Source organism: Streptomyces sp. NPDC020996 (assembly GCF_040641355.1).
GTDB lineage: Bacteria > Actinomycetota > Actinomycetes > Streptomycetales > Streptomycetaceae > Streptomyces.
In genome coordinates this window covers 1-56905 of record NZ_JBFADM010000048.1, presented here as the reverse complement: position 1 = coordinate 56905, position 56905 = coordinate 1, and the positions used below count along the sequence as shown (strand labels likewise).

The following is a 56905-nucleotide window of genomic DNA, read 5'->3' as shown; positions in this document are numbered from 1 at the left end:
CGCACGCGGGGCAGGCGCGCATGGCGTCACCTTCCTTCGTCGGTGGGGTCGTCGGTGGGATCGGTGGTGGGCGGGCCGGGGAGGATTTCCAGGCGGCAGGTGGTGTGTATTGGGCACATGGTGTTGACGACCTCGCGGATGCGGGCCGGGTCCGGGCGTGCCTCGCCGGCCAACCACACGCGGACCAGGATCTCGGCGGGAGGTTCCGGGGGGAGGTCGGTGCCGGGGGTGTTGGACCAAACGGCGGTGCCGTCGCCGGTGACCTCGGCGTGGACGCCGAGGGTGAGTCGGAGGGCTTCGGTCAGGCCGCGTCTGGTGCCGCGCCAGCGGTGGAGTTCCACGGCTCGGAGCACTGCCTCGCGGCGGCGTTGCAGCGGCCAGCGGGGGTCGTGTGCTGCGCCGACCCAGGACGCGAGCCAGGCGAGGAAGTCGGGCGGGGTCAGCCGGGGATCGAGGTAGGCGGGCAGGTTGTCGAGGGTGGCGAAGACCGGGGCGAGGACGGTGTCGAGTCCGGCGGTGAAGCGTTGCGCGAAGTCGTCGTCGGCGTAGAGGGCGGGGAGTTGCTCGCCGATCGGGTGCCGGCTCGGGAGGCCGGGTATCGCGGCGCGGCTCATCCGCGTGCCTCCGGCTCCACGGCCGTGACGACCACCTGGTGCTGGTGCGAGAAGACCAGCGCGCCCGGCGCCACGTCGATGCGGTCCGTCGGTGCGCCGCGTCGACCGGTGATCGGGTCGGCGGGGAACAGCCGGATCTCCTCGACCAGGGCGTTGCCGGTGGCGCGTTGGAGGACGCCGAAGACGTCGCCGTACTGGACCGGTCGTCCGAAGGGCCAGCCGGTGCCGTCGGGGCCGCCGACCAGCGGGTTGAGGTGGCGGAACAGCGCGGCGAGTGCCGCGTCGCGGACGCGGTCGGTGTCGGCCGGGGCCGCCGCGAGCCTGGCGACCACGGTGACGCCCTGGTAGACCGGCGGTTCGACGACGAGGCGGGTGCCGATCAGGCGGCGTTCGTCGAGGCTCGCGGTGATCGCCCGGAGCACCTGGTCGGAGGGGATGAGCTGCTCGAAGCGGAGACGGTCGTCGCCCTCGTCGGCCACCGCGTCCGGCACCACCAGGACCCGCACCGCGCCCGGGCCGTCGGCGGCGGGCAGGCAACGGACCCGGCGTACCGAGGGGGCGGCCTGGCGGCTGATGATCTCGTAGTCCTCGGCCGTGACCGCGCGTTCCTGTATGCGCAGGGCGTCCGGAGCCCGCAGCTTGGCGTTGGAGACGGTCTCGCCGGCGACGCCGCCGCGTGCCGCCTCCCGGTTGACGACCCGCGCCACGTACGGGACGGAGCTGCGCAGTACGGAGATCGCGCCGCGGGCGACGTTGCCGGCCGGGCCGCCGCCGGTGCGGTAGCGGGCCACCCGTATCCGGGCGCCCTTGGGCGGTACGGCGCCGCACTGGCGCAGTGTGCCGTCCGGTTCGCGCAGCGCGGGTGGGAAGGTGAACTCGCCGGTGGTGGCGTTGACTTGGACGTGGCGGTCGGCGGGGCCGGAGCGGCCGAAGTGGTCCACGACGTGCCAGCGCTGCCAGCCCTCGGGTGAGGACACCTCCAGCACCGGGGGTTCGCCGTCGAGGAGGACGGGCGGGCGGCCGAGCCGGAACGTCTGGCCGGGGACCCCCTCGGAGGTGCCGAGCGGTACGTCGGTCTCGGTCTCGGCGTGTTCGACGGACATGGTGCCGCCCACGGTGAACACCGACGCCTCGCGCACCGTCGGGGACTCCGAGTAGAACGGCTGGCCCGGCTCCGCCTCGGTGACCCGGCAGCGCAGCCAGCCGGCCCGGGTCCCGCCGATCACCGACGCCGTGTGCCCGGGCGGTACGTACACGACGACCTCGCCGGGCCGGTTCAGGCCGCCGGTGGTGTCCTCGCCGGTCTCGCACAGCTGCCAGCCGCCGCCGTCCCACGCCTCCCACACCAGCGGGGGCTGGCGGGGGTCCACGCCGATGCCTTCGACGCGGCTGTCCAGGCGCACCGCGACGACGCAGCGCGGCACCGCCGCGGGGAGGCCGAACAGCAGTGCGTCGCCGGGCTGGGGCGCCGCCTGGAAGACGGGTATGTGGCGGCCCTCGGCCAGCTCCCCGGTCCGGTCGGTCTGCTCGCCGGTGCGGGGGGCGGTCACCAGGCGCGTCAACTCGGATGGGATGATGCGCAGTTCGTCGGTGGTCGTGAACACCACGGCCTCGTCGCTCTCGCCGCCCGCCGTGGTCACCTCGGTGCCCGCGGGAAGCGTCACCGTGTCGGGCTGCGGTGCCGACAGCCAGAAGTCGACCTCGGCCACCGCCGCGGCCGGCGGGAACAGGCGGATGCCGAGCAGGTCGAGGAACGCGGTGTAGTTCTTGTCCGGGACCCGGTTCAGCCGGTACAGCAGTTGGTCCACGAGGTAGGCGAACGTCTCGATGAGGGTGACGCCGGGGTCGGAGACGTTGTGGTCGGTCCACTCCGGGGCGCGCTGCTGCACGTACCGCTTCGCCTCGTCGACGAGTTGCTGGAACCGCCGGTCGTCCAGGTTGGGGGAGGGCAGGGTCATCAGCCGGCGCCCCGTTCCTCGGCCCCCTCCTCGGAGGGGATCGTGTAGAAGGGAAAGACCAGGTTGCGCCGGTCGTTGGTGGATCGCAGGGTGTAGTGCACGTCGATGTAGAGGGTGCCGTCCTCGACGGCGTCGTAGGCGACCACCACGTCGTCCACGGCGATGCGCGGCTCCCACCGTTCCAGGGCCTCGCGCACCTGTTGCGCGATACGTCCGGCGGTGGCGCCGTCGCCGGGCGCGAAGACGTAGTCGTGGATGCCGCAGCCGAACTCGGGGCGCATCGGGCGTTCGCCGGGCGCGGTGCCCAGGACCAGGCGGATCGCCTCCTCGATCTCCCGTTCCCGCTCGACCATGCCGATCCCGCCGGTGGGCCCTACCCGCAGCGGGAAGCCCCAGCCGCGGCCGATGAACCGCTCGCTCATCACACGCCCCCGATCAGCACGGTCGGGTCGCCGGCCGAGATCATCGCGCCGCACGTGGTCTTGTCGCGCATCCGGGCGGCCGGCAGCCCGCCGATGAGGACCTGGCCCGAGGCGAGGGCGGCCGGGTCGGGCATGATCACGTTGCCGGGTCCGAGGGCCAGGTGCGGTGGCATGGCACAGGTGTGCAGGCTGCCCACTACGGCGGCGGGACGGCCGCCGATGAGCACGCTCGCTACCGCCGCGGCCGCGCCGGGCGGCGGCGTGGCGATCACGCCGCCGTGGTTGGTGGGGTCACCGGAACGGGCTGCGGCCGGCATGCGGTGCTCCTTTCATCTTTCATCGGTCATCGCTCATCGGTCATCGGTCATCCGTCATCCGTCATCGGTCATCGGTCATCGGTTACGGATTCGGGCTCGCCTCAGTTGATGCGGAGCAGCTTGGCCTTGAGGACGCCCAGCAGGCCGCCGTCGATGGTGACGTCCGTCCTGCCCGTGACCTTCACCGAGGCGCCGTCGATCCGGACCGCGGCCGTGGCCTCCACGTCCACCTGCCGGCCCTTGACGGTCACGTTGCCCTGCCGCGCGTCCAGGGTGATGCCGGTGCCGTCGAGCACGACGGAGGTGAGGGGGCTGCCCCGCCCGGCGTTCACCGTCAGCTCGATCCGGTCCCGCCGGTCGTCGAGGCGTACTTCCAGGCGCTCGTCGCCGGTCACGAGTCTCAGTCCGGACGGGCCCGGGGCGGCGGCGTCCAGCAGTTCCACCCGGTGTCCCGAACGCGACGCGACGGAACGGCGGTTGACCTTCCCGGTGGTCCTGTCGATGAGCGGGACGTCGTGCGGGGAGGGCTGGTCCACGCCGTTGTAGAGGCCGCCGATGACGTACGGGCTGTCCAGCAGGCCCTGTTCGAAGCCGACCAGGACCTCGTCGTTGACCTCGGGGCTGACCACGCCTCCGCCGCCCTTGCCGCCCCACTGCACGGTGCGCACCCAGTCGGTGACGTAAGTGTCGTCCAGCCAGGGGAACTTCAGCCGCACGGCGCCGTTCTGGGCGCCGCCCGGTTCGCGTACGTCCGTCACCACGCCGATCGCCAGACCGGGGATGCGCGGGCCGCGGCTCGGCGCGTTCGCCCCGGTCACCAGGCCGGTCAGGGAGCGGTCCGGGCTGGCGCTGACCCACACCGTGGTCCGGTAGCCGCCGTGCGGTTCGATGACGTGCTGCACCGCGGTCGCCGTGTACCGGCCGGAGAAGTCCTGCCCGACGTTGCCGAGCGCCACCGGCCTGCCCGCCCGTAGCCTGGGGTTGCCCTCGGCCTCCGCCTCCAGTTCCGCGAATCCGGCGCTGACGTGAGCGGCGGCGGCGTCCGCGACCGCCTTCGTCTCGGCCTGGGTGCGGTACGGGGTGTCCGTGACGGTCAGTTTCGTCGACCTGCCGAACCGGGAGGCGCCCGCCGTCGGACTCAGTCCCGGCACCACCGTGCCACTGGTCACCGACGCCTTGCGGGCCACCAGCGGCCGTTTCGTGGTGACGTCCCAGCCGCGCACCTCCACCTGGGCCGCGCCGTCCGCGGCCGACAGCGAGGCCCGCAGCGCCAGCAGGTTGCGCCCGTACTCCAGCACCATGGGGTTCCGGGTGGCCGGGGTCGACGGCGCGGGCGCGCCGGACGCCTTCTGCGGCCTGGTGAACTGCAGCAGCCCCTTGTCGTCGACGCGCACCTGAGCGCCGTTCTCCCCCGCCAGGAACTGCAGGAAGTCCCAGTCGGACACGTTCGCCTGCGACAGCTGCCGGTAGGTGACCGGCGCTGCTTCGACCCTGCCGCAGGCCAGCCCGGCCCCGGCGGCCACCTTGCGGACGATCTCCGCCGCCGACATGTCGCGGTACGCCACCACCTTGCGGCCCCGCTGGAGGCGGTGCGCCTTGGAGTAGGCGCGCACGACCGTGAAGGAGCCGGTGCGGTCCCGGTCCAGCTCCAGGGCGGTCACCTCGCCGCTGAACAGCCGCTCGCGCACCTGCCCGGACACGGTCACCACCGACACCTTGAGCGGGGTGCCGATGGTGATGCCGGTGGCTTGCAGGAACTCGTGGTCGGGGTCGCGGAAGGTGAGCACCGCCGCGTCCGGCAGGCCGACGTTCTCGTCCACCACGCAGCTCACCAGCTGGGCGGCCCAGATCTGCGGGAGTTCGCCGGGCGCCTCCACGACGGGGTCCGCCGCGAACGAACGGCCGCCGCGCGCCTCGGGTGTGGTCACTGATCCTCCTCAGCGCCCGTGTCGCGCAGCCCCGGCACCACCAGTTCGGTGCCGGGCACGAGAGCCATCGGGTCGTCGATGTCGTTCGCCTCCGCGATGACCCGCCAGGCCGTCGCGTCGCCGTACTCCCGCCAGGCCAGCAGCGCCAGGCTGTCGCCCGCCACGAGGGTGTGCGTGCTGCGGCCGGTGCGCGCGCCGGACGTCGGGTTCTGGCCCGGCGCGTCGACGCTCGCCTCCTCGATGGACAGCGCGCAGGTGGCCCGCAGCGGCTTTCCGTCCACGTCGAACAGCGTGTACGTCACCGACAGGCTGGAGAGCACACCGTCGAACGACGTCGTCCGCGCCGTGCCCCACTCGAACCGGACCCACGGGCTGGCCGGCTTCTTGCGGCCGAGGCTCGCCGGGGTCGGCACGCATGCCTTCATCAGCTTCTCCACCGCCAGCTCCACGGAGTTGTCGTGGGTGGCGGTGGCGTCCAGGAACACCTCGAGGCTCAGTTGGCGCGGGCCGCTGCCGACGAACTCGGGCAGCGCCGACTGCCCCGCCATCCGCGAGGGGGACCGCCGCCACTCGGTGGTCTTGCGCAGTTGCAGGGTGGAGGGGTTGAACTGCAGGTTCAGCCGCGCGATCGTCCCGCCGGGTTTCGCGCCCACGGAGGCCGGGGGCTCCTTCAGGGTCAGCTGGGCCCTGGTTCGGCTGGTGCGGGCTGGGGACACGGCGGGACCTCCTTCCGGGGAACGGACGTGTGCCGGTGAACGGGTGGGTGAGGGAGAGCGGTTCAGGACGGGCGCAGGCCCTGGTGGGCGATCTCCAGGGTCTCCACCGCCGCCCGGGAGTCGGCGGGGTCGAAGGACGGGCCCTGCCAGCGCACCGGGACGATCCCGAGCACCTGCCAGCTGATGATCCGGGTCAGGTCCGGTCTCAGCGCCGCGATCTCGCCGTCCTTGGGCTCCACCCGCTTCAGCGTCTCGTCGAGCCAGCGGGCGATCTTCGCCGTGTCGGCGGTGACCGGCCGGGTGAGCGTGATGTTCGACCAGGTCACGCGGCCGGGCAGTTGCCAGGTGAAGCCGTTGTTGCCGCCTTCGGCGTACGTCTCCATCTCGACCTCGGCGCCCATGCCGGAGCAGGTGTGGAAGGCGCCCAGGTCGTTGCCGCCGATCGCGAGCCGGAAGAACACGCTGGTCGCGAAGATGCTGTCGGTCATGCGTCCGTCACTCGTCCGTCGGTCAGTCGGTCATCGGTCATCGGTCATCAGTCGGGCGGTCTTCGCCCGTCGCGTGGCCTCAGCGGCGTCCGTCGTAGGGGCGGCCGGTGCGTTCGCGGCCGCGCCGCAGTTCGGTACGCAGCAGTCGCGACACGGGGTCGAGCAGGCGGCGCGCCAGGTCGTCGAGGTCGAGGCCGGGGTCGTCCTGATGGGTCTCGGGGTGGCGGGCGGCCGAAGCCGTGGCAGACCCGGCGGACGGCTGCGACCGGCCGCGTGCCGGTACCTCCTTGACCTGTACGCCCGGTACGCCCTTGAGCAGGTCGGCACCGCCCGTGCCGGTGGTGTCGCGCTGAACGGGGGTCGCCGGGCCCGTAGTCGGCCCAGGGCCCGGCGCGACGATCCGTGGCCGGACCACGGGGACGGCCGCCGGTGCCGCCGTGACCGACGGGCGGTCCGAGGGCGGCGGGGCCTGCGGGGCGGTCACCGGCAGGGGCTTCGCCGGTACGGCGGTTGTCGCCGGGCGGAGCTGCGCGGGACGGACCACCGGGACGCGCTGCACGGGAGCTGCGGGGGTGGCGGTCATTCGTGCGCCCGTGTCCTTGCCTTGTGGGACCTGGGGGACCTGGGGGACCTGGGGGACCTGGGGGACCTGGGGTCCGAGGTGCGCGGTCGTGGTCCGCTGGACTTGCGGCCGCGCCGACGCGGGGGCGGGGGCGGACGGGCGGGGCGCCGGGTGCCCGGAGTCCCCGGCGGCCGGTGCGGTGCTCGACGTGGTGTCGCCCGGGGAGGCACCCGGTGCGGCAGGCCAGCGCGCCGCCACCACGGGACGGCCACCGGAGCGGGCGGCGGCGGGCGATGCCGCTCCTTCCGGGGTCCGGGTGCTCAGGGTGAGGGGGCGGGCGGCGAGCAGCGCCAGGGTGTGGGGCTCGGCCATGGCGGAGTGTGTTGCGGAGCGGGTCACGGTGAGCGGGTACGGTCGGCCTGCCGGGCCGGCGGGCCGGGCGCCGCTGGTGCCCGAGGCCACGGCCCTGGCCACGGCCCTGGCCACGACCACCGGGGCCGGGGCGGCGGAGTCCTGGGACCGTTGCCTGCTGGAGCCCGTTCCGCCGGAGTCCGGCCCACCGGATGTCGTGCCGGGGCGTCGGGTGTTTCCTGCCGCGCCTTCCGTGGCCGGCGCGCCCGCCGGTGCCGGGCGGTCGGCCGCGGCGGCCGGGGGCGGTGTCACCAGCGGCGTGGCGGTCCCGTGCGCGTGCTCCGCGGGAGCTGCCTCGGTGGTGCTCACCGTGGAGGAGTCGTCCGTGAGGCGGCGCTGGACATCGGCCGCCCCCAGCAGCGGGGCGTCCGCGCCCGGCGCGCGGGGTGAGGCACCGGCGGGCGGCACCACCGGAGCGGTCGCGGAGTTCTGGACCTGACGTACCGGAGCACGCTGGACGTCCGGGCCGGACGCCATACGGGGGGCGCGGGCACCGGACGGGGCCGCACCGGGCAGCTCGGCGCTCGGCGGCAGCGCGGGCAGGGGCGCGCCCAGGCCGCCGCGGGCGCGGGCGCCGGTGTCGCCGGGGGCGGAGGTCCGACGGGGGGCGTCGGCCGGGGGCGCGGGGGTCGTTCCCTTCCCGCCGCCCGTACCGCTGTCGTCCGGCCCCGGGGTGTCGGCCTGGCGCTGGACGACGGGCAGCGTCGGGCCGGACGTGGTCGCGGCACCGGTTGCGGCACTGGTGACGGTGGCGTCCTGCGGCAACGGCATTGCCGTGGCGGGCAGTTCGCTCAGTGGGGCGCCGAGGGGCGGGCGGCTGCCCTCAGGTGCGGCGGTGCGCTGTACGGGGGCGGTGGAGCCCGCGCTCTTACGAGGCGGTGCCGCCGTACCGGAGGCGACGGGAATGGTGGCGGTGTCGGGCGCCGGGACGGCGGAGGGCCGCACCGCGGCGACACGGCGTACAGGTCCGGCCGGGCGCCGGGCGACCGTCAGCCGGGGCCCCGACGGGCCGATCCGGACTGCAACTGCCGGTCGGCCCTCGGTCGGGCCGGTGGCACCGGAAGCCTCCGACCGCGCGCCCTGGCGAACGGGCTCGGGCCCGGTCGTCTCCGTCGCGGCACGTTGGACGGCGGGGCGGGACGCCTCGCCGCCGGAGCGGGCGGGCCGGGGTGCCGTCGCTCGCTCGGTGGCGCGTGGGACGGCCGGGGCCGCAGGCGTACGGCCCCCGGAACCGGCCGAAGCCCGGGATCCACGGCCGGAGTCCGGCCCGGACGCGCCGGGCGGTGTCTCAGAGGCGGCCCGGCTCGCGGCCCCGTCGGCGACCGCGGGCGGAACCACCGCCACACGTCGGACGAGGGGAGTCGTGGAGACGGCCGGCTGGCCACCGGTGTCGGCCGGGGCCACGACCGGGCCGGCGCCCGGCCGCTCGGCCCGTCGGGCTACGCGAACCGACGGGGAGAGCACGGCCGGAGAGGAGTTCGAGGGCGTGAGACCACGGGTTTGGGGAGCGTCGTCACGCGAACGCCCCTCACCCGGAGCCCTGTTGTCATCGGAACCGCCGCCGGAGGGCCGTACGACGGAGGACGAGCCCGAGACGGCCTCCGCCGGACCGGCCTCACGGTCCGCCGAGCCCGTCCGGCGGGCGACCGGCGGTGTCGGGGCGGCCGTCCGCCCGTCCGGGGTCCCGGATGCCGGGGCCCCGTCCTCCGCGCTGTCCGCCGACTCCGGCCGCAGTGCCCTGAGCAGCAGTGGTCCCCCGGCGGCGTGGGTGGGCCGGGGAGCCGCCGGGCGGGTGACACCGCGCACCAGGCCGGCCGGGGCGGCCGGGAGCAGCGCGTGACCGAGGCCGCTGTCGAAGGAGGGGTTCTGCCAGGAGGCCAGGCCCGCGCGGAAGGCGAGGCCGTCGCTGACCCCGAGCGGGGCGCGGGACAAGGTGAGTCGAGGCACGGCGGTGCGGCGCCATCCCCCGTCCCAGTCGCCGGGCACGGAAGGACCCGCGTCACCCGGCATGGAGGAACCCGGGCCGCCGGGCACGGAAGGACCCACGCCACCCGGCATGGAGGAACCCGGGCCGCCGGGCACGGAAGGACCCACGCCGCCGGGCGCCGAGGACCCCGGATCGCCCGGCGCCCCGGAGGAGTCCTGACCGCCGGACACGCCGGACACGGAGGACCCCGCGTCGCCGGGCGCCCTGCGGCCCGGGCGCGCGCCGGACTGGCCGTCCCCTGCGGCCCGGCGACGCAACCAGTCCCGCCATGCCATGTCCTCAACCGCCTTCGTTCACACGGGTGTTGATACGGGCGATCTCGGCCACCCACTGCCGCCGCTCGTCGTGCGTCAGGTCGAGGATCTCCTCACGCGGCCAGTGGAAGTGATAGGCGATGTACGCGACCTCCTCCCGGAGCCGGGGAAGGGCGTACGTCACGATTCCCCCAGGCGCCCACCCGAGAGGTCGACCTCGAAGCCGCCCTCGCAGTGCGGGCAGGTCACCGCGGCGCGGGTGTGGCCCTCGCTGTTGATCCGGCGGTAGAAGTCCTGGAGGAAGGCGACGTCGGTGGCGTACATCCGCTCCACGATCCCGGCGTGCACGTCGGTGATCGTGCCGAGCCGGGTGATCACCTGGCCCAGCAGCACCACGCTCAGGTACGCCGGGTTCTCCTTGACCCGCAGGTCGATCTGCGGACGCAGCTCGTCACGGGCGGTGGCCAGGCGCATCGCGCCGTGCCGGTGCACCGTGCCCGCCTCGTCCACGTAGCCGCGCGGCAGTTCGAACTCGAACTCGGTGCGCAGCCCGTGGTCCTCCCGTGGCGGCGGGGCGGCGGCGGGGGTCTCCGCCGCCTGCTCCGCGGCCTGGGCGGGCGCCGTCATCGCGAGGATCTCGTCCAGGTTGCCCGCCGTGACCGTACGACGCCTCATTCGACGGTGATCTCCTCGAACACGATCGTCACGGACTCGGTGGCCGGAGACGACTCCCCCGCCTTCAGCGACGGGCCCTCCCACCGGGACACCCAGCCCTGCATCAACTGGATGCGGCGGACCGTGTTGAGCTCGGAGTCCATGATCTCGATGGTGAGGTTCTGCCGTGCGGAGGACACGGCGCCCTTGTTCAGGGTCTCCTTGATCCACTTGGTGAACTCGCTGCTCTTGTCGAGTCCCCGGGTGATCGTCACCTCGCCGGCCTGCCGGGCGCCGGGCTGCTTGCGGATGATCTGCATGCCCCGGTCGCTGACCTGCTTGACCTCCACGACGTCTTCCTCGACGGTCAGTCCGCTGATCTCCTGGATCGACTCGACCCGGTAGCCGCCCAGTTGTACGCCGAAGACGTGGGTGGAAAGAGCATCGCCCTCTGCCATGACTGTCTGTCACCTTCCCTTGCTGAACCCGCGGGTCACTCGTCGATGAGGCTGGTGCTGTCGGAGAACTGGGCCAGGCGGAACACCACGAACTCCGCGGGCTTGACCGGTGAGACGCCGATCTCGCAGACCACGCGGCCCTGGTCGATGGACTCCTGCGGGTTGTTGTCGCGGTCGCACTTCACGTAGAACGCCTCCTCGGCGGTACGGCCGAACAGCGCGCCCCGGCGCCACTCCTCGGTGAGGAACGCGGTGACGTTGCGCCGGATGCTCGACCACAGCCGGTCGTCGTTCGGTTCGAAGACCACCCACTGGGTGCCCAACAGGATCGACTCTTCGAGGTAGTTGAAGAGGCGGCGCACGTTGAGGTAGCGCCAGGCCGGGTCGGAGGAGAGGGTGCGGGCGCCCCAGACGCGGATGCCGCGGCCGGGGAAGGCCCGTACGCAGTTGACGCCGATCGGGTTCAGCAGGTCCTGTTCGCCCTTGCTGAGCCGGACTTCGAGGTCCACCGCGCCGCGGATCACCTCGTTGGCGGGCGCCTTGTGCACACCGCGCTCGGCGTCGCTGCGCGCCCAGACGCCGGCGATGTGACCGCTCGGCGGGACGGTGGTGTTGCGTCCGGCGGCCGGGTCGAAGACGCGCACCCAGGGGTAGTAGAGGGTGGCGTACCGGGAGTCGTAGCCGGCCTCGTCGTTGCGCCAGGCGCGCACCTGCTGGGCGCCCAGGCCGGGCGGGGTGTCCAGGACGGCGACGCGGTCGCCCATCTGCTCGCAGTGCGAGATGACCGCGAGCTGCACGGTGCGCACGCCCTCGGCGTCGATGTCGCCGCGCTGGTAGGCGCTCATCAGGTCGGGCACCGCGACCATGGTGATCTCGTCGATGGTCTCCAGGCCGCCGAACCCGGTGCGGGCGGCGGCGTCGCCGACGTACTCGGCCGCGTCGAGGCGGGCGACCTCGCCGGAGCCGTTCGCGGCGGGCGCGGCCGGGGCGTCGGGCACCGCCAGGGTCTGGGCGGCGGGCCTGCTCTGCGCGGCGCCCTGCTGCTCGGTGACCTGGATCAGCTTGGAGGCGCGAGCCTGGGTGACCAGGTAACCCTTGACGTTCTTGCGGGTGGAGGCCTCGTACGTCTCCACCACCTGGTCGCCCTGTCGGACCAGGAGCTTGAAGCGGTCCTCCGGCGGGTTCTCGCCGTCCGCGTCGGCGACCTCGACCGTCACCCCGGTGACGCCCGGCCGGGCGGCGACCAGGAAGCCGCCGAGGGCCACCGGCTCCGCCGCCCTGTCCGCGCGCCGTCCGCCGTCCGCCGCCGGGGCGGAGGCGTCCTCGGCCCGGCCGCCGATCCGCACGATGTAGGCGGCGCCGCCGCCGTTGGTGAAGTAGCCGTAGACCGAAAGGGGCAGGTAGGCGCCCTCGGTGAAGCCGCCGAAGAGTTGGGTGTACTGGTCCCAGCTGCTGACCAGCGTCGGCGTGTGGAACGGGCCGCTCTCGGCGAACCCGACGAACGCGGCGACGGCGGTGCCGACCCCTTCGATCGGTCGGGCACCGGACTGCACCTCCTCCACGTACACGCCCGGGGTGAGGTACGTCGGCATGCTCGCTCCTTCGCGTCCTGCGGGTCGGTCACCTGTGTCCAGGCCGAGTCTGCGCGGGGGTCCGCCGAGGCGGCAGGGACCCGCGGACCTGGACGGGGGCAGGGCCGCTGCCTTCCGCACCCCCGCGGGCCGTCCGGGCGTCACCCGTCTTTGCCCTGCCGGTGCCCGCGTGGACCTGGCAGATCCGTCGCCCCGCACGGTCCACTGGGGGCCGCGGCAGGGGTGCGCCGACGAGGAGGCAGCGGATGCGGACGTCCAGGGCGCAGAGCGAGCAGGCCGAGACCCGGCAGCCGGCGCGTGGCCCGGCCGCCGCCCGGCGGGAGACGCCCTCGGCCGGCGCCGCCGTGCCGCCCCCGCTCACCGCCGCCGCGCTCCGCGCGGCGCAGAGCGGCGCGGGCAACTCCGCGGCCACCGGCATGATCGCCCGCCGGGCACGTACCACGCCCGCCCCGGAGCAGCCGGACGCCGGCGGGGTGAACGAGGTCCTGCGCTCAGCCGGGAAACCCCTCGATGAACCGGTCCGGGCCGAGATGGAGGCCAGGCTCGGAGCCGACTTCTCGGACGTCCGCCTGCACACCGGCAAGGCGGCCCGGCGCTCGGCGGCGGAACTCGGCGCGCGGGCCTGGACCTCGGGCAACCACGTGGTCATCGGCAAGGGCGGCGGCGACCCTCATACGCTCGCCCACGAGCTGACGCACGTCATCCAGCAGCGCCGCGGGCCGGTCGCCGGTACGGACAACGGAGCGGGAGTGTCGGTCTCCGACCCGTCGGACCGCTTCGAGCGCGAGGCCGAGGCGACGGCCGCCCGGGTGATGGCCCGGCCGCTGGGCGAGCCCGCGGCGGCTCAGACCGCCCCGGCCGTCCCCGCCTCGGCGTCCGGGCGTCCCGTGCAGCGCATGGAGGGGTTCGAGGTCGAGGTGGACAAGCGGGTCAACGACCGCAGCGGCCGGAAACTCGCCGGCGACACCAATCTCGCGAAGAGCGAGAAGGAGGACTTCACGGTCGTCTCGGACAGCAGGCTGCTGGATCACAACGCCGGCGCGTACTCCAACGTCGAGTTCGTCTCCGGCGCCGTCCAGGTGGTGGGGTCGAAGGCGGAGGACGGCCCGGCGGAACTCGACCGGATCGTCGAGGAGATCAAGAGGGTTCGCGACGACTTCTACAGCGCGGTCGACGGGACGTCGCTGGAAGATGCCACGGTGGACCTGGAGATCCTGTCCGGCGGACAGGACGTGACGCTCAGCAGCGAGGGCTACAGGGAGAAGGCCGGGCGGCCGGGCTACGGTGACGGGCTCTACGTCCAGTACACCATCGGCGTGCCGCTGGCCGGCGTCCCCCTGATGTTCGACCACTACCGGGCGGAGGCCCCGGACGTCAGAGAGGCGACCCTGCCCCGAGCCCTGTTCCGGCTGAACCAGGCCAAACCGTTCGCCGCGGCCGAACTGGAGAAGTTCGAGAAGTCCACCACGGGCAAGAAGCGCGGCCGCACCGACACCGACTCCCTCGACGGCTTCCTCCAGCTCTACTACACCCAGGTCGCCGCCATGGCCGACTACCTCGCGCAGGACCAGGACGCCGGTCAGATCAAGAACCAGACGATCTTCCTCTCCCGCTCACGGCTCACCGACGCGTACCAGCTCCTCGACAGCGACATACAGGCCTACCTGAAGCGGAACAACAACCGCATCGTCGACCGGCTGGCCGAGTACCAGGAGAAGACAGAGAATCCGGGCGAGACACTGAGCTTCTTCGACAACGGCGTCAGGCAGCTGGCGGGACTCGAACCGGTCACTCTGGAGACCTACGCGAAGTCGGCCCTGAAGGGCGAGCCGAGCGTGTCACAGCAGCAGGTGTTCGGCGGCATGAACGAGATCGCCCCGCACCAGGTCGAGGGCTCCACCGTGATCCCGATGGAGATCCGCTCGATCGGCAACTACTACAAGACCTGGGACGAGCTGAAGGCCGAACTGCGGAAGATCGCGGGCTGGGCGCAGGAGGGACATGAGAGGGACCGCGAGATCCACGGCCCCGGTGGCTCCCGGCGTTGAGCGCCCCGCCGCGCACTCTCGGTGACCCCCGTCTGCCCACGCCGCGTTGACCACTGCCGGATACGGCACGGACAGGGTGCGGTGCACCGCCGCACTCGCGCCTGCCCGCCTGCCTGCCTGCCGCGCCACAGTCGTACGGCCCGGAAAGGTCCAGTCCGGGACGAGGGCTCAGGCGCCGGTGGCCACCGCCAGGTAGGGGCCGAACTCGCTCTCCAGGACCAGCCGTCCGAGCTTGCGGTACTCCTGGGCGACCGCCGTCACCAGCTGCCGCATGGTGAGCGGGCTGCCGGACTCGGCCGCGAGGTAGGCCGCGGTCACCGCGCAGGCGCGGATGGATCCGCCGGCGAGTTCGAAGCGGTCGGCGCAGAACACGAGATCCAGGTCGCCGGCCCGGGGCAGGCGGTCGCCCAGGCAGCGCTCCCACAGGTCGAGGCGCCGGCCGGAGTCGGGCACCGGGAAGTCGGCCACCACGTCCAGCCGCCGGGTGAACGCCTCGTCCAGGTTGGCCCGCAGGTTGGTGGTCAGCACCGCGATGCCGTCGAAGGACTCCATGCGCTGGAGCAGGTAGGCCGACTCGATGTTGGCGTGCCGGTCGTGCGCGTCCTTCACCTCCGAGCGCTTCCCGAAGATCGCGTCGGCCTCGTCGAAGAGCAGCACCGCGTTGACCGCCGAGGCCTCGGTGAAGATGCGCTCCAGGTTCTTCTCGGTCTCCCCTATGTACTTGTCGACCACCGTGGACAGGTCCACCACGTACAGATCCATGCCCAGGTCGGCGGCGACGACCTCGGCGGACATGGTCTTGCCGGTGCCCGACTCGCCGGCGAACAGCGCGATCACGCCGCGTCCCCGGCCGCCGCCGGGACGCATCCCCCACTGCCCGAGCACCTGCTCGCGGTGGCGGGCGCGGAGCGCGAGTTCGCGCAGCCGACGGTGGGTGGACGGCGGCAGCACCAGGTCGTCCCAGCCGACGCCCGGCTCCACCCGGCGGGCCAGCCGGTCCAGCCCCGCGCCGTTCTGGGCGCGTACGGCAGTGCGCAGGTCGTCGGGGCGGACCGGGCGGCCCGCGAGGGCAGCCGTGCGCACCGCCACGTCGGCGGCCCGGTGCAGCTGCCCCGAGTCCAGGCGGTGCGCGGCGACCGCCTCGGCGAGCGCCTCGACGTCACCGGTCGCGAGACGGTCACGGGAGCCGGAGCTGTGGCTGTCACGGGAGCCGGAGCCGGAGCTGTGACTGTCACGAGAGCCGGAGCTGTGGCTGTCACGGGAGCCGGAGCTGTGACTGTCACGAGAGCCGTCACCGGAGTTGTCGCTGCCGGCCGCCCGTTCGAGGGCGTGTCGCCAGCGCGCGGCCTGCCGCTCCGGGGAAGGCGCCGGCACGTTCAGGACGACCGGGGTGTCGGCGGCCCACTCCGGGGCCCAGCCGACGGTGCCGTGCGTGAGCAGGGGCATCCCCCGCAGCGCCGCGCACAGGGCCCCGAGCGTGCGGGCCCGTTCGGCGGGTTCCGCGGGCAACGCCTCCAGCGGGCCGAGGACGACCCCGGCGCCGGTGAGGCGGGCTTCGCGGGCGGCGACCCGGGCGAGTTCCGGTACGTCGCCGGGGCGCCGGGCGAGCGCCACCGCGTCCAGGACGAGCGGACGCAGCCCGGCCGCGCGCAGGGCGGCGGTGGCCAGCCCCGCCGCGTCGCCGCCCCGGCTGCGCAGATGGACGAGGCCGACGCCGGTGCCGGCCGCGGCCGCCGCGCGGTGGACTTCCGCCGCCTCGGCGGTCGGGTCCTCGCGGGCCTCGCCGAGCACCCCCGCGAGCCGGGCGTCGGGCCGGGAACTGCCCAGGAGGTGCCCGGTGACCCGGTCGGGGACCACCAACACCCTTGACAGTGGCGGCAGTTCGGCCTCGGTGACCACCACCAGGCCCCCCTCGATCAGCGGCGCCCCGGGAGCGAGCCGGAACCGGGCGGGCGCCGCCCCGGCGAGCCCGCACAGTTCCAGGGCCAGCCCGACCGTGGGCCGACGGCGTGTCAGGTCGTCGTTGAGGTAGCCGTAGAGCCGCTCGAAGCGCGCGTCGAGGTCGGGCGCCAGCGCGACCAGGAGCAGGTCCAGGTCCAGCGGGGACAGGCCGAACCGCCGGGCGAGGCCGTCGAGTACGGAACCGGCGGACGGCTGCCACGGCTCGTGCCCGGGTACGGCCAGGCCGCCCGGCTCGTCCAGGATGCGGGCGACCGCGTCGGGGGTGAGGTACTGGCCGCGGTACGGGTCGTCGGGGTCGGGGTCGGCGGCACGACGGACGGCCACGGCGTGGCGTACCCGTTCCTCGACCAGCCTCAGCCGCGACCACAGGTGTTCCGCCTCGGAGGATGCGGATACGACGTCAGTGGTCACGGGTTCGATGGTGTGCGTCATGGCTGACGGTCCCCCCGGCGGCGACGGGCCGGGGCGGGGCCGCGCTCGCGCGGGCCGGCGAAGCCGTCCGGGCCCGGGTCGGTCGCCTCCTGGTAGCGCAGCCGGCGGCCCGGCGTCGTCTCCCCGACCTGGCTGCGGGCGGCGGAGCGCACGACGAGGCCTTCGGTGACCGGCGGTGCGGTCGCACTGGTCACCCCGGCGAGCGGCGCCCGTACCCGTACCTGGAGGGATGCCTTCATCTCCCCGCCGAGCGCCGACCACACATCGGCGGCGGACGGCGCGTCCGCCCCGGCCCCGGCGGTGTCCAGGGCCACCGTCAGGCCGAGTTCGGCGAGCGTGCCGGTGAGCAGGCGGGCGGGCAGCGTGCCGGTGGCCACCAGGGTCGCCAGCACCTGCGAGAGCAGGCGGTGTTCGTCCTGCGGGCGGTTGGCCCACGCGGTGACCAGGTACGCCAGCTCGAACCAGCGCGGCGGGGAGCGCCGTGCCACCAGGTGGCCGTCCTCGTCGTACACCTCTCCGGTGCCGCTGCCGCGCCGGGTGGCGTCCTCCCGGATGTCGTAGAGGAAGACGCAGACGGTGGGGGCGCTGCGGCGGGCCGCCCAGTCCCGGGTGGGGGCGTCGAAGACCACCTCGACGCCCGACGCCTCCAGTCCGGACTCGCCGAGCAGCCGGCGCAGCCCCTCGTCCACCTCGTGGATCACCGGCGGGTCACCTCGTCGGGCGGCTGGATGCTGCCGCTGACCACCAGGAAGTCGGTCTTCACGGGCGAGAAGCCGGGGCCCTTGGCGGTGATGACGCGCGGACCGGTCTGGTCCTTGGCGAGGATGAGCAGCTGGCCGATGAACGTGCCGTCGGGACGGGGGACCGTCGGCGCCGCCGCGGCGGTGATGCCCGGCTTCCAGGTGAACCGCACCGGCGCTCCCGGCGGGAAGTCCTTGCCGCGCACGGAGGTGACGAAGCCGGGCTTGCCGACCTCCGGCACCGCGACGATGCGCGGCTGGAGGATGCGCAGCCGCTGCTTGGCGGTGTTGTCGCTGTTGTCGGCGTCCGTGCCGGTGGTGGTGAGCACGCCGGTGACGCGGCCGGTGAGCGCCTTGTCGGGGCTCAGGACGACCCGGACGACGGTGCTCGCGCGCGGCTTCAGGTCCGGCAGCGCGCACACCCAGGACCGGTCGCAGCCCTCCGGCGGGCCGTTGTCGGGGATGCCCGCGGGCAGGCCGATGTGCAGCCGCAGCCCGGTCGCCAGCGCGTTGCGGCCGTTGCGGACCGTGTAGGTGACCACGACGCGCCCGCCGACGTAGCCCGGGTCGGGCTGGGCGGTGACCTGCACCCCGGGTCCGGCGTCGGGCGCGGGCGGCTCGGGGGGCACGGTCGGGGGCGGGGCCGTCGGGATCGGGATGGGGATCGTCGGGGTCGGGGTGGGCGGGGGTGTGGCCTCGCGCACCGGGATCACGGTCCGGCCGGCGTTGTCGGTGGGCTCGGGGTCCAGGACCGTGCCGGTGACCGACCAGTCGACGGGCTGGTCGCCGGCGGTGAGGCCGGTGAGGGTGACGCTCACCGTGACGGTGCCGCCGGGCTGCACCACGCCGACGTCGCACTGGTAGGCGGCGGCGTCGCAGGTGCCGCCGGGCCAGGTCGCCCCGGCGACCTGCACGCCGGCCGGCGGGACGATGGTCAGGGTGGTGCCCGGGGAGGCGGCGGGGCCCTGGTTCACCAGGTCCACGCCGACCGTGACGGACGTGCCGACCGTGACCTGCGGGCTGGTGCCGGGCGCGTGCACGGCGAGGTCCACGGACTGCTGGACGCTGGGCTCCTTCTGCCGGCCCGGCAGGTTGCCGGTGAGCGGAGTGAGGTCGCCGGAGCCGACGTCCAACAGGCTCAGTTTTTCCGGGCTGTTGACGGCTACGGCGGCCCGCGAGCTGATCACCAGGCTCTTGCCGTCGGCCGTCCAGGCGGCGTCACGCGGCTGGAACGGGCCGGTCGCCGAGGTGTCCGGCAGCTGCCGGCCGCAGGCGCCGGGCAGGTCGCGGGCGGCGGCGGGGGTCAGCACCCGGCAGTCGTCGCCCGTGAGGGAGGTCAGGAGGATGCCGTCACGCTCGTCGATCCGGCCGCCGCCGCTCTTGCGGTTGAAGGCGACGGCGGTCCCGTCCGGCGAGAACGCCGGGCTGTCGTCGATGACCTCGCAGGCGCCGGGGCAGATCGCGGCGCTCAGGTCGCGCTGCTGGTCGAGGTGGGCCACCGGCACGGTCCAGACGTGCTTGTTGCCGCCGGTGCCGTCGATCACCTCGCTGCGGGTGAAGGCCAGGGTCCTGCCGTCGGAGGACCAGGTGGGCTGGGCGTCGCGGCCCGTCTGCTCCCCGGCCGGCGGGGTGATCTCCCCGGTGATCGCGCCGGTGGCCACGTCCGCGACGAGGATGCGGCTGGGCCCGCCGACGCCGCCCGGCGAGGTCCGGGTGAAGGCGAGGTACTTGCCGTCCGGGGAGAACGCCGGGTCGGTGTCCCAGTCCGTCGCTCCGCGTCCGGCGAGCGGCAGCGGCGCCGCGCCGGAGCCGTCGGCGTCCGCCGTCCAGATCCGCTCGATACGGCCTTCCGGGCCGTCCTCGAAGCGGGTCACCACGATCCGGCGGCCGTCGGGCGTGTAGCTCTGCCGCTCGGTCCACGGGTCGTACCCGGACGCGGGCTGGAACAGCGGGTCCTGGGCGGGATCGGTGTGGGTGTCGGCCGCCGGGTCCTCCTCGAGGATCGTCAGCCCCAGATCGCGCGGGTCGGAGCCGTCCGACCTGGCGTCCTGCAGCGTCACCACGTGCGGGCCGGACGCCGAGACGCGCTCGACCACCGCACTGCCGCCGTCGAGCGGACCGAGCCAGGTGACCGAGGAGACCTCCCGGTCCTCGCTGAGCACCACCGAAGGGGTGTCGGCGGAATGCGCGGGCACCCGGAACACATGGTCCCAGTCGCCCTCGCAGGAACACGTGCGGTCGGGGCTGAGGAACAGCACACCGTCCCCGTCGGGCAGCCAGGCTGCCCCGTGCGTACGCCAGCCCGCCTGCTCGCCCGCCAGCAGCGGCCCGTCGGTGGTCCCGTCGGTCACCCTCAGCCTGGGGCCGGACTGTCCGGGCGCGGCGGCCGTGTACGCGATCAGGTCCCTGTGGGTGGCGTCGTCCACCGGGTTCCACACCGGGTCGGCGGCCGTGCCGTTCGCGGGGTCGGTGACCCGGGTGACGGTGCCGCCGGCCAGCGGCCGGACGTAGATCTGCTCCCCGGCCAGGGCATCGGTGTCGCTCGCGTACGCCAGCCGCCGCCCGTCCGGGGAGACCGTCGGGCACTCCTCGTTCGCGGGGGTGTCGGTGAGCCGCGTCAGGCCGGTGCCGTCGGTGCGCACCAGCCACAGGTCGCGCTGGGTCCCGCCGCCCGCGCCGCCCGGCTCGGCCGCGTCGAAGACCACGGACCCGCCGTCCGGGGTCAGGCGGGGGTGCGCGGCGTCCATGCCGCTGGTCAGACGCCGTACGGAGCCGTCGGCGGACCGGAGGTAGATCTGCGGGGTCCGCTCGTCGCGGAGGCTCGCGAAGACCACCTGGTCGCCGAGGGCGGACGGCTGGACGTCCTGGTGGGCCGGGCCCGCGCCGAACAGCGGGGTGCTGGAGGTGCTGCCGGTCACCCGGCCGAGACTGCGGTGCCGGGTGCCGGCGTAGGCGATCCGGGTGTCCGCGGTGCCTGCCGCCGCCGCGGCACGCGGTGCGGACTCGGCGCTGCCCTGCCCGGATGCCCCCGCCACTGCCAGCAGTGGGACGAGCAGCAGCAACGCCATGCCGAGTCTGCCCGGGCGGTACCGCCCGCCGGGGCCACCGGTTCCCATCGAGATCCCCCTCGCGGTCTGGTGCGGCACGTGGATGTGCCCCCGCCACCCTGCGACGGCCGCGCACCGGCGCGGCAGGGCGGCGGAGCCGTGCCCGGGGGAAACGAGCGGTGTGTTTTCGGGCAGCACCGGCGCACCCGGCTCACGTCCCGGAGTCTCAGATGAGTCCGTTCCGCAGCGCGTAGCCCACCGCGTGCGCCCGGTTGCGGAGTTGGAGGCGGGTGATGATCTCGTGCAGGACGTTCTTGACGGTCCGTTCGGAGTACGCGGTCTTGCGGGCTATCTCCGCGGTGTCCATGCCCTCCGACACCAGGCGCAGCATGTCCGCCTCCCGTGTGGTCAGCGTGGACAGGGACAGGCCGCGCGGATCGAGCGGCGAACGCTGCAGGGCGCCGACGTGGCTGAGCAGCTTGCCCAGCAGGTCGCCGGGCAGCACTCCCTCGCCGTTGGCCGTCGCCAGCACCAGGTGGGCCAGCCGGTCCTGGTCGGCCTCGCCGCGTCGCAGCACCGCCGCGACGCCGCACTCGATGACGCGTTGCAGTGCGTCGGAGCCGAGGGTGCTCACCACGAGGCCCACGCGGGTGGAGGAGTTGAGCCGCAGCCGGTTCAGCAGCTCGGCCACGTCGTCGTCGACGTTGTCCACGACCACCAGCGACACCTGGGCATCCGCGGCGGCGTCTTCCGTGAGCAGGTCGACTTCGGGGCGCTGGCGCAACTGCTGGACGACGCCGACGCGCAGGACGGGATCGGCGGCGTAGAGGGCCACGGTCACCCGCTCCGGCCGGCCGGTGCGAGAGGCCCAGTGTCCTAAGCCGGTGGTTGCGGATTCATATGACGTGGGGGCGGACATGGCGGGGCTGTTCTCCTCTGTGCAAGGTTCGGGGGGGTACCTGTCCGGAGTTCGTGGGACAGGCTCGCTGGGGCCGGAGAACACCGGAAGGCGGCGCACGAGAGCCCCTGGAGTGACTTCAACAGGTCGGTATTTACGATGCGTTGACGGTGACTGCGCAGGCACCACGACTGCCCGGATGTTGCCCCCGCGCCCCTCGGCGTACACCCGCCGGTGTTCCTACGGTGGTGGCGTGACGCCTTCTGCAGCCTCTTCCGGTCCCGGTGCGCCCGGACTCGACATCCCGGTCGTGACGGTGGTCCCGGGCGGCACCGCCACGACCAGTCTGACTGTCCGCAACGACAGCGACATCGTCGAGGCCTACAGCCTGGAGGTCGTCGGGGACTGCGCCTCCTGGACCACCGTGGAACCCGCGCGGGTCTCCCTCTACCCCGGCACTTCCGAGACGGTGACGATCCGGCTGGAACCGCCGCGCTCCCCGGAGATCCGGGCCGGCGAGATGCCCCTCGCGGTACGGGTCCTGCCGACGGAGCACCCCGAGGCGGTACGGGTCCCCGAGACCACCGTGCACGTGGCGGAGTTCCACGAACTGCGCACCGAGCTGCTCCCGCGCCGCCGGCGCGGCTGGCTGCGCGGCCGCTACCGGCTGGCGGTGCGCAACGGGGGCAACACCCCCGTCCAGGTGGGCTTCACGCCCGGCCAGGCGGGCGAGGAACTGGCGTTCGCCTTCAGCCCGGCCGAGCCGAAGCTGGAGCCCGGCGAGTCGGCCGAGGTCGGGCTGCGGGTCCGCACGGGCAAGCCGGTGTGGTTCGGCTCCCCGGTGGTCTGGCCGTTCACCGTGGACACCGCCGAGACCGGGGACCGGGAGGGGAACCGGCCGGACGAGACGGTCCACCGGCCGCCGCTGGACGCGGAGTTCGTCCAGATACCCGTCTTCCCCAAGTGGCTGCTCGCCCTGCTGGCGGCGCTGCTCGCGCTGTTGCTCGCCTGGTTCGCGCTGGTCCGTCCGGCGGTGCGCAGCGCCGCGAAGGAGGCGGCCAACGAGGCGGTGCAGCCGCGCCCCACGCCCGCCGGGGAGCAGGGCGGCAACGGGCAGCAACCCGGCGTCGGTTCCGGCGGCGGTGCGAGCGCATCGCCCGGCGCCCCGGGGTCGGGGCAGGGTCCGGGGTCCGGATCGGGCGGCGACGGCACCTCGACCGGCGACGGCGCCGCGGTCGGCGGCGGTCAGCAGAGTTCGGCGACCATCGATCTGAAGACGGCCGGCGGGGAGACCAGGACCGGCACCTACAAGGTTCCGGACAAGAGCGTATTCGGCGTAACGGACATCGTTGTCGCCAACTTCCAAGGTGACGAAGGGGTATTGACGATCACCTTCGGCGACCGCAAGATCACCACAATCGCCCTGGAGACCTTCCGCAACCAGGACTACCACTGGGTCACCCCCATCAAGATCCCCGCGAACGACACCGTGACCATCGAAGTGACCTGCGCTGAGCCGGGCACTCCGGCCACCGGTCGCCGGGCGCAGGGATGTCACGAGGTGCTGAACGTGAGCGGTGTCCTCAGCAGCACCAAGCAGTGAATCCAACCTCAGAGTTCCCGATCATTCTTGATCAGTGCTGAGTACATCTGTAAAGAGCGCCAAGTGGTTCCGTCTGGAAATCGATAACCCAGGTCTGAAAACCGGCACCCGGGCCGATGGCGGCCTTTCCCGTTCGCCCCGGCAATCGATCGCCACCCCGGCGCGCCCGTAGTCGCGCCGGCCGGTACGAGGCACCGGCCCCGGGGCCAGAGCGCCGGGCGCGAGCGGCGGCCCGGATCGCTGGGGGCGGTGACACCCAGCCCTCGCACGATCGCCTCATGGGTCACGCGCCCACGGGAGATCCTCCGTCCCGCCGGGCGGCTGCTACGCCTTGCACCACCGGCAATGCGTGAGCCCCTGCGCTTCCGCGTCCGCTCGGGACATCTGCTCGATTCCCTCGAACGTCTCCGGTTTGCCGTTCAGCGCGGGGCAGCCGGTGTCGGTGTGATAGGAGTCCCGATGGGTGCCGATGCGTACATGAACGTCGTTCATGGAGTCCTCTTCTCCTCGTGGATTCCGTGTCGCCGTCGAAGCGGCCCGATCCTTTCAACGATCACGGCCGACGGCAGCAACGTCCGACGAAGAAGGCTGCCGGCACCTCCGGCTTCTGCTCCGGATCCCATGACCGGTCGACCGGCGCGTCCTCCACCAGAAGTCGTGGGCGCCCGGCCGGCCACGGGTGCCACCAGCAGCCGCCTGACCCTGCGCCGAGGGGCCCGTGGCATCGCTTGGCACTCCAGGCGTGATCGGCCCGTGGTCACTCACTGGCGTCCGCGCCATAATCATGGCAACGCCAGATGGCAGATGGGTGGGGGGATGCAGGGGGCGAGGCACCGGCACGGCGTTCCCGGGACACGAGGCAGAACGACAGCCGCTCACGGCTGGGCGTGGGCAGCCGTCTTCCTCATGTGCCTCGGGTCCGTTTCCGCCTGCGGCGCGGACGAGAATTCCGACGGGAAGGACTCCAAAGGCCTCGACTTGAGCTCCGTCACCGGAGCATGGGGCCCCGCGCGGGACATGTACACGGAGAACGCCCGTCCCGAACGGGCGGTCCTGAACTCGGTGACCGACAATCCCAGTTACGGGGACGAGAGAAACTTTCTTGCTGTCGAAGAGGTTTCCACCGGCCGGTGGCAGACAGATGGCGATGTGGCCCTGAAACCCGGTCACACCTACGAGGCGTCCATCTTCTTCCGGAACGACGCGGCTCCCGGAACGCGGGCTGGGGCGAGTACGGGGACAAAGGTCCGTGCCCAACTTCCGGCAACGGTGCAGGGCCGTGAGCGGATTTCCGGCCTGCTCCAGTCCGACAACGCAGCCGTACCACTCATGTGGAATTCGCTGGTGCTCACGACACCGGCGGATCAGCCAGTTGCCATCCGTATCGTTCCCCATTCCTCGGCGATGTTCACGAAAGCAACTCCTGAGGGCCTGGCTCTTCCTGCTGAGGAACTCTTCTCGGAAGCGGGCACCCTCGTCGGCTGTTCCACCAGAGATGGAATTGTCACCGGTGAGAAGAAGTGTGAGGGGTACGTGCGGTTCAGATTTGCCGCCGACCAACCGAACTTTGTGGTGAGCCAGGCCGTGACGCCTGCCGGAGCACACAGGCATGACAGCGGGCTACGGTTCAAGGCTGAGGCTCGCGTGACCTACACGATCCAATACCGGAACACCGGAACCACACAGCAGGACAGCGTGGTACTGAAAGAGGAGCTACCGGAAGATTTCCGTTACGTCCGCGGCAGTACCAGCATCGCAACGAGCACAACAGGCGGCAAGTGGAAGAAGACCAATGACGGTGTCACCCAGAGCGGCATCAACGTCGGCTCCTACGCCCCGGGAGCCAACGTGTACATCAGATTCACCACACTGCTCCCTGACAGGAACAGCCTGAAATGCGGGCTCACCAGCACCACAAGCACGGCATCCGCCATAACCCAAAATGGAATGGAGAGCACCCCTTCAGTAATCCTTGTCGAGAAGAAATGTGCGTGAATCTGCATGACCGATGAGGACACAGAGCCTGCGGCACCCTCAAAATGGAGAAACCTGCTCGATCACCTGAATTTCGTCATCGCTCTCATCAGTCTCGTCGTGGCCTTGGTGGCATTCTGGGTCCCGATCAGCATGGACCAGAAGGCCCAGAAGCGCGAGCGTTCGCGGACATGCGTCGAAGCCGTTGTCGACCTGCGCTCCGCTCTCACGAGCCTCGAAGTCGGATATCAGGTGGCCCCGCAACAGAAAGCGGACCGCCTGGCTGACTGGGCTGCCGGCAGAGCGGAGATCGAACGAGTCCAGGTCTCGTGCATGAATGTTCCGCTGTCGTCCGCCAAAAGCATCGAGGAATCAAAGCCGCTGTGGGAGCAGTACGACACGGAACAAAATATCGCTCGGGAGAAGAGGCCACCGCTCGACGTGCTCACAGCCATACGCGCGTGGACGATCGCGGTGATCTCTGACCTTACGCAGCAGTGAGGCATCACTGAGCGTTTCCATCCTCACTCTGGGCTGATCAGATGAAGGACGAGGGCGGCCTGGACGAGTTTGGTGATCCGGGTGGTCGAGCAGCGCAGCTTGCGCAGCAGCCGCCAGGACTTGAGGGTGGCGGCGGCCTGCTCGCCGAGGGCGCGGATCTTCGCGTGGGACCGGTTCACCGCCTTCTGGCCGGTGGAGAGGGTCTCCCACCGGCCCCGGTACGGGGTGCGGACCGTGCCGCCGGCGCCCCGGTAGGCCTTGTCCGCCCAGCACGGGATACCGGCGTCGGCGAGAGCGTCGAGGATGCCGTGTTCACGGGCCGCGCGGATGTCGTGGACGGCGCCGGGCAGGGCCGGTGAGGCCCACAGCAGCCGACCGAAGGGGTCGGCGACGACCTGCACGTTCATCCCGTGCCTCTTGTGCTTGCCGGAGAAGAACGGGCGGTCCGCGGCGATGCGGTCGATGGGCGGGAGTGTGCCGTCCGGGATCAGGTACGCCTTCGACGACGCGGTCCGCACCGCGTCGGCCGGGCCCGGGGCGAGAGAGGCCAGGAGTTCGACGGCCTCGGTGACGTAGCGGTAGGCCGTCGTGGTGCCGACTCCGAACCCGGCCGCCGACTGAGCATAGGTGTGCCCCACCCGCGGGTGGGCGAGTGTGAGCAGAGCCTGGCGGCCGGCGCTCAGGCGCCGCCGGCGGGAGCCGATTGCACGGCGATGCCGCCGCAACTGCTGCGTGAGGAAGCGGAGGGCAGAGCTGGACACGTCGGCGCCCGACGGGTAGACAAGCGCGTGAAGCCTCTGGTGGAGACGGTTCTCTTGGTCGAAAACCCATCTACCAGGGGCTTCACCATGTTGTCAGCCCAACTACCCGACTGCACGATGAGGTTGGAACGGGCTCATTGCCTTCGGCAAGGCGGCACGGCGGGCAAGCCGGGGCGGAACCAGCTCCGTTCGGGCCTCGGCCTGCCCAGACTGTCGGCCTGCCTCTCCGGCAGAGGGCTGGTAGACCTGGCGGGATGCGGGCAAGAGTTAAGCTCAACCCGTACCGTTTTTGTATAGGTAGACCCGAACAGATTCGAGGGCGCTGTGGCTGGACAGATCGACAAGCCGGGGCGGCTGCTGGACCGCGATCACGAGTGGGCCCTCCTGAACGATTTTCTCGCCGATCCAGCCACCGAGTTGCGGCTGGCCATCGTCTCGGGGCGCCGGAGAAACGGGAAGTCGTTCCTGCTGGAAGCGCTCGCCGAAGCAGTGGGCGGGCTGTACCTGACCGCTGTGCAGGAGGAGGGCCGGGTGCCCGCGCTGCGCCGGTTCACGGAGGCGATCGCCGCACACGCGGGTGTGCGGCCCGGGGCGATGCAGCTGGACGACTGGCGGGATGTGCTCACCGCCGCGCTGGAGGTGGTGAACCGGACCTCGGGTGCCCCGCTGATCGTCATCGACGAACTGCCGTACCTGCTGCAGCACTCCCCGGAGATCCCCGGCTTTCTGCAACTGCTGTACGACCAGTCGCAGTCCGGCAAGGCACCCGGCGGCCGGATCGTGCTGTGCGGCTCGGCGATGAGCGTGATGTCCGAATTGCTGTCCGGGACCAAGCCGCTGCGCGGCCGAGCCGTTCTGGACCTGCGCCTGCCGGCCTTCGACTACCGCACCGCCCGTACCCACTGGGGAATCGCAGACCCGGCAGTGGCACTGCAGGTCGACTCCGTACTGGGCGGTGCCCCCGGCTATCGGCCGCTGGCCGCGGGACCGGCCCCTCAGCAGGAGGCCGAGTTCGCCCCCTGGGTGGAACGCACTCTTCTGGACCCGGGACGGGCCCTCTACTCCCGGGTGGAGGCGGAGTTCCTGCTGCGCGAGGACCCCCGGATCACCCACCGCACGCTGTACTACGACGTGCTGTCCGCGGTCGCCCGGGGCGCCTCGACACCGGCCAAGGTCGGCTCGATGCTGGAACGGTCCCGCTCCGCCATGGTCGCCCCGCTGGAGGTACTCGAGTCAACCGGCTACGTCCGCAAGGAACAGGACCTGCTCAAGGCGCGGCACCCGGCCATCAGCGTGGCGGACCCGGTGATCCGCTTCAACCAGCTGATCACACTGCCCATGGTGGACCTGGTGGAACGGCGGCGCGGTGCCCAGGTGTGGCAGTCTTCCCGACCGACGTACCACTCGAAGATCCTCGGCCCGCATTTCGAGGAGACGGCGCGCGAATGGGCCCGCTCCTTCGCCACCGACGAGACGGGGCTGTCGCTCGGCGCGGTGGGCACGGCGGAGATCGCCGACCCGGCCGCCCGAACCAAACACGAGGTCGATCTTCTCGCCTTGGCGCCCGGCGAGCGCCCTCAGAACCCGCGGGCCGCCATTGCCCTGATCGGTGAGGCCAAGGCCACCGTCCAGCCCCGAGGGCTCAAGGACCTGGAACGCCTCGAACATATCCGGACCCTGCTCGCCGATCAGGGGCACCGGCCCGAGGGAGCGGCCCTCGCCCTGTTCTCCCTGCACGGTTTCCATCCCGATGTCATCGACGCCGCCGGACACCGCCGCGACGTCCTCCTGGTCGACATCGGCGCACTGTACGGCGACGGCCCCATTCACGGTCTGGCATGACTCGGCGAGCAGGTGGCCGCGCGCTTCGTTGAAGGCCGTTCCGTCCCCTCGCCGGGCGTCCGTGTCGTCCCCGCTTCGCTTCCGGTGCGCAGCATCTCCTTGCGGCCACGGGGTTGGGCGCCGGCGCCAGGCCGAACGGGTCTGCTCGGTGGGTCCCGACGAGGTCCGTGACGATGGCGAAGGAGCGGGTGTCGATCTCTTCCTGGCCCGGCTTTGCCGGGAGAGGGCGCGGAGGGGCCGACGTCGTCGTACTCCCGGGCCCCGCAGCCTCACCGTGTCCGTCGACGGGCTGTGTCGGGTGGGTCGATGGGGCCGAGCGGCCCCCTGCGGGAGGACATGCAGCACCTCCCGTGCCGTTCCGTGGCGTCGGAGGCTGGACAGGCACCGAAGCGAACAGAAGCGAACAGTCTTGAGGAGCCTGTGATGAAGGCAGCAGTGGTCCGGTCTTTCGGCGAGCCGTTGGTGATCGAGGAGCGGCCGGACCCGCAGCCCGGTCCCGGTCAGGTCCGTATCCGGCTCGAGGCGTCCGGGCTGTGCCACACCGACATCCACGCCGCGCACGGCGACTGGCCGGTCAAGCCGAACCCGCCGTTCGTCCCCGGTCACGAGGGCGTCGGCATCGTGGAGGCGCTCGGTGAGGGCGTGACGCATCTGGACGTCGGGCAGCGGGTGGCCGTGCCGTGGCTCGGCTGGGCCTGCGGGCGGTGCGAGCACTGCCTGTCCGGCTGGGAGACGCTGTGCGAGCAGCAGATCAACACGGGGTACGGCTGCGACGGCGGGTACGCCGAGAAGATGCTGGCCCCCGCCGACTTCGCCGCCCGCGTCCCCGACGGCATCGACCCGCGTGACGCCGCCCCGCTGACCTGCGCCGGCGTGACGACGTACAAGGCGCTGAAGGTCGCGGGCGTGCGGCCTGCCCAGCTGGTGGCGATCTCCGGCGTCGGCGGACTCGGCCACCTGGCCGTGCAGTACGCCAAGATCGCCGGGGCGACGGTCGCCGCGATCGACGTCACCGACGACAAGCTCGAACTCGCCCGGGAACTCGGCGCCGACATCCTGATCGACGCCCGCAAGGAGGACCCCGCCGAGGTGCTGAAGCAGCACGGCGGTGCGCACGCCGCCGTCGCGCTCGCCGTGAACGAGGCCGCGTTCGCCGCCGTCTACGGCGGTCTGCGGCGCGGCGGCAAGCTGGTCATGGTCGCCCTGCCCGCCGGCGGCACCATCCAGGTCCCGATCTTCGACACCGTGCTCAACGGCACCTCCGTCATCGGTTCGATCGTCGGCACCCGCCAGGACCTCGACGAGGTGTTCCAGCTGCACGCCGCCGGGCGGACGAAGGTCATCTACGAGACCCGGCCCCTGGAGTCGGTCAACGAGTCCATAGCCGACGTCCTGGACGGCCGGGTCAAGGCGCGTATCGTCTTCGAGATGTGACCCTCCCTGCCCAGGTCCACGCGAGGCGGCGCCGGAGCTTCCCAGCCGGCGCCGCTCGCGTGTGCCGGACCGCGGGGCTGCCGGGGCGTCCGCCCCGCTGTGCTGAAAGGTGCTGACATGGGCGAGCCGCGCGGCGCGGACCGGCATCACCCGGCGGTGGTGGCGCACCGCCTGAAGCGGGCGGAGGACGTGCAGCTGCGCATCGCCGACGCCATCACCCGGTTCGCCGGCTCGATGCCGTTCGTCTACGTGCACGCGGTCGGGTTCGCCGTGTGGATGCTGTTCCTCGAAGGAAGCCCCTGGCCCTCGCTGACCCTGGTGGTGTCGCTGGAGGCCATCTTCCTGTCCACGTTCGTCATGATCGGGCAGAACCGGCAGGCCGCGTTCCAGCAGATGAAGGCCGACCACGACTTCGTCGAGCAGGAACTGGAGCTGAAGACCAACACCGAGCTGACCCGCGCGATCCACGTCATGACGCAGGAACTCCACCGCCGCCTCCTGGAGGAGCAGGACGAGGACCCCGTCGTGCGCTGACCGACGGCGACGGCTGAAGGCAGCCGCCGTGGTTGCGGTTGCGGGCGCGGGCACGCGGATGTATGGGCGTACGGGGTACTCGTTCCCTCGTCGGCGGAGACCGCTCGGGGCCGCCGCCGGGAAGGGACGGAGATGCATTCCGTCGTCGAGTGGCTCACCGGGCTGCCGGGGCCCTTGGTCTATGCCGTGGTCTCGGCGCTCGTGTTCGCCGAGGACGCCCTGTTCCTCGGGTTCGTGCTGCCGGGCGAGACCGCCGTGATCGTCGGCGGTGTGCTGGCCGGGCGGGGCGTCGTCGACCTGCGTCTGCTGATGGCGGTGGTGGTGCTCGCGGCGGTCGCCGGGGACAGCGTGGGGTACGAGGTCGGGCGGCGCCTCGGGCCGCCCGTGCTGCACAGCCGGCCGCTGCGGCGGCGCGCCAGGCACGTGGACAATGCGCGGGAGCTGCTGCGGCGGCGCGGTCCGGCCGCCGTGTTCATCGGCCGGTTCGTCGCCCTCCTGCGGTCCCTGGTGCCGGCCACGGCCGGTGTCGCCGGCCTGCCGTACCGTCGTTTCCTGCTCTACAACGCCCTCGGCGGGCTGGTCTGGAGCGTCGGCAACGCCCTCCTCGGCTACGGCGCGGGCGCCGCCTACGAGCGCGCGGAGCGCCTGGTCGGAGGCACCTTCGCCCTGCTGGTGGCCGTCGCCGTCGTCGTGGCTCTCGTCGTCTGGCGGGTCCGCCGCCGGCGCCGGGACGGGGACGGGGATGGCCGGGCGGACGATCGTCACCGGCCCGTGGGCGGGACGGCCTGACCGCCGCGAGAGTCCGGCCCGCCTGCGCCGGTCAGGCCGACCGTTTGCGGGGCGTGGCCTTCTTCGCCGCCGTCTTCTTGGCGCCGCCCTTGGCCGCCGTGGACCTGGCGGCCGTCTTCTTGGCGGTGGTCCCGGTCGCCGCCGTCTTCTTCGTACCCCGCGCCGACTTCGCCGGGGTCTCCTTGGCCGCCGCGGTCTTCTTCGCCGCGGACGTCGACTTCTTGCCGCCGGTCTCCTTCGGGGTCGCGCGCGCCGACTCGCGGCCGGACAGACGCGTGACCTCCGCCTCCGCCTCCGCACCGGTCTCCGCGCCGGCCTTCCCCGCCGGCTCGCCCCGCGACTCCTTCGCCGCCTTGACGCTCTTCTCCAGCGCCGCCATCAGGTCCAGGACCTTGCCGCCCGCGGCCGGTCGCGGGGCCTCCGGCGGGGCCTCGCCGGCGGCCTTCGCGGCGACGACCTCCTCCACCGCCTCGCGGTACTCGTCGTGCAGGTCCCCGAGGTCGATCTCGCCGAGGGTGTCCATCAGGGCGTCCGCGAGGTCGAGTTCCTTGTCGTTCACCGTGACCTTCGTGTCGGGGGCGAGGCCCTCGGGGGCGCGGACCTCGTCCGGCCACAGCAGGCCGTGCATGGCGATCGCGTCCCCCACCACCCGGAGCATGCCCAGGCGCTCCTTGCCGCGGAGGGCGAACTTGGCGACGGCGACCTTGTTGCTGCGCTTGAGCGCCTCACGCAGCAGGGTGTACGGCTTCGCGGCCTGGGCACCGCCCGCCGCCAGGTAGTACGCCGCGTCCATCTGGAGCGGGTCGATGCGGTCCCCGGGGACGAAGGCCACGATCTCGATCGTCTTCGCCGTGGGGATCGGCAGGTGGGCCAGGTCCTCGTCGGTGATCGGGACGACCGAGCCGTCCGCGTCCTCGTAGGCCTTGCCGATCTCCGACTGGGTGACCTCGCGGTCCTCCAGTTCGCAGACCTTGCGGTAGCGGATGCGGCCGCCGTCCTCCGTGTGGATCTGGCGGAAGGAGATCGAGTGGTTCTCGGTGGCGTTCACCAGCTTGATCGGGATGCTGACCAAACCGAAGGAGATGGCGCCGTTCCAGATGGATCTCACGTGCAGCATCCTTTCGGTCGTTATGCACCATTGGTCACCATTCGCATGAGATTCTCATCGTATGACGCCTATCACCGAGGTGGAGGGGAGACGGGTCGCGCTCAGCAACCTGGAGAAGGTGCTGTATCCCGCGACCGGCTTCACCAAGGGCGAGATGCTGCACTACTACGCCACCACCGCCGACGTCCTGCTCCCCCATCTGCGTGATCGGCCCGTCTCCTTCCTCAGGTATCCCGACGGGCCGGACGGGCAGCTCTTCTTCGCCAAGAACGTGCCGCCGGGTACCCCCGACTGGGTCACGACGGCCGAGGTGCCGCGGTCGGAGGGGCCGGTGCGGATGGTGCTGGTGCAGGATCTGGCGAGCCTGATGTGGGCCGCGAACCTCGTCACCGAGTTCCACACCCACCAGTGGCCCGTCGGCACGCCGGGGGTGGCCGACCGGATCGTCTTCGACCTCGATCCCGGGGCGCCCGCCGACATCGTCCAGTGCTGCGAGGTCGCGCTGTGGCTGCGGGAGCGGCTGGCGGCGGACGGGATCGAGGCCCTCGCCAAGACCTCCGGGTCGAAGGGGCTGCACCTGCTCGCGGCTCTCGCGCCGGCCCCTTCGGAGCAGGTGAGCGACTACGCCAAACGGCTCGCCGTCGAGGCCGAGCGGGCCATGCCCCGGCTCGTGGTGCACCGGATGACGCGGAGTCTGCGGCCGGGCAAGGTGTTCGTCGACTGGAGCCAGAACGCCGCGCGCAAGACCACCGCGGCCGCCTACACGCTGCGGGCCCGGCCCGAGCCGACCGTGTCGGCGCCCGTGACCTGGCGCGAGGTCGAGGACTGCGGCGCGCCCGCGCAGCTGGCCTTCCGGGCGCCGGACATCGCGCCGCGCGTACAGGACTACGGCGACCTGCTCGCCCCGCTCCTGGAGCCGGAGCGCGCGGGCAGCCTGCCCTGAGACCCGGACGGCGAAGACGCCAGTGGACCCCGGCACCCCGGAGCCCGGCGCCCGGCCACCGGATCAGCGCCCGCCCACCCGGTCAGCGCCCGCCCACCGGATCGGCGCCCGATCACACCCGCGTCCACGTGTGCCGGTCGCGGGCCATCGCGTGCAGGGCCTCCACGTCGGCCGGCTTGAGGATGCCGCCCAGGCGGGCCAGATCCGCGATGTCCGCGTCCGTGACGACGCGGACCTCGCGGAGGGGGACGGGGACCGAGACCTCGGCGGGACCGGCCAGGGCCAGGACGGGGCGGACCTCGGCGGTCAGGGCGTAGGAGGCGCGGCCCGCGTCAGCGCGCACCCGGCGCAGCAGCGGCCGGGGCTCGCGGCGGCCCAGGGCCACCATCGGGTCGGCGACCGTCACCCGCTGCCTGTGGGCGGGCAGCGTGTGCACGGCGAACAGGCCGCCGGGGCCGATCGCGAGGTGGTGGATGCGGTCGCCGCCGGGCAGCGGGATCGAGTGCAGGGCGTGCCAGCCCGCGCCGTCCAGCCGGTCCAGGGCCTCGCCCACCGCCTGCTCGGCCGCGAGGGCCTTGCGGCGGGGGTCGGGGCGGAAGCGGTGCGGCGGGCCGGGATCACGGTCCAGGTCGATCTGGAGTGCCTCGCCGGGGCGGTTGGGCGCCAGGTCGTCGTCCGGATGGAGCGACAGCCGGGCCAGCTCGGCCGGGGTCGGCACCGGGGGCGGGCCGACCGTCACCGAACCGGTGAGGAAGGGGCCCAGGACCTCCAGCACGTCCTGTCTCCGGTCGTCGCTGAGCAGGTTGACCCGGGCCGCCTCCCGGTCGTACCAGGCGATGTTCCGGCCGTCCTCGAGGCAGACGTAGAGCCGTTCCTGACCGTGTCGCCAGGTCGGTATGACGCGCAGTCCGCTCATGCTCATCACCCCACGACCATGGGAACAGGCGGGGTGCTCCAGGGGCAAGAACCCGGTTACCTTGGAGAGGCGCTGGAGGCATGTTACGTACGGGCATGTTGGGGAGGCGTCGTTGCGCAACCGCAGGAAGCAACCCGACGTACCGGCTCCGGACGCTCCGTGGAACGAGATCGTGCCCGGCCTGTGGATGGGCGGGCACGAGTTCAGGGGGCATTCCGGGCAGGTGGAGTTCGCCGTCGTGCGGGACGAGTTCGACCTGGTGCAGACCTTGCTGAGGCTGCCGGGGCACGGGCCCGATCCGGGCGTGGAGCACCATGTGTGGCCGATTCCGGACGGCCCGCTGGACGGCACGCAGCTCGCGGGTGTGATGCGCCTGGCGCAGGCGGCGGGCGACGCGCTGGAGGAGGGCCGGAAGATCCTCGTCCGCTGTTACCACGGGTACAACCGCTCGGGGCTGGTCGTCGCACACGCTCTGGTGAGGCGCGGGGCTTCCGCGGACGAGGCGATCCGGCTGATCCGGGACCGCCGTTCCCCGTGGGCGTTGCACAACGACCTCTTCGTCGAGTACCTGCGCTCCGGGCTGGCGACGGCGCGGCTGCTGGAGGAGCTCACCGAGTGACGCGCCCCTATGGCCCAGCGTGACGGGCGGCCGGGTCATTCCCCTCCTAATGTGGCGATCAGTCAGCTTCCATCCACATTCACGGAGGTATCACCATGTCCCTGCGTTCCGCCCTCACGCGTCTGGCCATAGCCGCTGCCGCCGGTGCCCTCGTCACGTCGGCCGTCGCCACCCCCGCCCTCGCCGACGACTGGGACCAGGAGGACGGCCAGAGCAGCGGCCAGTACGAAGGCCAGTGGGACGACCAGAGCAGCGACCAGGACGAGGGCCAGAGCAGCGGCCAGTACGACGGTCAGCACGACGGCGGCCGGCACGACCGGTTCGCCCGGGGCGTGGTGACCGCGAGCACGCTGCTGCTGCGCAGCGCGCCGAACCGTGGCAGCCAGGTCATCCGCGTGGCCCACCGGGGCGAACACGTGTCGATCTTCTGCAAGACCACGGGCGAGAGCGTCCAGGGCGACCGGCTCTGGTACCTCCTCCCAGACGGGACCTGGGCCTGGGGGGCGGCGCGCTTCATCGAAGTGATCGGGGCGACACCACGCTGGTGCTGAGCCCCGGAGATCACAAGACGCACTATTTGGGTATGTTCCGGGCATGATCAACGCCGGAACGACCGTGGAGCGGACGGACGACCCCGCCCCCGCGGTGCACCTCCCCCGGCGCCGTGGCATCGAGCTCGCCCTCATCGTCGTCGCCGTACTGCTGTCCGTGTGCGGCTACTGCGGCGTCGGGCTCGCCAGGCACGGCGCCGTCCCGCCCGGCGCCGCCGGTTACGGCGCCGGGCTCGGCGTGCTCGCGCTGCTGGCGCATCTCGCGGTGCGGCTGCGCGCCCCGTACGCCGATCCGCTGCCGCTGCCGATCGGCGTGCTGCTCAACGGCCTCGGGCTGGTCCTGATCTACCGGCTCGACCTGGAGACCCCGGGCGGCCCGGCGGCCCCCGCCCAGCTCGTGTGGTCCGCGCTGGGCGTGGCCCTGTTCACTGTGACCGTTCTGCTGCTGCGCGACCACCGCATCCTGCAGCGCCACGCCCGCGGCTGCGTGGTCGCCGCGCTGCTGCTGCTCACGCTGCCGATCCTCTTCCCGCCGGTCAACGGCGCCCGGATCTGGATCCGGGCCGCCGGGTTCTCCATCCAGCCGGGCGAGTTCGCGAAGGTGCTGCTGGCGGTGTTCTTCGCCGCGTACCTGGCCTCGGACCAGGGCGGGCCGGCGTTCGCGGGCCGCCGCGTCTGGCGGCTGCGGCTGCCCACCGGCCGGGCCCTCGGCCCGATCCTCACCGTCTGGCTGGTGAGCGTCGGCGTGCTGGTGCTGGAGCGCGACCTGGGCACGTCGCTGCTGTTCTTCGCCCTGTTCGTGGTCCTGCTGTACGTGGCCACCGGCCGCACCGGCTGGATCGCGGTCGGGCTGCTGCTGGCCGCCCTGGGCGCCGTGGCCGTCGGCGTACTGGAGCCGCACGTGCACGACAGGGTCGAGGACTGGCTGCACCCGTTCGCCTCCATCGAGGCCGGCCGGGGCCCCGGCCAGGTCGCGCAGTCGCTGTTCGCCTTCGCCGCGGGCGGCGTCCTCGGCACCGGGCTGGGGCTCGGCCACTCCGTCCTGATCGGCTTCGCCGTCAAGTCGGACTTCATCCTGGCGACCGCGGGCGAGGAGCTGGGCCTGGCGGGCCTGTCCGCGATCTTCATCCTGTACGGCCTGTTCGTGGAGCGCGGCTACCGGGCCGCCCTCGCCACCCGGGACGCCTTCGGCCGGCTCCTCGCGGTGGGCCTCTCCTCGATCATCGCCCTTCAGGTGTTCGTGATCGCGGGCGGGGTTACGGGCCTGATCCCGCTGACGGGCATGGCGATGCCGTTCCTCGCGCAGGGCGGCTCCTCGGTCGTCACCAACTGGGCGATGACGGCGCTGCTGATCCGGCTGAGCGACTCGGCCCGGCGCCCCCGCACCCCGCAGGCGGCGCCGTGACGCGCCACATCCGCCACGCCGCCCTCTTCTGCGCCCTGCTGCTCGTGGCGCTGCTGGTCAACGCCGCCCGCGTCCAGGTCGTACAGGCCCCCTCCTACGACGGCGACCCGGCCGACCGCCGCCCGACCATCGCCCGTTACGGCCAGCCGCGCGGCGACATCCTGGTCGGCGGCGAGGCGGTCACCGGCTCCCGCGACTCCGGCGAGCAGCTCCGCTACGAACGCACGTACGCCAACGGTCCGTTGTACGCGCCCGTCACCGGGTTCGCCTCGCAGAGGTACGGCACGACGCTGCTGGAGCACACCGAGGACGGCGTCCTGTCCGGCACCGATCCGCTGCTCGCGCCGCTGCCGCTGTGGAGCGACCTGACGCGCGCCCGCGCCCCGGGCGGGCACGTCGTCACCACCCTGGACCCGGCCGCGCAGCAGGCGGCGTACGAGGGGCTCGCCGGGCGCAAGGGCGCGGTGGCGGCGATCGAACCGGCGACGGGCAGGGTGCTGGCGCTGGTGTCGGCCCCGTCGTACGACCCCGCGGTGCTGTCCGGGAACGCGGCGTCGACGACGCGGGCGTGGGCGCGGCTGAACGCCGATCCGGACAAGCCGATGCTCAACCGGGCGGTCCGGCAGACGTATCCGCCGGGTTCCACGTTCAAGGTGGTCACCGCCGCGGCCGCGCTGGACGCGGGCGTGGTCGCGGACATCGACGCGCCGACCCGCTCGCCGGACCCGTACACCCTGCCGGGCACCTCGACCTCGCTGACGAACGAGTCCGGCGGCTGCGCCGACGCCTCGCTGCGGAAGGCGTTCGTACGGTCCTGCAACACCGTGTTCGCCAAGCTGGGCGTGGACGTGGGCCGGGCCGCCATGGCACGGACGGCATCGGCCTTCGGCTTCAACGACCCGGCGCTGCGCATCCCCTTCTCCGTGTCGCCGAGCACCTTCGACACCTCGGTGGACCGGGCGCAGCTGGCGCTGTCGTCGATCGGGCAGTACAACACGCGGGCCACGCCGCTGCAGATGGCGATGGTCGCGGCGGCCGTCGCGAACGGGGGGCTGGTACGGCCGCCGTACCTGGTGCGGCGGACGACGACGCACGACGGCGGCCTGGTGTCCCAGACGGTCCCGCAGCCCGCCCGCCGGGCGATGCGGCCGGCGACGGCCGCCCGGCTGAGGGAGCTGATGGAGGACGTCGTGGCGGCGGGCACGGGCCGGAACGCGTTCGTCCCCGGCGCGGTCGTCGGCGGCAAGACCGGCACCGCCCAGCACGGCCTCGGCAACGCCGGCACGCCGTACGCCTGGTTCGTCTCCTGGGCCCGGGGTGAAGGGGACCTGGAGGCGAGGGTGGCGGTCGCGGTGGTCGTGGAGGACGCGTCGGCGAAGCGCCGGGAGATCACCGGGGGCGGGATGGCGGCGCCGATCGCCCGCGCGGTGACGGAAGCGGTGCTGCACTCCCGACCCGACCAGCTCTAGGGGCACCCGGTACGCCACCCTGGGCCGTGCGAATGCGCTGGCCGGGCGAGGGGTCCGTGCGGGAAGCTGCACGCGTGATCGAGCGAGAGGCCGCCGTTCGGGCTGTCGAGGACCAGTTGGAGCGCGACTACCAGCAGTGGCGGGCCGCGGATGCGGACGCGATGCGGATGGCCGTGGTCGACGTCGAGGAGCACGAGCTGGTGTGGATCGTCTCCTGGGCCTCCGAGGAGTTCGTACGCACCCGGAACCCGGGGTTCATGCTGGTCGGCAACGGGCCCTACCTGGTCGACCGGGTCGACGGCGGACTGCACCGGATCGGCGTCGTCTCCGCGCACACCGGGGCGTGGGAGGCCGACTACCGAGCCCGGATACGTGGGCTGCCGGTGCGCACCGCGGTGGACGATCTGCACGACGCGCTCGGCGAAGTCGCCGCCGCGCGCGGACGCATGCACGCCGTGCGGACACTGCGCCAGAGGCTGCCCGTGCTCTCGCCCGCGGAGGCCATCGAATACGTCAGCGCTTTGCTGGACGGTGAGGCACCCGCGCGTCTCGTGGCCGTCGCCACCGAAGAGCTCGTGGAGCCTCTCGACCCGGTATTCGCGGTGAAGACGATTCTGAGCGCGGCGGAAGTCCGAACCGGTCACAGACCCGAGGGGTGACCGAAAGAAGCCAGTCGGCAAGCCGATCGCGCACCCGGTCCCGTTCCTGCCACAACGAAACGGCCCGGCCGCGTTCTAGCCGGACGCTCCGGGCAGTGCCTCCCGGCGGTGCAGCCACTCCGGCGGGACGCCGTCGGCGCCGGTCCGGGCGGCGACGACGCCTCCGGTGATGGCGCAGGTGGTGTCGACGTCGCCGAAGCCCTCGGCGGTGCTCCACAGGGCGGCGGTCAGGTCGTCCGGGTGGCGGGCGGCGGACCAGAGGGCGAACGGCACGGTGTCGTCGGCGCGGACGCGCTGCCCGTTGCCGAGCAGGTCGGAGGCCTTCCAGGGCTCGGTGGCGAAGGGCAGCCGGGCGGCACGCAGGAGCCCGTCCCGCACCGCGCTGTCCGGGGTGAGCGCGGCGACGGCAGCCAGGGTCAGTTCGTGCCGTGCCGACAGCGCCGCCGCCACGGCCACGGCGACCGCCCCGGCGACGCCCTCCGGGTGGGCGTGGGTGACCTCGGCGGACAGCACCGCCTGCTCGACGACGCGCGGGAGGCTGTCGTGGAACCAGGCGCCGAGGGGCGCCACCCGCATCGCGGCGCCGTTGCCCAGGCTGCCCTCCCCGCCGAACAGCCCGCGCGCCAGTTCCGGCCAGCGGTCCGGCTCCGCGAGCAGCCGGGGCAGCAGGTCGTGCATGCCGTGGCCGTAGCCGCGGGCCGGATCGGCGTCGTAGCCGAGCGCGAAGGCCAGGGCGAGGTCCCGCTGCCGGATCTCGCCGTGGTCGTCGAGGACCCGCAGGACGCCCAGCGCCATCGCCGTGTCGTCCGTCCAGTGCCACCGGGGCTCCGGCGGTGTGCGCCGGGCGCGGACCTCCTCGTAGGCCTGGCGCGGGTCGCGGAAGAGGGGGAACCAGCGCTCGCCGAACGCGTCGCCGAGCGACAGTCCTTCGAGGCTGCGGCGGGCGGCGGCACGGTTCGTCGGCGTCATCCGGTCAGCCTCCCACGGCCGCCGTCAGCCCTCGGCTCCGGCTTCGATCGTCTCCTCCACCTCCGCCACGCGCTCCCGTTCCTCCGCCGCGAACCGCTCGGCGTCCAGCCGCTCCGCGATCTCCTCGTCCTGGGCCATCAGCAGATCCAGGTTGGAGTCGCCCATCTCGAACACGCCCATGTCGACATACGCCTGCTGCAGCCGCTTCCCCCACAGCCCGATGTCCTTCACGCACGGCACGATCCGGGAGAACAACAGCTGCCGGAACAGCGCGAGGAACTCGGACCGCTCGCTGAACTCCTCCGCCTCACCCCGCGGAATGCCGAAGTTCTCCAGGACCTCCACGCCCCGCAGCCGGTCCCGCATCAGGTAGCAGCCCTCGATGACGAACTCCTCCCGTTCCCGGAGTTCGGCGTCGCTCAGCTGCCGGTAGTAGTCCCGCAGCGCCATGCGGCCGAAGGCGACGTGCCGGGCCTCGTCCTGCATGACGTAGGCGAGGATCTGCTTGGGCAGCGGCTTGTCGGTGGTGTCCCTGATCATGCCGAAGGCGGCCAGCGCCAGCCCCTCGATCAGCACCTGCATGCCCAGGTAGGGCATGTCCCAGCGCGAGTCCCGCAGGGTGTCCTCGAGCAGCGACCGCAGATTGTCGTTGATCGGGTAGAGCATCCCGATCTTCTCGTGCAGGAAGCGGCCGTAGACCTCGGCGTGCCGGGCCTCGTCCATGGTCTGGGTCGCCGAGTAGAACTTGGCGTCCAGGTCGGGCACGGACTCCACGATCCGCGCCGCGCACACCATCGCGCCCTGCTCACCGTGCAGGAACTGGCTGAACTGCCAGGACGCGTAGTGCTTGCGCAGCTCGCCCTTCTCCCGCTCGGTGAACTTCGCCCAGTATCTGGTGCCGTACAGGGTCATCGCCTCGTCCGGCGTGCCCAGCGGATCGTACGGGTCGACCTCCAGGTCCCAGTCGATCCGCCGCTGCCCGTCCCACTGCTTGTCCTTGCCCTTCTGGTAGAGGGCGAGCAGGCGGTCACGGCCGTCGTCGTACTCCCAGCTGAATCGGGCCGCGCCGCTCGCCGGCACCTGCCAGAGGGAGTCTCCGGGGTCCTTGGCGTACAGGTCGTATGTCGGCATGTCTCGCAGGCTCACACGCGGTAGACGCGGGGTCAACAAGTCGCGCGCAGGGGATTGACGAGCTTGCTGACAGGCAGTCTCATAAGTAGCGATATGACCGCCGGTAACGAAGCGAGGGAACGATGACGACCCTGACGGAAGCCGACGCGCTCGAAGGACTGCGCGACGCGCTCGGACTGCTCAAGGACCGGGAGCAGGTGGCCGAGCGGCTGCTCGCCTCTTCCGCCAAGCACTCCTTCGACCCGGACAAGGAGCTGGACTGGGACGCGCCCTTCGAGGAGGGCAAGTGGTTCTGGCCGCCGGAGCTGGTGTCGCTGTACGACACGCCCATGTGGAAGCGGATGAGCGAGGAACAGCGCATCCTGCTCTCCCAGCACGAGGCCGCGTCCCTGGCCTCGCTCGGCATCTGGTTCGAGCTGATCCTCATGCAGCTCCTGGTCCGGCACATCTACGACAAGTCGGCCACCAGCGCTCACGTCCGCTACGCCCTCACCGAGATCGAGGACGAGTGCCGGCACTCGAAGATGTTCGCCCGCCTGATCTCGCACGGCGGCACCCCCTGGTACCCGGTGAGCCGGACGCACCAACACCTGGGCCGCCTGTTCAAGACGATCTCCACCACGCCCGGCTCCTTCACCGCCACCCTCCTCGGCGAGGAGGTCCTGGACTGGATGCAGCGCCTGACCTTCCCGGACGAGCGCGTCCAGACCCTCATCCGGGGCGTCACCCGCATCCACGTCGTGGAGGAGGCCCGCCACGTCCGCTACGCCCGCGAGGAGCTGCGCCGCCAGATGGTGACCGCCCCGCGCTGGTCGCAGGAGTTCACCCGCGTCACCTCCGGCGAGTTCGCCCGCGTCTTCTCCGTCGCCTTCATCAACCCCGACGTCTACACGAACGTAGGCCTGGACAAGCGCGAGGCCATGGCACAGGTGAAGGCCAGCCCCCACCGCCGCGAGGTCATGCAGACCGGCGCGAAGCGCCTGACGGACTTCCTGGACGACATCGGCGTCCTGCGCGGCGTGGGCCGCCGCCTGTGGAAGTCGTCGGGCCTGCTGGCGTAGCGGCAGCCGCCCGAGCCGTCGCACGACCAGAGGCCGCGGTGAAGCGGTGTCCGGACCATCGCACGACCAGAGGCCGCGCACGGCGGGAAGGGGACGGGACGGGGGTGTTCGCCCGCAGCGGTTGGCGCGTCAACCCCAGTACCTCTCCAGCGCCCGATTCCGCGCCGTTCCGAGGACGGACACCCCCGTCCCGGCCCCGACCCACCCCCCACCGCCCGCGCACCGCGCACCCCCACCAAGCCCGCACAGGCGCCGCAGGCACTGCGCACCCCCACCGAACCCGCGCAGGCCGCCGCAGGCACCCCGCACCCCACCGAAACCGCACAGGCGCCGCAGGCACTGCGCACCCCCACCGAACCCGCGCACGCCGCCGCAGGCACCCCGCACCCCCCGAAACCCGCGCACGCCGCCGCAGGCACCCCGCACCCCCCGAAACCCGCGCAGCCCGCCGCAGCCACCCACCACCCGGGCCTCCGGTTACGCTGCGGTCCATGACCCCCTCGGCCCCCACCCCCGCCTACCGCCGCCTCAGCGTCGAGGAACGCCGCAGCCAGCTCCTGGAGGCCGCGCTCGGCCTCTTCGCGCACCGCGCCCCCGAGGACGTGTCCCTGGACGACGTGGCGGAGGCGGCCGGGGTGTCACGGCCCCTGGTGTACCGGTACTTCCCCGGCGGCAAGCAGCAGCTGTACGAGGCCGCGCTCAGGTCCGCCGCCGACGAGCTCCAGGAGTGCTTCGACGAGCCCCGCGAGGGCCCGCTCCTGCCCCGTCTCGCCCGAGCCCTCGACCGCTACCTCACCTTCGTCGACCAGCACGACGCCGGCTTCAGCGCGCTGCTCCAGGGCGGCAGCGTCGTCTCGACGTCCCGTACCACCGCCATCGTGGACGGCGTACGCCGGGCCGCCGCCGAGCACATCCTCAGCCACCTGGACGTCACCGACCCCGGCCCGCGGCTGCGCATGACGGTCCGGATGTGGATCACCGCGGTCGAGGCGGCCTCCCTGATCTGGCTGGACGAGGACAAGCAGCCGCCCGTCGACGAACTGCGCGACTGGCTCGTCGAGCAGTTCGCCGCGGTCCTGACGGTCACCGCGTCCCGGGACGCGCAGACCGCGGCGCTGGTGCGGACGCTCGCCGAGGATGTCTGACACTGGTCGCGTGAAGAGCGAAGACACCCCCTTCGAGGGCGGCCCGATGGACGGCCGCGTGCTGCCCGTGCTGGTGGGCCCCACCGGGCACCCGCCCAAGACGTACCGTATCCCGGTCCCGGACCCCGACGGCGGCCCGCCCACCGTGCTGGTCTACCGCCGCGTCCCCCGGGGCCACAGCAAGCGGCTGGGCCTGACGCTGGGCTGGAAGTACGAGTACGCCCCCGGTCACCAGGCAGGCCTGAAGTGGCCGTGGTCGAAACCGGACCCCAAGCGAGACACCACGCCGGACGGCACCCCCGACGACACCGACGGGTGACGCGCTTGCGCCGATGCGCGCACACCCGGCGCGCGGACCCGCCGCACCCGTCTGAAGCTCGCGGTGCGGGGTGGAGGGGCCACCCCGCCCCGGAGGTGATGACGTGTCAGGAAGGCTTCTGCGCCTGGCGTGCACGGCGGCGACGGCGGCCGGCACGGCCCTCGCACCGCTGCCCGCCACGACCACAGCCACAGCCACGGCCGCGCCCGCAGCCGCGCCCGCAGCCGCGCCCGCGCCCGAACCCGGCGACCGCACCGTCACCGAACTGCTGACGGACCTTCAAGCCCGCTACCGGCAGGCCGAGCAGGCCACCGAGACCTACAACGCGACCGCCGAGCGGCTCCGCAGGCAGCGCGCCGAGGTGGTCCGCCTGGACGGCGCACTGGCCCGGGCCCGCCTCCGCCTGCACGACAGCCGGGGCGCGGCGGGCCGTCTCGCCCGCCAGGAGTACCAGGACAGCACGGACATCTCCCCCTACGTACGGCTGCTGCTGGCCCGCGACCCGCAGCACGCCCTCGACCAGGGCCATGTGATCGGCCGGCTGGCGCGGGAGCGCGCCGAGACGGTGGGCCGCCTGACCGGCACCGAGAAGAAGGCGGACGACCTGGCCCGCAAGGCCCGCAAGGCCCTCGACGACCAGCTCACCCTCGCCGCCCGGCAGCAGAAGCAGCGCGACGAGGTACGCGCGAAACTCCACGACGTGGAGCAGGCGCTCGCCTCCCTCACCCCCGAACAGCTCAGCAGACTACGCAACTTGGAAGCGGAGAACGTCGACGCGGCGCAGCAGCACCTCACGGCGTCCGGGGCGCTGGGCCCCGAGCGCGCCCCCTCGCCGGAGGGCGACCGTGCCCTGCGCTACGCCACCGAGCAGCTCGGGAAGCCGTACGAGTGGGGCGCCCAGGGACCGGACTCGTACGACTGCTCGGGCCTGACCGCGCAGGCCTGGGCGCAGGCAGGCCGGCCCATCCCCCGGACCAGCCAGGAGCAGTGGGCTCGGCTGCCGAGGATCCCGTTGACGGAACTGCGCCCCGGCGACCTGGTGGTCTACTTCCCCGAGGCGACGCACGTGGCGATGTACCTGGGGAACGGGAAGGTGATCGAGGCTCCGCGGACCGGCGAGCAGGTCGAGGTCTCGCCGGTCGCGTCGTACCCGATCCTCGGAGCCGTACGCCCGGACGGCGACCAGGCCCGTACCCGAACCCCGGACCAGGCCCGTACCCGAACCCCGGACCAGGCCCCCGCCCAAACCCCGGACCAAGCCCAAGACCAGGACCAGGACCAGGCCCAGGACCAAGCCCCCGATCAGGCCCCGGTCACGGAGGCGAGGTAGGCCTCCGTCTTCTCGGGCTCGTAGAAGAAGTTCTCGAAGTCGGCCGGGTTGTTGAACGCGTTGGCGAACCGGTCGGCGACCGGCTGGAGCTGGCCGGCCGCGCCGATGAGGTTCAGCACGTGCTCCGGCGGCGGCGCGAGCATCGCGTTCGTCCACTTGGTGACGTGCTGTGCGGTCTGCCAGTACCGGTCGAACGTGGCCTGCATCCACTCCTCGTCGAACGGCTTGTCCTCGCGTTCGATGATCGAGGCGAGGTAGGCGGCCGCGCACTTGGAGGCGGAGTTGGAGCCCTGCCCGGTGATCGGGTCGTTGGCGACGACGACGTCCGCGACACCGAGAACCAGCCCGCCGCCGGGCAGCCGGCCGATGGGGTTGCGGACGGTGGGCGCGTAGCGGCCGGCGAGCGTGCCGCCGGCGTCGGTCAGCTCGACCTTGGTGGCCCGGTCGTACTCCCAGGGGAGGAACTTCTCCATGAGTTCCAGGGTCAGGGAGAGGTGCTCCCCCGGGTCCTTGACGCCGTTGAAGACGTCGAGCGGGCCGCCGGGTATGCCCTCCCAGAACAGGATGTCCGCGCGGCCGGACGTGGTGAGGGTGGGCATGACGAACAACTCGCCGACGCCGGGCACCAGGTTGCAGCGGACGGCGTCGTAGTGCGGGTGCTCCGGGCGCGGGCCGAGCCCGTGGACGTAGGCCACCGCCAGCGCGCGCTGCGGCTCGCTGTAGGGGGAGCGGGAGGCGTCCCGGCCGAACATCTGCACCAGCTCGCCCTTGCCGGCCGAGACCAGCACCAGGTCGTAGGCGCGGGAGAAGTAGTCGAGGTCGGAGACGGCCGCGCCGTGGATGACGAGCTGGCCGCCGCGCTGCGCGAACGTCTCCATCCAGCCGGACATCTTCACCCGCTGGTCGACCGACTGGGCGTACCCGTCGAGCTTGCCCACCCAGTCGATCGCACGCTGCGACGGTCCGGGCTCGAAGGAGCCCGGGGCCGCCACCGAGACGCCGAGTCCTTCGATCTTCGGGGCCTGGGACTCCCAGAAGTTCAGCTGGAGATCGCGCTCGTGCTGCAGCGCCGTGTGGAACATGCACTGCGTCGACATGACCCGGCCGGTGCGGATCTCGTCCGCCGTCCGGTTCGACATCAGGGTGACCTCGTACCCGTGCGACTGCAGTCCGAGGGCGAGCTGGAGGCCGGACTGGCCGGCTCCGACGACGAGTATCTTCCGCATGCGGGTGGGCTCTCCTAGGTACGACGGAGGGACGACTAGGTACGACGGAGGAACGACGGACGAAGACGGAGGAACGACGGACGAAGACGGAGGTACGACGGACGAAGGCGGAGACGAACGACGGAGGGGACTACGCGGGCGTTTCCTCGAGGGCGTGGGCCACGAGGGACAGCAGGGTCTCGATCACCGAGATCCGGCGCCGCGCGTCCATGATCATGACGGGTATGTGCGCGGGGATGGTCAGCGCCTCCCGCACGTCCTCCGGCTCGAACAGCTCGCTGCCGTCGAAGTGGTTGACCGCGACGACGTACGGCAGTCCGCAGCTCTCGAAGTAGTCCAGTGCCGGGAAGCAGTCCTTCAGCCGACGGGTGTCGGCCAGGACGACGGCGCCGATCGCGCCGCGCACCAGGTCGTCCCACATGAACCAGAACCGCTGCTGGCCCGGCGTGCCGAACAGGTAGAGCACCAGGTCGTCGTCGAGCGTGATGCGGCCGAAGTCCATGGCCACGGTGGTGGTCAGTTTGCCGGGCGTGGCGGTGAGGTCGTCGTGCTCCTCGCTCGCCTCGGTCATCAGGGCCTCGGTCTGGAGGGGCGTGATCTCGGAGACGGTGGTGACCAGCGTGGTCTTGCCCACGCCGAAGCCACCGGCCACGACTATCTTCGTGGCGATCGGTGCACGGGTGCGGTCCGTCTGCCAGGATTTCAGGTCCTCGTCCGGTTCGGCGAGGGGGGAGACGCCATGGGCGGCGTCAGAGACGGCGGAGTCCACTCAGCACCCTTTCCAGCAGAGCGCGGTCCGGACGGCCGGTGCCGTGGCCGGTTCCCGTGCCGTACACGCGGATCTTTCCCTGGTCCGCGAGGTCGCTGAGGAGCACGCGGACCACGCCGAGCGGCATCTTCAGCAGCGCGGCGATCTCGGCCACCGTGCGCATGCGGCGGCACAGTTCGACGATGGCCCGCATCTCCGGCATGACCCGGGTGGTGAGGGAACCATTCGTCAGCTCCTTGCGCTCCTCCGGAGCCTCCAGCGCCGCCACGAACGTCTCCACGAGGAGGACGTGGCCGAAGCGGGTGCGGCCGCCGGTGAGCGAGTAGGGACGGACGCGGGCGGGCTTGCGGTCGCCGCCGCGGACCGGCAGGTGCTTCTTGCTGTTCTTCGGCGCACTGGTCATCGGGGACTCCCCGCGGACTGCGACTCCAGGGATTTTCGTAGCTCGCTGCGGAGTTCGGGCGTCAGCACGTGGCCGGCGCGGCCGACGAACAGGGCCATGTGGTAGGCCACCACGCTCATGTCGCAGTCCGCCGCGCCGTGCACGCCGAGCAGAGAGCCGTCGCTGATCGACATCACGAACAGGCTGCCCTCGTCCATCGCGACCATCGTGTGCTTCACGCCGCCGAAGTCCATCAGCTTGGCGGTGCCGACGGTGAGGCTGCCGATGCCGGAGACGACGGTGGCCAGGTCGGCGGCGGAGCCGCGGGGTCCGCCGGCCGTGCCGGTCTTCGTCTGCCGGGCCTCCTCGTTGCGTCCGGGGTCCGAGGAGAGCAGCAGCAGACCGTCGGAGGAGACCACCGCGACCGACTGGATGCCCGGCACCTCCTCGACGAGGTTGGTCAGCAGCCAGTGCAGGTTACGGGCCTCACTGCTCAGTCCGAAGGTACTGGGCGCGGTCAACTGCTTGCCTCCTCGACTGTGCCCCCCGTGGCTTGTTCGGGTGTGGGTTCCGCTGTCTCCGGCGTCCGGTTCTGGCCGGTCCGTTCAGCGATCTCCGCCGTCACGTCGCGGTATCCGGCCTCCGCCCCCCGACGGAAGCCGCCGAGCCTGCGGCGCAGGGCTTCGGCGTCGACGGAACCGCTCCGGGGGCGTGGAACCTCGGCGGGTGCGGTGATCTTCGGGGTCCGCTTGGGCAGACCCTTGTCGGTGACGGGCTCTTCGTCCGCGGTACGGGTGTGTTCCGCTGCGGCGTCGCCCTCCCCGGGCGCCTTCCGGCCGGCGTCGGCGGCTCCGCTGGTGCCGTCCTCGCGGTCGGGCGCGGACGGCTGCTGCGGGCCTTCCCCGGCGGACGCGGGGTGGGTGTGGGTCGGGGGCTCCTCCTCGGGCGGTGCCGGGAGCAGGAGCTCCATCGTGGTCTCGGCGGGCCGCTCGCGAACCGCTTCCGGCTCGCCGGCGGCGTCAGCGTTCCCCGCGCCGACGCCGGCCTCTCCCCCAGTCTCTCCTGCGGCCCCCGCCGCGGCCGGGTCCGCGCTCTCGTGCGCGGGCCCTTCCGCGGTCTCTTCCAGCGCCTCCGGCACGTCCGGCGCGCCCGCGTCCGGCGCGTCCGGCGCGTCCGGCGCCGGCCGCTCCCCTCGTACGGCCGCTTCCGCGCCGGCGTCGGCGTCGCCCCGCTCGCGCACCGCCTTCTCCGCCAGCGCCACCAGCGGGTCGCCGGAGTCGGAACGGCCGTGCAGCACGTTGGAGTTGGCCTCGGCGTCGGCGCCGGGCAGGGAGAAGGAGGCGGCGCTGCCCGGTGCGGGCGAGGCGGACGCCGGCACGGCGGCCGACGGCGCGGCCGCCAGCAGCGGGGTGGGCAGGACCACGACCGCGGCGACGCCGGCCTGCTTCTGGTCACGCAACTGGACGCGCACGCCGTGCCGGTGGGCGAGGCGGGCGACGACGTAGAGGCCCAGGCCGAGACCGTCCTCGCCCTCCTGGTCGTAGGGCGACTCCGGGTCGAACTCGGCCAGGCGGGCGTTGAGGCGGGTCATCCGCTCGGGGGTCATGCCGATGCCCTCGTCCTGGACGGAGAGCATGACCTCGCCGTTCTCCAGGAGCCAGCCGGAGACCTCGACCGGCAGGTCGGGCGGGGAGAAGGCGGTGGCGTTCTCCATGAGTTCGGCCAGCAGGTGGGACAGGTCGTCGGCGGCGAATCCGGCCACGTGCGCGTGCGGCGGCAGCGCGGCGATGCGGACGCGCTCGTAGCGCTCGATCTCGCTGACCGCGGCGCGGACGACGTCGACGAGCGGCACGGGGCCGGCGTGCTGCTGGACGTGCTCGGTGCCGGCGAGGACGAGGAGGTTCTCGCTGTGCCGGCGCATGACCGTGGCGAAGTGGTCGAGCTTGAACAGGGTGGAGAGGCGGTCGGGGTCCTGCTCCCGCTCCTCCAGGCCCTCGATGACGGCGAGTTGCCGTTCGACCAGGCCGAGCGTGCGCAGGGCGAGGTTGACGAAGGTGCCGCCGATGCTGTCCCGCAGCCGCCCCAGCTGGGCGGCGGAGTCGGCGAGTTCGGAGCGCAGCTCCTCGCGGGCGTCCGCCATCTTCTGCCGCTGGCCGACCAGGTGCTTGCGGTCGGCCTCCAGGGTGGCGATGCGCTCGTGGAGCGCGACGGCGCGCGCGTGCAGGGCGTTGACGGAGCAGACGACCTGGGCGAACTCGTCGTTCCGGCCGGTGAACTTGACGGGTTCCTCGGCGGTCGGGTCCTCGGCCTGCGCGAGCCGGGCCGAGCCGAGGCGCAGCACGGCGAGCGGACGGGTCAGCGTGCGGGCCATGGCGGTGGCGACGCCGACGGCGAGCAGCATGAGGGCGCCGAGGACGGCGATGCGGAGTTCCAGCGCGGTGACGTCGTCGTCGCGGAGCTGGGCGAGGTCCTTGGTGCGGCGCTCGTACAGGGCGGACTCCACGCCGCGCATCGCGTCGATGCGGGCGGACAGCGCGGCGTCGAGCTTCCCGGTGCTGGTGCCGAGGTCGGAGTCGGACAGCGTCGGCTGGTCGGTGAGGGAGGCGAGGTACTTCTCCGCGGAGTTCACCTCGGGACCGGTGACGGTGGAGTCGTACGACGTCAGGGCGGCCTTGGCGGCGCTCTCGCGGAAGCCGGCGAGGGCGGCGTCGGAGCGCAGGCGGGCCTGGACCGCGGCGGAGGTCAGGGCGTCGCGCTGCTTGGCGTCGGCGGACGTGGACGTGGTGGTCGTCGTGGGCAGGCCGGTGACCGGGCTGATGACGGTCTGCGAGGTCGTGGGCACGTTCAGCGCCGCCAGCAGCAGCCCGCGGGTGGCGGCGGCCTGCTGTACGGCGGAGTCGAGCTCGGCGAGGGCGTACGCGCCCGATCCGGCGCGCGGCGGCATCTGCTCGGCCAGCCGCTCGGCGAGCCGGTGCAGCTCGGTGACGGCGCCGGAGTAGGCGTCGTGCGCCTCCAGGGCGCTGCTCTTGCCGGTGAGCGCGGCCCGGCGCAGGGCGGCGATGCCGTCGAGGTCGCCGCGCAGGGAGGCGGGGACGTCCGGGTCGGCGCGCAGTTCCTCGACCTGCCGGTCGACGCGGGCGCTGCGCTGCTCGGTGGGCGCCTTCGTCTTGGGCCGCCCGGCGGCGATGTACGACGTCACCTCGTCCCGCTCGTCGGCGAGGGCGTGGGCGAGAGCGAGGGCGTCCTGGGTCTGCTCGGCGAGGGTGACCAGGTCCTGGGAGTCCTTCAGCTGAGCGGAGGCGGCCAGGACGGCGGGGGCGCCGGCCCCGGCTATGGCGGCCGCGACGACCGCCACGGCGACGATGAGCCGGTTGCGCACGTGGGTGCGCCGGCCCTTTCCGGTGACGGTGTCGGGAGTGCCGGGCGTGCGCTCCGCGCCCGCTGCGGGGTCCGTCTGCTTGCCTGTGCGACGAGGCCGCGTCTTCTGCACCGGTGCTCGCATTCCTGACTCGTGTTACCCATGGGCCCGGGTGACGTTGCGTCAGCAGGTGCCGACTGCGCGTGTGCCCGGTACGGTCCCCGACCCTCCCAGTGCCGGTGGGCGGTGGCCGCGCATCACCTGACCCGCCACCCGAAGGAGTGAACATCGGAGGGGAGTTGGCGGGCAAGTTCCTCTGACCGTTGCACCGGTCCTGTGCGGTGGGCCGGTTGGACGTCTGCGGCGGGCAGTGGCAATATTTGCCGCCACGCATTCCCGGAGCGGCGAATTCCCCCGCAAAACAGACGCCTGACCTGCGAGGTGGTGTCGGCCCTGCGGCGATTGCCAGCCTTTCGTGAACCCCGTGAAGGGCTCGTGCAGACTGGCTGAATGCGTACGGAACTTGTCTCGGAGCCGGGCGACCACACCCTCGCCAACGAGGACTTCGCCGCTGTCGTCCTGCCCGCTTCGGGACAGGGTGGCGCCCTGGTGGTCCTGGACGGAGTGACGCCGCCGAAGGGTGGCACCGGGTGTCTGCATTCGGTCCCCTGGTACACCGCGCGGCTGGGCGGGGCGCTGACCGAACTGACCCTTTCCCTCCCGGATGTTCCGCTCTCGCAGGCCCTGTCCCGGGCCATCACGCGCACCGCCGAGTCACACACGCAAACCTGTGACCTTTCTCACCCACGGACACCGCAGGCGACGGTGGTCGTGGCGCGCTGGTCGACGCGGAAGGTGGAGTACCTGGTCCTGTCGGACTCCGTCCTGCTGGTGGAGTCGCCGGACGGTTCGGTCACGGCCCTGCTGGACGACCGGCTGGCGCGGCTGCCCCGGTCCGCCCTGGCGACGGACGCCCTGGTCGACGCCCACGTCCGCAACAAGGAGGGCGGGTTCTTCACGGCGGCGGCTGATCCGTCGGTGGCGGACCGGGCGGTGACGGGGGTGCTGCGGCGGGACCGGGTGCGGGCGCTGGCCGCGCTGACGGACGGGGCGGCGAGGTGGGTGGAGCGGTTCGGGGAAGGAGACTGGACGGACTGCCTGAGACTCGTGCGCGAGCACGGCGCCCGGGCGCTGCTGAACCGCGTACGCGCCCTGGAGTCGGCCGACACCCAGCGGGCGTTCCTGGGCCGCGCCAAGACACACGACGACGCGACGGTGGTGTACGCGGAGCTGTGACCCGGCCACCCCGGCCACGCGCCGACCCGGCCACGCGCCGATCCGGCCGACGAGTTCCACGGCTGCCCGGCCACGACCGCACCACCACGCGACCACGCGACCACGCGACCACGCGACCGTACGACAGGACCGCGCGACCGCACGACCGGAGAGGACGGCACGAGGCGCATGTCCCTGCCCAGCATCCTGGCGGTCTTCGCGCACCCGGACGACGAGTCCCTGTCGGCCGGCGGGCTGCTCGCACGGCAGGCGGCGGCCGGCGCCCGGACCGCGGTGGTCACGGCGACCTGGGCGGCGGGCACCTGGCGCGCCGGCGAACTGGCCGACGCGCTGCGCATCCTCGGCGCCGCTCCCCCGCGCCTGCTCGGCTACGCGGACGCCCGCGTCCCGCAGTCGGCGCCCGGCGCGGCACGGTGGTGCGACGCGCCGCTCGACGAGGCGGTGGGCCGACTGGTCGCACACGTGCGGGAGTTCCGCCCGGACATCGTCGTCACCCACGACCCCTGCGGCGGGCTGACCGGCCATCCCGACCATGTCCACACCCACCGGGTGACCGTGCTCGCGGCCCAGGCCGCCGGGCTGGCCGGCCTCCATCCGGACGCCGGCGCCCCCTGGCGGCCGGACTCGGTCCTCCTGGCCACCCACCCCGACTCGGCCGCGCGGGACCTGGGCGCCCGTCTGGTCCGCTCGGGGCGGGCCCTGTACAGCGTTCCGGACGTCTGGGTCGGCCTGACCGTCGACGTCCGTCCGTGGCTGGAGCGGAAGATCGCCGCTGTCATGGCCCACCGCAGCGAGGTGGCGCGGGGAGCCCTGCCGGGGCGGCTGGCCGCCCTGCCCGCGGCGGAACGGGAGGAGCTGCTGGCCACCGAGTGGTACGTGCGCCACCCGCTCGCCCCGGCCGCGGCGCATGCCGGACGGGACGCGCTCGGGTCTCGGGCTACCGTTCCATTCCCCGGTTCAACTGACCGAGCAGCCGGGCCAGTTCGGCCACTTCCCGGCGGTCCCAGTGGGCCAGCTGACTGACGTAGCGGGCGCGGCGGGCCTCGCGGACCTTGCCGACCCGGCCGCGGCCCTCCTCGGTGAGGTGAACCAGCCAGGCCCGTCCGTCGGCGGGGTCGGGCTCGCGGGCGACCAGGCCCAGCTCCTCGAGGGCGCGCAGCTGGCGGGACATGGTGGCCTTGCCCACGCCGATGTAGGCGGCCAGTTCCGTCGCCCGCTGGCGGCCGTGCTCCTCCAGCCGCACGAGGAGGCCGTAGGCGGCCGGTTCCAGGTCCGGGTGGACCTCGCGGGCCATCTCGCCCTGGCTGGCGCGGGCGCGCCGCAGCAGAACCGTCAGTTCGCGCTCCAGGGACAGGTATTCCTGGTCCGCACCACTCGGTGACGCCTGCGACTCCGCTCGGCGTCCGCCGCCGTTTCCGCCTTCGTGCACGTCAGTTCCTGCCTCGGTTTTCCCGGTCCTGAAAGTTTCCGCCGAACGCCGTCATCGCCGCAGCTCGGCAAGTATTTCGCAGGCTTAGACCAACGGCAGCCTCCGGTCCCTCTTCCCAGCCCGCGGTCTACGTGCGTAGCTTCTTCAACGGGGGACTGATGGCATGCTCACGCCATTCCTGGGCGCCCGGCCGGTCAGCGCCGGCGCCTTCCAGCACCTCGCCGCACCTCCCCCGCACCTCCCACGCACCTCGCCGCACCTCCCACGCACCTCCCGCACCCTCCCCCCCCCACCACCACCGAGCATCACCGAGCCTTCGGAGGCACGTCATGCCCGTGCACAGACCCGGACCGCTCCTCCCCCGGCGCCTCTTCCTCGTCGGGCTCCTGCTCGCCGCACTCTCCCTCGCCCTCGCCGTGCCGGCGTCCGCCGCGGGCACGCCCGCCCGCGGCTCCGCGTACATGGGCATGGGCGTCCTGGCCCACGACGGCAGCGACGGCGCCCCCAGCACCGGCGACGCCACCCAGACGGAGGGCGTCGACGTGGCCGGTTACCAGGGCAACGTCGCCTGGTCGACCCTGTGGAGCAGCGGGGTCAAGTGGGCGTACACCAAGGCCACCGAGGGGACGTACTACACGAACCCCTACTTCGCACAGCAGTACAACGGCTCGTACAACGTGGGCATGATCCGCGGCGCGTACCACTTCGCGACCCCGGACACCACCAGCGGCGCGACCCAGGCCAACTACTTCGTGGACCACGGCGGCGGCTGGTCCGGGGACGGCAAGACCCTCCCGGGCGCGCTCGACATCGAGTGGAACCCCTACGGCGCCGCCTGCTACGGCAAGTCGACCAGCGCCATGGTCAGTTGGATCGCCGACTTCCTCAACACGTACAAGTCCCGCACCGGCCGCGACGCCGTGATCTACACGGCCACCAGCTGGTGGACCCAGTGCACCGGCAACTACGGCGGCTTCGCCGCCGCCAACCCGCTGTGGATCGCGCGGTACGCCTCCGACCCGGGGACGCTGCCGGCCGGATGGTCGTACTACACGATGTGGCAGTACACCTCGTCCGGGCCGACCGTCGGCGACCACGACAAGTTCAACGGCGCGCTCGACCGGGTGCAGGCGCTCGCCACCGGCTGACGCCCCGCCCCGCACGCTGACGCCTCGCTCGGCACAGGGTGAAGACCCGGGCCCCCTCACGAGAACCCGGGCCTTCCCCGATCCGGCAGCGTCCGTCACGCCGCCACCGGAACCTCCGACTCCGCGCCGCTCGTGGCGGGCGCGAGGGCCAGCTCGAGGACCTGGCGGACGTCGGTGACGGCGTGCACGTCGAGCTTGTCCAGCACCTCCGCGGGGACGTCGTCCAGGTCGGGCTCGTTGCGCTTGGGGATGATGACCGTGGTCACGCCCGCCCGCTGCGCCGCGAGCAGCTTCTGCTTCACCCCGCCGATCGGCAGGACGCGGCCGGTCAGCGAGACCTCACCGGTCATCGCCACGTCGGTGCGGACCAGCCGGCCGGACAGCAGCGAGGCCAGCGCGGTCGTCATCGTGATGCCGGCGCTCGGGCCGTCCTTGGGGACCGCGCCGGCCGGGAAGTGGATGTGCACGCCCCGGTCCTTCAGGTCCGCCACCGGCAGCTCCAGCTCGGCTCCGTGGCTGCGCAGGAAACTCAGCGCGATCTGCGCCGACTCCTTCATCACGTCGCCCAGCTGACCGGTCAGGGTCAGGCCCGCCGCGCCCGTCTCCGGGTCCGCGAGGGACGCCTCGACGAACAGGACGTCACCGCCGGCCCCGGTGACCGCCAGGCCCGTAGCCACGCCGGGCACCGCGGTACGGCGCTCGGCCGGGTCCTGGGCCGCCTCCGGCACGTGGTGCGGCCGGCCGATCAGGTCGCGCAGATCGTCCGCGCGAACGGTGAACGGCAGCTCCCGCTCGCCGAGTTCGTGCTGCGCGGCGATCTTGCGCAGCAGCCGGGCGATCGACCGCTCCAGAGTGCGCACGCCCGCCTCGCGCGTGTACTCGCCGGCGAGCTTGCGCAGCGCGCTCTCGTCCAGCGTCACCTCGTCCTCGGCGAGGCCGGCCCGCTCCAGCTGGCGCGGGAGCAGGTGGTCGCGGGCGATGACGACCTTCTCGTCCTCGGTGTAACCGTCCAGGCGTACCAGTTCCATACGGTCCAGGAGGGCCTCCGGGATGGCCTCCAGGACGTTGGCGGTGGCGAGGAAGACGACGTCGGACAGGTCGAGTTCGACCTCCAGGTAGTGGTCGCGGAAGGTGTGGTTCTGCGCCGGGTCCAGGACTTCGAGGAGGGCCGCCGCGGGGTCGCCGCGGAAGTCGGAGCCGACCTTGTCGATCTCGTCCAGCAGGACGACCGGGTTCATCGATCCGGCCTCCTTGATCGCGCGGACGATCCGGCCGGGCAGCGCGCCGACGTAGGTGCGCCGGTGACCGCGGATCTCCGCCTCGTCGCGGACGCCGCCGAGGGCGACGCGGACGAACTTGCGGCCCATGGCGTGCGCCACGGACTCGCCGAGCGAGGTCTTGCCGACGCCGGGCGGGCCGACCAGGGCCAGTACGGCGCCTCCGCGCCGGCCGCCGACGACGCCCAGGCCCCGGTCGGCGCGGCGCTTGCGGACCGCGAGGTACTCGGTGATCCGCTCCTTCACGTCCTCCAGACCGGCGTGCTCGGCGTCCAGGACCGCCTTGGCGCCCTGGATGTCGTAGGCGTCCTCGGTGCGCTCGTTCCACGGCAGTTCGAGGACGGTGTCGAGCCAGGTGCGGATCCAGGAGCCCTCGGGCGACTGGTCGGAGGACCGCTCCAGCTTGTCGACCTCCTTCAGAGCGGCCTCGCGGACCTTCTCCGGCAGGTCGGCGGCCTCGACGCGGGCGCGGTAGTCGTCGGACTCGTCGCCCTCCTTCTCGCCGTTGAGCTCGCGCAGCTCCTTGCGGACGGCCTCCAGCTGACGGCGCAACAGGAACTCCCGCTGCTGCTTGTCGACGCCTTCCTGGACGTCCTTGGCGATGGTCTCGGCGACATCCTGCTCGGCGAGGTGGTCGCGCAGCTGCTGGGTGGCCAGCTTCAGGCGGGCGACCGGGTCGGTGGTCTCCAGGAGCTGGAGCTTCTGCTCGGTGGTGAGGAAGGGCGAGTAGCCGGAGTTGTCGGCGAGCGCGGAGACGTCGTCGATGGCCTGGACCCGGTCGACGACCTGCCAGGCGCCGCGCTTGCGCAGCCAGGCGGTGGCGAGCGCCTTGTACTCCTTGACCAGTTCGGCCGCGTGCCCCGGCAGGGGGTCGGGCACCTTCTCGTCGATCCGCGTGCCCTCGACCCACAGCGCCGCGCCCGGGCCGGTGGTGCCCGCGCCGATCCGCACGCGGCCACGGCCGCGGATCAGCGCGCCCGGGTCACCGTCGGCCAGCCGGCCGACCTGCTCGACGGTGCCGAGCACACCGGTGCCCGCGTAGGTCCCGTCGACGCGGGGCACCAGGAGAACCCTGGGCTTCCCCGGCTCGGAGCGGGCGGCGGCCTGGGCGGCCTCCACCGCGGCGCGCACGTCGGCGTCGCTCAGGTCCAGCGGAACCACCATGCCGGGCAGCACGACCTCGTCGTCGAGCGGCAGCACAGGCAGGGCGAGCGGTGTGAACGCCTCGGACTCAGCAGCCATGATCTCCCCTTCGGCAGTCAAGTTGAGCTATGCCGACTCAATGCTCGGCGGCATGCCGTTGTTCCCCGGAGGGTGTTCGCCGAGAGCGATCACCGCGGCCGGAGGCCGGCGTACGCCGTGAAGAGGACCGGAGACCGTCCGCCGGGCGGGTGCCCTTGGCGGACGCCGGACGGGGGTGCCCGGCGGGCGCCGGGCGGGGGTGCCCGGCGGGCGCCGGGCGGGGGTGC

General features: G+C 72.7%; 49 protein-coding genes and 1 pseudogene. 21 read left to right on the top strand and 29 right to left on the bottom strand.

What is annotated here, in order from left to right:
* Positions 1 to 26: 26 nt before the first annotated feature.
* The 12 genes from AB0G63_RS27960 to AB0G63_RS27905 all read right to left on the bottom strand — a co-directional run bounded on the left by AB0G63_RS27960 (position 27) and on the right by AB0G63_RS27905 (position 12361).
* Positions 27 to 614 carry a phage tail protein gene (locus AB0G63_RS27960; RefSeq protein ID WP_360755550.1) on the bottom strand — a complete coding sequence of 196 codons (588 nt, stop codon included), beginning with the start codon at positions 612 to 614 and terminating at the stop codon, positions 27 to 29.
* On the bottom strand, positions 611 to 2572 hold the full coding sequence (locus tag AB0G63_RS27955; RefSeq protein WP_360755547.1) for a putative baseplate assembly protein: 1962 nt from the start codon (positions 2570 to 2572) through the stop codon (positions 611 to 613). The genes AB0G63_RS27960 and AB0G63_RS27955 overlap by 4 nt, the downstream gene beginning before the upstream one ends.
* A complete protein-coding gene (locus AB0G63_RS27950) occupies positions 2572 to 2994 on the bottom strand; it encodes a GPW/gp25 family protein (RefSeq protein ID WP_360755544.1) in 423 nt (140 codons plus the stop codon). Before AB0G63_RS27950 ends, AB0G63_RS27955 begins: the two co-directional genes overlap by 1 nt.
* Positions 2994 to 3311, bottom strand: a complete 318-nt coding sequence (locus tag AB0G63_RS27945; protein WP_360755541.1) for a PAAR domain-containing protein — start codon at positions 3309 to 3311, stop codon at positions 2994 to 2996. The genes AB0G63_RS27950 and AB0G63_RS27945 overlap by 1 nt, the downstream gene beginning before the upstream one ends.
* Positions 3312 to 3412: 101 nt before the next feature.
* Positions 3413 to 5239: a VgrG-related protein gene (locus tag AB0G63_RS27940; protein ID WP_360755539.1), complete on the bottom strand. Its 1827-nt coding sequence runs from the start codon at positions 5237 to 5239 to the stop codon at positions 3413 to 3415.
* On the bottom strand, positions 5236 to 5955 hold the full coding sequence (locus AB0G63_RS27935; protein ID WP_360755537.1) for a LysM peptidoglycan-binding domain-containing protein: 720 nt from the start codon (positions 5953 to 5955) through the stop codon (positions 5236 to 5238). The genes AB0G63_RS27940 and AB0G63_RS27935 overlap by 4 nt, the downstream gene beginning before the upstream one ends.
* 62 nt (positions 5956 to 6017) lie before the next feature.
* The gene (locus tag AB0G63_RS27930; RefSeq protein WP_324786168.1) at positions 6018 to 6443 is read right to left on the bottom strand and encodes a phage tail protein; all 426 of its coding nucleotides are present in this window, start codon (positions 6441 to 6443) and stop codon (positions 6018 to 6020) included.
* Between the two features lie 79 nt (positions 6444 to 6522).
* Positions 6523 to 8187, bottom strand: coding sequence for a hypothetical protein (locus AB0G63_RS27925; RefSeq protein ID WP_360755534.1), 1665 nt, complete (start codon positions 8185 to 8187; stop codon positions 6523 to 6525).
* A 1495-nt stretch (positions 8188 to 9682) separates the two neighbouring features.
* Entirely contained in the window at positions 9683 to 9841 is a 159-nt protein-coding gene (locus tag AB0G63_RS27920) for a DUF6760 family protein (protein ID WP_324786165.1), read from the bottom strand.
* Positions 9838 to 10332, bottom strand: a complete 495-nt coding sequence (locus tag AB0G63_RS27915; RefSeq protein ID WP_360755530.1) for a hypothetical protein — start codon at positions 10330 to 10332, stop codon at positions 9838 to 9840. Before AB0G63_RS27915 ends, AB0G63_RS27920 begins: the two co-directional genes overlap by 4 nt.
* A complete protein-coding gene (locus AB0G63_RS27910; protein ID WP_360755528.1) occupies positions 10329 to 10769 on the bottom strand; it encodes a phage tail protein in 441 nt (146 codons plus the stop codon). Before AB0G63_RS27910 ends, AB0G63_RS27915 begins: the two co-directional genes overlap by 4 nt.
* Before the next feature lie 35 nt (positions 10770 to 10804).
* Positions 10805 to 12361: a phage tail sheath family protein gene (locus AB0G63_RS27905; RefSeq protein ID WP_360755525.1), complete on the bottom strand. Its 1557-nt coding sequence runs from the start codon at positions 12359 to 12361 to the stop codon at positions 10805 to 10807.
* 245 nt (positions 12362 to 12606) lie between these two features.
* Between AB0G63_RS27905 and AB0G63_RS27900 the strand changes: the two genes are divergently transcribed.
* On the top strand, positions 12607 to 14409 hold the full coding sequence (locus tag AB0G63_RS27900) for a DUF4157 domain-containing protein (RefSeq protein WP_360755522.1): 1803 nt from the start codon (positions 12607 to 12609) through the stop codon (positions 14407 to 14409).
* Between the two features lie 168 nt (positions 14410 to 14577).
* Here the strand turns inward: AB0G63_RS27900 and AB0G63_RS27895 are convergent, their stop codons facing one another.
* The 4 genes and pseudogenes from AB0G63_RS27895 to AB0G63_RS27880 all read right to left on the bottom strand — a co-directional run.
* Entirely contained in the window at positions 14578 to 16782 is a 2205-nt protein-coding gene (locus AB0G63_RS27895; protein WP_360755519.1) for an ATP-binding protein, read from the bottom strand.
* A 17-nt stretch (positions 16783 to 16799) separates the two neighbouring features.
* Positions 16800 to 17504, bottom strand: coding sequence for a DUF4255 domain-containing protein (locus tag AB0G63_RS27890; RefSeq protein ID WP_360755516.1), 705 nt, complete (start codon positions 17502 to 17504; stop codon positions 16800 to 16802).
* The gene (locus AB0G63_RS27885) at positions 17501 to 20659 is read right to left on the bottom strand and encodes a hypothetical protein (protein ID WP_360755515.1); all 3159 of its coding nucleotides are present in this window, start codon (positions 20657 to 20659) and stop codon (positions 17501 to 17503) included. The genes AB0G63_RS27890 and AB0G63_RS27885 overlap by 4 nt, the downstream gene beginning before the upstream one ends.
* A gap of 157 nt (positions 20660 to 20816) precedes the next feature.
* Positions 20817 to 21434: pseudogene (locus tag AB0G63_RS27880) on the bottom strand (LuxR C-terminal-related transcriptional regulator); the annotation flags it as partial.
* Positions 21435 to 21741: 307 nt separating this feature from the next.
* Between AB0G63_RS27880 and AB0G63_RS27875 the strand changes: the two are divergent.
* On the top strand, positions 21742 to 23091 hold the full coding sequence (locus AB0G63_RS27875) for a hydrolytic protein (RefSeq protein WP_360755512.1): 1350 nt from the start codon (positions 21742 to 21744) through the stop codon (positions 23089 to 23091).
* 324 nt (positions 23092 to 23415) lie between these two features.
* Here AB0G63_RS27875 and AB0G63_RS27870 read toward each other — a convergent pair whose 3' ends face one another.
* Positions 23416 to 23583: a hypothetical protein gene (locus tag AB0G63_RS27870; RefSeq protein WP_360755509.1), complete on the bottom strand. Its 168-nt coding sequence runs from the start codon at positions 23581 to 23583 to the stop codon at positions 23416 to 23418.
* 525 nt (positions 23584 to 24108) lie between these two features.
* On the opposite strand from AB0G63_RS27870, the gene AB0G63_RS27865 reads away from it, so the two are divergent.
* Positions 24109 to 25086, top strand: coding sequence for a hypothetical protein (locus AB0G63_RS27865; RefSeq protein WP_360755506.1), 978 nt, complete (start codon positions 24109 to 24111; stop codon positions 25084 to 25086).
* A gap of 6 nt (positions 25087 to 25092) precedes the next feature.
* Entirely contained in the window at positions 25093 to 25566 is a 474-nt protein-coding gene (locus tag AB0G63_RS27860; protein ID WP_360755503.1) for a hypothetical protein, read from the top strand.
* 23 nt (positions 25567 to 25589) lie between these two features.
* Here AB0G63_RS27860 and AB0G63_RS27855 read toward each other — a convergent pair whose 3' ends face one another.
* Positions 25590 to 26327 (bottom strand): transposase family protein, encoded by a 738-nt coding sequence (locus AB0G63_RS27855; protein WP_360755500.1) that lies wholly within the window; start codon positions 26325 to 26327, stop codon positions 25590 to 25592.
* A 324-nt stretch (positions 26328 to 26651) separates the two neighbouring features.
* On the opposite strand from AB0G63_RS27855, the gene AB0G63_RS27850 reads away from it, so the two are divergent.
* The 4 genes from AB0G63_RS27850 to AB0G63_RS27835 all read left to right on the top strand — a co-directional run bounded on the left by AB0G63_RS27850 (position 26652) and on the right by AB0G63_RS27835 (position 30926).
* Positions 26652 to 28169 (top strand): ATP-binding protein, encoded by a 1518-nt coding sequence (locus AB0G63_RS27850; protein WP_360755497.1) that lies wholly within the window; start codon positions 26652 to 26654, stop codon positions 28167 to 28169.
* Positions 28170 to 28592: 423 nt separating this feature from the next.
* Entirely contained in the window at positions 28593 to 29603 is a 1011-nt protein-coding gene (adhP, locus tag AB0G63_RS27845) for an alcohol dehydrogenase AdhP (RefSeq protein WP_360755495.1), read from the top strand.
* A 117-nt stretch (positions 29604 to 29720) separates the two neighbouring features.
* Positions 29721 to 30137, top strand: coding sequence for a DUF1003 domain-containing protein (locus AB0G63_RS27840; RefSeq protein WP_360755492.1), 417 nt, complete (start codon positions 29721 to 29723; stop codon positions 30135 to 30137).
* Positions 30138 to 30269: 132 nt separating this feature from the next.
* The gene (locus tag AB0G63_RS27835; RefSeq protein ID WP_360755489.1) at positions 30270 to 30926 is read left to right on the top strand and encodes a DedA family protein; all 657 of its coding nucleotides are present in this window, start codon (positions 30270 to 30272) and stop codon (positions 30924 to 30926) included.
* Between the two features lie 31 nt (positions 30927 to 30957).
* On the opposite strand, the gene AB0G63_RS27830 is transcribed toward AB0G63_RS27835, so the two are convergent.
* Complete coding sequence (locus AB0G63_RS27830; RefSeq protein WP_360755486.1) at positions 30958 to 32043, bottom strand: Ku protein; 1086 nt, start codon at positions 32041 to 32043, stop codon at positions 30958 to 30960.
* 52 nt (positions 32044 to 32095) lie between these two features.
* On the opposite strand from AB0G63_RS27830, the gene ligD reads away from it, so the two are divergent.
* Entirely contained in the window at positions 32096 to 32977 is an 882-nt protein-coding gene (gene ligD, locus AB0G63_RS27825; protein WP_360755483.1) for a non-homologous end-joining DNA ligase, read from the top strand.
* 112 nt (positions 32978 to 33089) lie between these two features.
* Here the strand turns inward: ligD and AB0G63_RS27820 are convergent, their stop codons facing one another.
* Positions 33090 to 33893, bottom strand: a complete 804-nt coding sequence (locus tag AB0G63_RS27820; RefSeq protein WP_360755480.1) for a nuclease-related domain-containing protein — start codon at positions 33891 to 33893, stop codon at positions 33090 to 33092.
* A gap of 112 nt (positions 33894 to 34005) precedes the next feature.
* On the opposite strand from AB0G63_RS27820, the gene AB0G63_RS27815 reads away from it, so the two are divergent.
* The 5 genes from AB0G63_RS27815 to AB0G63_RS27795 all read left to right on the top strand — a co-directional run bounded on the left by AB0G63_RS27815 (position 34006) and on the right by AB0G63_RS27795 (position 38596).
* Positions 34006 to 34512: a dual specificity protein phosphatase family protein gene (locus AB0G63_RS27815; protein ID WP_360755477.1), complete on the top strand. Its 507-nt coding sequence runs from the start codon at positions 34006 to 34008 to the stop codon at positions 34510 to 34512.
* 95 nt (positions 34513 to 34607) lie between these two features.
* Entirely contained in the window at positions 34608 to 35063 is a 456-nt protein-coding gene (locus AB0G63_RS27810; RefSeq protein ID WP_360755474.1) for an SH3 domain-containing protein, read from the top strand.
* Between the two features lie 43 nt (positions 35064 to 35106).
* A complete protein-coding gene (locus tag AB0G63_RS27805) occupies positions 35107 to 36468 on the top strand; it encodes an FtsW/RodA/SpoVE family cell cycle protein (protein ID WP_360755472.1) in 1362 nt (453 codons plus the stop codon).
* Positions 36465 to 37937, top strand: a complete 1473-nt coding sequence (locus AB0G63_RS27800) for a penicillin-binding transpeptidase domain-containing protein (RefSeq protein WP_360755468.1) — start codon at positions 36465 to 36467, stop codon at positions 37935 to 37937. Before AB0G63_RS27805 ends, AB0G63_RS27800 begins: the two co-directional genes overlap by 4 nt.
* 74 nt (positions 37938 to 38011) lie before the next feature.
* On the top strand, positions 38012 to 38596 hold the full coding sequence (locus AB0G63_RS27795; RefSeq protein WP_360755465.1) for a YrhB domain-containing protein: 585 nt from the start codon (positions 38012 to 38014) through the stop codon (positions 38594 to 38596).
* A gap of 75 nt (positions 38597 to 38671) precedes the next feature.
* Here the strand turns inward: AB0G63_RS27795 and AB0G63_RS27790 are convergent, their stop codons facing one another.
* Positions 38672 to 39565: an ADP-ribosylglycohydrolase family protein gene (locus AB0G63_RS27790; RefSeq protein ID WP_360755462.1), complete on the bottom strand. Its 894-nt coding sequence runs from the start codon at positions 39563 to 39565 to the stop codon at positions 38672 to 38674.
* Positions 39566 to 39589: 24 nt separating this feature from the next.
* On the bottom strand, positions 39590 to 40696 hold the full coding sequence (locus tag AB0G63_RS27785; protein WP_360755459.1) for a ferritin-like domain-containing protein: 1107 nt from the start codon (positions 40694 to 40696) through the stop codon (positions 39590 to 39592).
* A gap of 122 nt (positions 40697 to 40818) precedes the next feature.
* Between AB0G63_RS27785 and AB0G63_RS27780 the strand changes: the two genes are divergently transcribed.
* The 4 genes from AB0G63_RS27780 to AB0G63_RS27765 all read left to right on the top strand — a co-directional run bounded on the left by AB0G63_RS27780 (position 40819) and on the right by AB0G63_RS27765 (position 44551).
* Positions 40819 to 41757 carry a diiron oxygenase gene (locus tag AB0G63_RS27780; protein ID WP_360755457.1) on the top strand — a complete coding sequence of 313 codons (939 nt, stop codon included), beginning with the start codon at positions 40819 to 40821 and terminating at the stop codon, positions 41755 to 41757.
* A gap of 491 nt (positions 41758 to 42248) precedes the next feature.
* A complete protein-coding gene (locus tag AB0G63_RS27775; RefSeq protein WP_360755454.1) occupies positions 42249 to 42902 on the top strand; it encodes a TetR/AcrR family transcriptional regulator in 654 nt (217 codons plus the stop codon).
* A complete protein-coding gene (locus AB0G63_RS27770) occupies positions 42895 to 43221 on the top strand; it encodes a hypothetical protein (RefSeq protein WP_360755452.1) in 327 nt (108 codons plus the stop codon). Before AB0G63_RS27775 ends, AB0G63_RS27770 begins: the two co-directional genes overlap by 8 nt.
* A 103-nt stretch (positions 43222 to 43324) precedes the next feature.
* Positions 43325 to 44551 (top strand): C40 family peptidase, encoded by a 1227-nt coding sequence (locus AB0G63_RS27765; protein ID WP_360755450.1) that lies wholly within the window; start codon positions 43325 to 43327, stop codon positions 44549 to 44551.
* On the opposite strand, the gene AB0G63_RS27760 is transcribed toward AB0G63_RS27765, so the two are convergent.
* The 5 genes from AB0G63_RS27760 to AB0G63_RS27740 form a co-directional block, all read right to left on the bottom strand.
* On the bottom strand, positions 44524 to 45777 hold the full coding sequence (locus tag AB0G63_RS27760) for a styrene monooxygenase/indole monooxygenase family protein (protein ID WP_360755447.1): 1254 nt from the start codon (positions 45775 to 45777) through the stop codon (positions 44524 to 44526). The genes AB0G63_RS27765 and AB0G63_RS27760 overlap by 28 nt on opposite strands.
* 130 nt (positions 45778 to 45907) lie before the next feature.
* A complete protein-coding gene (locus AB0G63_RS27755; protein WP_360755444.1) occupies positions 45908 to 46546 on the bottom strand; it encodes an ATP/GTP-binding protein in 639 nt (212 codons plus the stop codon).
* Positions 46527 to 46949, bottom strand: coding sequence for a DUF742 domain-containing protein (locus tag AB0G63_RS27750; protein ID WP_360755441.1), 423 nt, complete (start codon positions 46947 to 46949; stop codon positions 46527 to 46529). The genes AB0G63_RS27755 and AB0G63_RS27750 overlap by 20 nt, the downstream gene beginning before the upstream one ends.
* The gene (locus tag AB0G63_RS27745; protein WP_360755437.1) at positions 46946 to 47449 is read right to left on the bottom strand and encodes a roadblock/LC7 domain-containing protein; all 504 of its coding nucleotides are present in this window, start codon (positions 47447 to 47449) and stop codon (positions 46946 to 46948) included. The genes AB0G63_RS27750 and AB0G63_RS27745 overlap by 4 nt, the downstream gene beginning before the upstream one ends.
* Positions 47446 to 50418 (bottom strand): nitrate- and nitrite sensing domain-containing protein, encoded by a 2973-nt coding sequence (locus tag AB0G63_RS27740; protein ID WP_360755434.1) that lies wholly within the window; start codon positions 50416 to 50418, stop codon positions 47446 to 47448. The genes AB0G63_RS27745 and AB0G63_RS27740 overlap by 4 nt, the downstream gene beginning before the upstream one ends.
* 378 nt (positions 50419 to 50796) lie before the next feature.
* Here AB0G63_RS27740 and AB0G63_RS27735 point away from each other — a divergent pair, with 378 nt between their 5' ends.
* Positions 50797 to 51582 carry a protein phosphatase 2C domain-containing protein gene (locus AB0G63_RS27735; RefSeq protein WP_360755431.1) on the top strand — a complete coding sequence of 262 codons (786 nt, stop codon included), beginning with the start codon at positions 50797 to 50799 and terminating at the stop codon, positions 51580 to 51582.
* A gap of 168 nt (positions 51583 to 51750) precedes the next feature.
* Complete coding sequence (locus AB0G63_RS27730; RefSeq protein WP_360755428.1) at positions 51751 to 52605, top strand: PIG-L deacetylase family protein; 855 nt, start codon at positions 51751 to 51753, stop codon at positions 52603 to 52605.
* Here the strand turns inward: AB0G63_RS27730 and AB0G63_RS27725 are convergent.
* On the bottom strand, positions 52520 to 53011 hold the full coding sequence (locus AB0G63_RS27725; protein ID WP_360755425.1) for a MarR family transcriptional regulator: 492 nt from the start codon (positions 53009 to 53011) through the stop codon (positions 52520 to 52522). The genes AB0G63_RS27730 and AB0G63_RS27725 overlap by 86 nt on opposite strands.
* Positions 53012 to 53340: 329 nt before the next feature.
* On the opposite strand from AB0G63_RS27725, the gene AB0G63_RS27720 reads away from it, so the two are divergent.
* Complete coding sequence (locus AB0G63_RS27720) at positions 53341 to 54159, top strand: lysozyme (protein WP_360755422.1); 819 nt, start codon at positions 53341 to 53343, stop codon at positions 54157 to 54159.
* Positions 54160 to 54254: 95 nt separating this feature from the next.
* On the opposite strand, the gene lon is transcribed toward AB0G63_RS27720, so the two are convergent.
* Positions 54255 to 56678, bottom strand: a complete 2424-nt coding sequence (gene lon / locus AB0G63_RS27715; RefSeq protein WP_360755420.1) for an endopeptidase La — start codon at positions 56676 to 56678, stop codon at positions 54255 to 54257.
* Between the last annotated feature and the right edge of the window lie 227 nt (positions 56679 to 56905).

Coding starts and splice junctions, on each gene's coding strand:
- AB0G63_RS27960 (WP_360755550.1), bottom strand. CDS start 614: ATGAGCCGCGCCGCGATACCCGGCCTCCCGAGCCGGCACCCGATCGGC.
- AB0G63_RS27955 (WP_360755547.1), bottom strand. CDS start 2,572: ATGACCCTGCCCTCCCCCAACCTGGACGACCGGCGGTTCCAGCAACTC.
- AB0G63_RS27950 (WP_360755544.1), bottom strand. CDS start 2,994: ATGAGCGAGCGGTTCATCGGCCGCGGCTGGGGCTTCCCGCTGCGGGTA.
- AB0G63_RS27945 (WP_360755541.1), bottom strand. CDS start 3,311: ATGCCGGCCGCAGCCCGTTCCGGTGACCCCACCAACCACGGCGGCGTG.
- AB0G63_RS27930 (WP_324786168.1), bottom strand. CDS start 6,443: ATGACCGACAGCATCTTCGCGACCAGCGTGTTCTTCCGGCTCGCGATC.
- AB0G63_RS27925 (WP_360755534.1), bottom strand. CDS start 8,187: ATGCCGTTGCCGCAGGACGCCACCGTCACCAGTGCCGCAACCGGTGCC.
- AB0G63_RS27915 (WP_360755530.1), bottom strand. CDS start 10,332: ATGAGGCGTCGTACGGTCACGGCGGGCAACCTGGACGAGATCCTCGCG.
- AB0G63_RS27910 (WP_360755528.1), bottom strand. CDS start 10,769: ATGGCAGAGGGCGATGCTCTTTCCACCCACGTCTTCGGCGTACAACTG.
- AB0G63_RS27905 (WP_360755525.1), bottom strand. CDS start 12,361: ATGCCGACGTACCTCACCCCGGGCGTGTACGTGGAGGAGGTGCAGTCC.
- AB0G63_RS27900 (WP_360755522.1), top strand. CDS start 12,607: ATGCGGACGTCCAGGGCGCAGAGCGAGCAGGCCGAGACCCGGCAGCCG.
- AB0G63_RS27885 (WP_360755515.1), bottom strand. CDS start 20,659: ATGGGAACCGGTGGCCCCGGCGGGCGGTACCGCCCGGGCAGACTCGGC.
- AB0G63_RS27870 (WP_360755509.1), bottom strand. CDS start 23,583: ATGAACGACGTTCATGTACGCATCGGCACCCATCGGGACTCCTATCAC.
- AB0G63_RS27865 (WP_360755506.1), top strand. CDS start 24,109: ATGTACACGGAGAACGCCCGTCCCGAACGGGCGGTCCTGAACTCGGTG.
- AB0G63_RS27860 (WP_360755503.1), top strand. CDS start 25,093: ATGACCGATGAGGACACAGAGCCTGCGGCACCCTCAAAATGGAGAAAC.
- adhP (WP_360755495.1), top strand. CDS start 28,593: ATGAAGGCAGCAGTGGTCCGGTCTTTCGGCGAGCCGTTGGTGATCGAG.
- AB0G63_RS27840 (WP_360755492.1), top strand. CDS start 29,721: ATGGGCGAGCCGCGCGGCGCGGACCGGCATCACCCGGCGGTGGTGGCG.
- AB0G63_RS27835 (WP_360755489.1), top strand. CDS start 30,270: ATGCATTCCGTCGTCGAGTGGCTCACCGGGCTGCCGGGGCCCTTGGTC.
- AB0G63_RS27830 (WP_360755486.1), bottom strand. CDS start 32,043: ATGCTGCACGTGAGATCCATCTGGAACGGCGCCATCTCCTTCGGTTTG.
- ligD (WP_360755483.1), top strand. CDS start 32,096: ATGACGCCTATCACCGAGGTGGAGGGGAGACGGGTCGCGCTCAGCAAC.
- AB0G63_RS27820 (WP_360755480.1), bottom strand. CDS start 33,893: ATGAGCGGACTGCGCGTCATACCGACCTGGCGACACGGTCAGGAACGG.
- AB0G63_RS27810 (WP_360755474.1), top strand. CDS start 34,608: ATGTCCCTGCGTTCCGCCCTCACGCGTCTGGCCATAGCCGCTGCCGCC.
- AB0G63_RS27805 (WP_360755472.1), top strand. CDS start 35,107: ATGATCAACGCCGGAACGACCGTGGAGCGGACGGACGACCCCGCCCCC.
- AB0G63_RS27790 (WP_360755462.1), bottom strand. CDS start 39,565: ATGACGCCGACGAACCGTGCCGCCGCCCGCCGCAGCCTCGAAGGACTG.
- AB0G63_RS27785 (WP_360755459.1), bottom strand. CDS start 40,696: ATGCCGACATACGACCTGTACGCCAAGGACCCCGGAGACTCCCTCTGG.
- AB0G63_RS27780 (WP_360755457.1), top strand. CDS start 40,819: ATGACGACCCTGACGGAAGCCGACGCGCTCGAAGGACTGCGCGACGCG.
- AB0G63_RS27775 (WP_360755454.1), top strand. CDS start 42,249: ATGACCCCCTCGGCCCCCACCCCCGCCTACCGCCGCCTCAGCGTCGAG.
- AB0G63_RS27770 (WP_360755452.1), top strand. CDS start 42,895: ATGTCTGACACTGGTCGCGTGAAGAGCGAAGACACCCCCTTCGAGGGC.
- AB0G63_RS27760 (WP_360755447.1), bottom strand. CDS start 45,777: ATGCGGAAGATACTCGTCGTCGGAGCCGGCCAGTCCGGCCTCCAGCTC.
- AB0G63_RS27750 (WP_360755441.1), bottom strand. CDS start 46,949: ATGACCAGTGCGCCGAAGAACAGCAAGAAGCACCTGCCGGTCCGCGGC.
- AB0G63_RS27735 (WP_360755431.1), top strand. CDS start 50,797: ATGCGTACGGAACTTGTCTCGGAGCCGGGCGACCACACCCTCGCCAAC.
- AB0G63_RS27730 (WP_360755428.1), top strand. CDS start 51,751: ATGTCCCTGCCCAGCATCCTGGCGGTCTTCGCGCACCCGGACGACGAG.
- AB0G63_RS27720 (WP_360755422.1), top strand. CDS start 53,341: ATGCCCGTGCACAGACCCGGACCGCTCCTCCCCCGGCGCCTCTTCCTC.
- lon (WP_360755420.1), bottom strand. CDS start 56,678: ATGGCTGCTGAGTCCGAGGCGTTCACACCGCTCGCCCTGCCTGTGCTG.